Origin of the sequence: Streptomyces sp. NPDC007945 (genome assembly GCF_042958885.1) — a bacterium.
Taxonomy (GTDB): domain Bacteria; phylum Actinomycetota; class Actinomycetes; order Streptomycetales; family Streptomycetaceae; genus Streptomyces.
Map to the genome: position 1 here is coordinate 171,341 of NZ_JBIBJV010000008.1, position 57,671 is coordinate 229,011.

Here is a 57,671-nt window from a genome sequence, read left to right on the forward strand (position 1 = left end):
CGCCGCGGCCGAGCTCCCCGACGCGCCCGCCCGCGACGTCCTTCCGGCCGGCACGGACGCGGCCGCCGCACCGCGCGCCCACGGCGGAGCGTTCGCCCAGCGGCTCGCGGGCCTCGGCGAGGCCGAGCGCCGTACCACCGTCACCGACCTGGTCTTCGCCCACGTCGCCGCCGTCCTCGAGTACGCGAGCCCCACGGCCGTCGACGCACGGCTGCCGTTCAAGGACCTCGGCTTCGACTCGCTGATGTCGGTCGAGCTGCGGGAGGCCCTCGCCACCGCGACCGGGCTCCGGCTGCCCAGCGGCCTGCTCTTCGACCACCCCACCCCGGCCGCCCTGGTCGAGCACCTGCTCGCCGAGCTCACCGGCGTCCGGGACGCCGACGACGACCTGTTCACCCCCGCCGGAGACGACGAGCCCATCGCGATCGTCGGCATGGCCTGCCGCTACCCGGGCGGCGTCGCCTCGCCCGAGGAACTGTGGCGGATCGTCGCCGACGGCGTCGACGCCATCGGCGGCTTCCCCGAGGACCGCGGCTGGGCCGAGGACCTCTTCGACCCCGACCCGGACCGCAGCGGCCGCAGCGCCGTCGACCGGGGCGGCTTCCTGCACGGCGCGGGCTCCTTCGACGCCGGCTTCTTCGGCATCTCCCCCCGCGAGGCCCTCGCCATGGACCCGCAGCAGCGGCTCCTCCTGGAGACCGCGTGGGAGGCCGTCGAGCGCGCCGGGATCGACCCGGAGACCCTGAAGGGCAGCCGCACCGGCGTCTTCGTCGGCGCCACCACGCTCGACTACGGGCCGCGGATGCACGAGGGCGCCGAGGCCGTCGAGGGCCACCTCCTCACCGGCACCACGCCCAGCGTCATGTCCGGCCGCATCGCCTACCAGCTGGGCCTCGTCGGCCCCGCCGTCACCATCGACACCGCCTGCTCGTCGTCCCTCGTCGCCCTCCACATGGCCGTCCGCTCGGTCCGGCAGGGCGAGTCCCGGATGGCCATCGCCGGCGGCGCCAGCATCATGTCGACGCCCGGCATGTTCGTCGAGTTCTCCCGCCAGCGGGGCCTCGCCGCCGACGGCCGCTCCAAGTCGTTCTCCGCCGCCGCCGACGGCACCTCCTGGGCCGAGGGCGTCGGCCTCCTCGTCGTCGAGCGGCTCTCGGACGCCCGCCGCCACGGCCACCGCGTCCTCGCCGTCATCCGCGGCACCGCGATCAACCAGGACGGCGCGAGCAACGGCCTCACCGCCCCCAACGGCCCCTCCCAGCAGCGCGTCATCCGGCAGGCGCTCGCCGACGCCGGACTCACCGGCGCCGACGTGGACGCCGTCGAGGCGCACGGCACCGGCACCCGGCTCGGCGACCCCATCGAGGCCGAGGCCCTGCTCGCCACCTACGGCCAGGACCGGCCCGAGGACCGCCCCTTCTACCTGGGCTCGCTGAAGTCCAACATCGGCCACGCGCAGGCCGCGGCGGGCGTCGGCGGCGTCATCAAGATGGTCGAGGCGATGCGCCACGGCGTCCTGCCCCGCACCCTCCACGTCGACGAGCCCAGCCCGCACGTCGACTGGGCGTCCGGCGCGGCACGGCTCCTCACCGAGGAGACCCCGTGGCCCGAGGCCGGCCGGCCCCGCCGGGCCGCCGTGTCCTCCTTCGGCATCAGCGGCACCAACGCCCACGTCGTCCTGGAGCAGGGCGACGACGAGGCCCCGGCCCCCGCCGCCACCGACGACGGCGCCGCCCCGGCCGCGCCCGCCCTGTGGGTGCTGTCCGCCCGCGACCAGGACGCGCTGCGCGAGCAGGCCGCCCGCCTCCACGCCCACCTCACCGCGCAGCCCGACACCGCGGACGCCGCGTCCGTCGGCGCGGCCCTCGCCACCCGCACCGCCTTCGAACAGCGGGCGGCGGTCCACGGCTCCACCACCGAGGACCTCCTCACCGGACTCGACGCGCTCGCCCGCGGCACCGACGCCGTCCACGTCGTCACCGGCGACGCCGCCCGCGCCGGCCGCACCGCCTTCGTCTTCACCGGCCAGGGCGCCCAGCGCGCCGGCATGGGCCGCGAACTGTACGCCGCCCACCCGGTGTTCGCGCGCGCCCTCGACGAGGTCGTCGACAGCCTCGACCCGCACCTCGACCGGCCGCTGCGCGAGCTCCTGTTCGCCGAGCCCGGCACCCCCGAGGCCGAGCTGCTCGACCTCACCACCTACACCCAGCCCGCCCTCTTCGCCGTCGAGGTCGCCCTCTTCCGGCTCCTCGAACACCACGGGCTCACCCCCGACCTGCTCGCCGGCCACTCCATCGGCGAACTCGCCGCCGCGCACGCCGCCGGCGTGTTCTCGCTCGCCGACGCGGCCCGCCTGGTCGCCGCCCGCGGCCGGCTGATGCAGGCCGCGCGGGAAGGCGGCGCGATGATCGCCGTCGAGGCCACGGCCGACGAGATCACCGAGAGCCTCACCGGCTACGAGGGCCGCGTCGCACTCGCCGCCGTCAACGGACCCACCGCCGTCGTCATCTCCGGCGACGCCGACGCCGCCGAGGAGATCGCCGGGACGTGGCGCGCCCGCGACCGCAGGACCCGCAGGCTCACCGTCAGCCACGCCTTCCACTCCCCGCACATGGACTCCGTCCTCGACGAGTTCCGCCGCACGGCCGAGGAGCTGGACTACCGCGAGCCGGCCGTCCCCGTCGTCTCCACCGTCACCGGCACGCTCGCCGAACCCGGCCTGCTCACCTCGCCCGCGTACTGGGTCACCCAGATCCGCGAGGCCGTCCGCTTCTTCGACGCCGTCCGCACCCTGGAGGAGCAGGGCGCGACCGTCTTCGTCGAGGTCGGCCCCGACGCCGTCCTCACCGCGATGGCCACCGGCTCCTTCGCCACCGCGACGGCCCGCGCCTTCCCGCTGCTGCGGTCCGGACGGTCCGAGCCCGGCACCCTCCTCGCCGGCATCGCCGGCGCCCACACGGCCGGCGCGCCCCTGGACCGCGCCTCGTTCTTCCCCGGCGCCCGGCCCGCCGCCGACCTGCCCACGTACGCCTTCCAGCGCGCCCACTACTGGCTGGCCCCGCAGGCCTCGGGCGACGCCCGCAGCCTCGGCCTGGACCCGGCGGACCACCCGCTGCTCGCCACCACCGTCCGGCTCGCCGACCGCGAGGACGTCGTCCTCACCAGCCGCCTCTCCCTGAGCGCCCACCCCTGGCTGGCCGACCACACCGTCGGCGGCGCCGTCCTCGTCCCCGCCACCGCCTTCCTGGAGCTCGCCGTCGCGGCGGGCGACCAGACCGGCGCCGGCCGCGTCGAGGAGCTCACCCTGGAGGCGCCGCTCGTCCTGCCCCGCCAGGGCGCGGTGCGCGTGCAGGTGACCGTCGGAGCCCCCGACGCCACGGGCGCCCGCCCGTTCACCGTCCACTCGTCGCCCGAGACGCGCGTGTCGGACGACACGGCGCCCCTCACCGACGGCGAGGCCCTGTGGACCCGCCACGTCACCGGCACCCTCGCCCCGGCGACCGCCGCCGAGGCCCCCGAGGACCTCCGCCAGTGGCCGCCCGCCGGCGCCGTGGCCGAGCCCCTCGACGGCGTCTACGACCGCCTCCGGGAACTCGGATACGGGTACGGGCCCGCCTTCCAGGGCTTCACCGCCCTCTGGCGCGCCGGCCACGACGTGTACGCCGAGATCCGGCTGCCGCAGGACCAGCACGAGCGGGCCGCCCGCTTCGGCGTGCACCCCGCGCTGCTCGACGCCGTCCTGCACCCGCTGGTCCTCGACGCCGCCAAGGACAGCTCGCCGGACGAGATCCGGCTGCCCTTCGCCTGGTCCGACACCGTCCTCCACGCGTCCGGGGCCACCGCCCTGCGCGTCCGGATCTCGCCCGCGGGCCCCGACACGGTCTCCCTGCTGCTCGCGGACACGACCGGCGCCCCGGTGGCGTCCGTCGCGGCCCTCACCCTGCGCCCGGTGCCCAAGGCCCGCCTCTCCCGGGCCGCCGACACCACGCCCGACGGGCTGTACCGCGTGGAGTGGCAGGAGGTCGCCGACCGGTCGGCCGACGCCACGCCCGAGCCCGTCGTCCTCCGCGTCCCGGTCACCGCCGGCGCCGCCGGCGACCGGCCGTCCGCCGCGCACGCCGCGGCCCGCACCGCGCTCGACCTGCTCCAGCGGCACCTGGCCGACGACTCGCACGCCGACGCGCCGCTCCTCGTCGTCACCCACGGCGCCGTGGCGGCGCTGCCCGGCGACGAGGTGGCCGGACTCGCCGCCGCGCCCGTCTGGGGCCTCGTCCGCTCCGCCCAGGCCGAACACCCGGGCCGCATCGTGCTCCTGGACGTGGACACCGAGGAAGCCGGCACCGGCACCGAGGTGTTCGCGCGGGCCCTGGCCGCCGGTGAGCCGCAGCTCGCGCTGCGCGACGGGCGCCTCCACGCGCCCCGCCTCACCCGCGCCACCGCCCCGGCGGACACCGCCGCGCCGGAAGCCGCCCCGTCCGAGGGCGCCGCCCAGCGGCCCGCCTTCGCCCCCGACGGCACCGTCCTGGTGACCGGCGGCACCGGCGGCCTCGGCGCCCTCTTCGCCCGGCACCTCGTCACCGCCCACGGCGTACGCCACCTGCTGCTGAGCAGCCGGCGCGGCCCCGCCACCCCCGGCGCCGACGAACTGACCGCCGAACTCACCGCCCTCGGCGCCCACGTCACCGTGGCCGCCGCCGACGCCGCCGACCGCGACGACGTCGCCGCCCTGCTCGCCGGCGTCCCCGCCGAGCACCCGCTGACGGCCGTCGTCCACACCGCCGGCGTCCTCGACGACGCCACCGTCGCCGCGCTCACCCCCGAGCAGCTCACCACGGTCCTCGCGCCCAAGGTCGACGCCGCCTGGCACCTGCACGACCTCACCCGCGACCTGGGCCTGTCGGCCTTCGTCCTCTTCTCCTCGGTGTCCGGCATCACCGGCACCGCGGGGCAGGCCAACTACGCGGCGGCCAACACCTTCCTGGACGCCCTGGCGGCCCACCGCCACGCCCAGGGCCTGCCCGCCCTGTCCCTGGCCTGGGGCCTGTGGGACGCCCAGCAGGGCATGGGCGCCGGACTCGGCGAGGCCGACCTGGCCCGCTGGACCCGCGCCGGCATCAACCCGCTCGACGCGGCCCGCGGCCTCGCCCTCTTCGACGCCGCCCTCGCCTTGGGCGACGCCCTCGCCGTCCCCGCCGCCTTCGACCTGCCGCGGCTCCGCGCCGCCGGCGAGCCGTCCGCCCTGCTGCGCCGCCTCGTTCCGGCCGCCGCCCGTGCCCGCCGGGCCGCGGCGTCCGGCCCGGGCGCGTCCGGCTCGGACTGGGCCGCGCAGCTCGCCGCGCTCTCCGCGGAGGAGCGGGCCACCGCCGTCCTCGACCTGGTGCGCGGTGTCGTCGCCACCGTCCTCGGCCACGCCGACGCCCGTTCCGTCGACCCCGAACGGGCCTTCAAGGACACCGGGTTCGACTCCCTCGCCGGTGTCGAGCTCCGCAACCGGCTGAACGCCGCCACCGGGCTCCGGCTGCCCGCCACCCTGGTCTTCGACCACCCGAGCCCCGCCGCGGTCGCCACGTTCCTCCTCGGCAAGGCCGAGGGCGCCGCCGGCACCGCCGCGCCCGCCGCCCCCGCGAAGGCACCCGCCACCGCGACCGCGAACGAGCCCATCGCCATCGTCGGCATGGCCTGCCGCTACCCCGGCGGGGTGTCCTCGCCCGAGGACCTGTGGCGGCTCGTCGCCGACGGCGTCGACGCCATCAGCGAGTTCCCCGCCAACCGCGGCTGGAACCTCGACGACCTGTACGACCCGGACCCGGAGCAGACGGGCACCTCGTACGTCCGCCACGGCGGCTTCCTCCACGACGCCGACCTGTTCGACCGGGAGTTCTTCGGCATCTCGCCGCGCGAGGCCACCGCAACCGACCCGCAGCACCGGCTGCTCCTGGAGACCGCCTGGGAGACCTTCGAGAGCGCGGGCATCGACCCGACGACCCTCCGCGGCTCCCACACCGGCGTGTACACCGGCGCGATGTACGACGACTACGCGGCCCGGCTGCCCGCCAGCCCCGAGGAGTTCGAGGGCTTCCTCCTCGCCGGCAACCTCTCCAGCGTCGTCTCCGGCCGGCTCTCCTACACGTACGGCCTCGAAGGCCCGGCCGTGACCGTGGACACCGCCTGCTCCTCGTCCCTGGTCGCCCTCCACCTCGCCGCCAACGCGCTGCGCAGCGGCGAGGTCGACCTCGCCCTCGCCGGCGGCGTCACCGTGATGGCCGGACCCAGCGTCTTCGTGGAGTTCTCGCGCCAGCGCGGCCTCTCGCCCGACGGTCGCAGCAAGTCGTTCTCGGCGGACGCGGACGGCACCGGCTGGGCGGAGGGCGTCGGCCTCCTGCTGGTCGAGCGCCTGTCCGACGCCGTGCGCAACGGCCACCAGGTCCTCGCCGTGCTGAAGGGCTCGGCCGTCAACCAGGACGGCGCCAGCAACGGCCTCACCGCCCCCAACGGCCCCGCCCAGGAACGCGTCATCCGCCAGGCCCTGGCCACCGCCGGCCTGACGGCCGCCGACGTGGACGCGGTCGAGGCGCACGGCACCGGCACCCGCCTCGGTGACCCCATCGAGGCGCAGGCCCTGCTCAACACCTATGGCCAGGACCGGCCCGAGGACCGGCCGCTCTACCTGGGCTCGCTGAAGTCCAACATCGGCCACTCCCAGGCCGCGGCGGGCGTCGGCGGCGTCATCAAGATGATCGAGGCGATGCGCCACGGCGTCCTGCCCCGCACCCTCCACGCCGACGAGCGCAGCCCGCACGTCGACTGGGAGGCCGGTGCCATCGAACTCCTCACCGAGGAGACCCCGTGGCCCGAGGCCGGCCGGCCCCGCCGGGCCGCCGTGTCCTCCTTCGGCATCAGCGGCACCAACGCCCACGTCATCATCGAGCAGCCCCCGGCGAAGACCACCGGCGGCCAGCCGGCGCAGCGGCCGGCCGGCCCGGCCGTCCCCGTCACCCCGTGGCTCCTCTCGGCCCGCGGCGAGGACGCGCTCCGCGCCCAGGCCGCCCGCCTCCACGCGCACGTCACCGAGAACCCCGGCACCGACCCCGCCGACATCGGCTGGTCCCTCGCCACCACCCGGGCCCTCCTCGACGACCGCGCCGTCGTCACCGGCACCGGACGCGACGAGCTCCTCGCCGGACTCGACGCCCTGGCCCGCGGCCAGGCCTCGCAGGACGTCGTCCGGGCCGCCGCCCGGCGCGGGAAGACCGCGTTCCTGCTGACGGGCCAGGGCTCCCAGCGGCTCGGCATGGGCCGGGAGCTGTACGAGACCTCGCCCGTGTACGCCGCCGCGTTCGACGCGGTCTGCGGACGCCTCGACCAGGAACTCCCGCGCCCCCTCAAGGAGGTGCTGTTCGCGCCGGCCGACTCCGCCGACGCCGCCCTCGTCGACCAGACCGCCTTCACCCAGGCCGCCCTGTTCGCCGTCGAGACCGCCCTCTTCCGGCTCCTCGAACACCACGGGATCACCCCCGACTACCTCCTCGGCCACTCGATCGGCGAGGTCACCGCCGCGCACCTGGCCGGCGTCCTCGACCTCGACCACGCCTGCGTCCTCGTCGCCGAACGCGGACGGCTCATGCAGGCCGCCCGCGAGGGCGGCGCCATGGCCGCGCTCCAGGCGACCGAGGACGAGGTCCGCGCCGAACTGGCCGGACTCCCCGCCGGCGCCGCCGTCACCGTCGCCGGGCTCAACGGCCCGTCGTCCACGGTGATCTCCGGCGACGCCGACCACGTGGCGGCCCTCGCCGCCGCGTGGAAGGAGAAGGGCCGCAAGGCCAAGGTGCTGTCCGTCAGCCACGCCTTCCACTCCCCGCACATGGAGGAGGTCCTCGACGAGTTCCGGGAGGTCGCCGGCGGGCTCGTCTACCACGCCCCCCGCATCCCGGTCGTCTCCAACCTCACCGGCGACCTCGCCACCCCCGAGCAGCTCGCCTCGGCCGACTACTGGGCGAGCCACATCCGCGAGGCCGTCCGCTTCCTCGACGGCGTGCGCACCCTGGAGGCCGTCGGCGTCACCGAGTGGATCGAACTCGGCCCCGACGGCGTCCTCACCGCCCTCGTCCAGGACTGCCTCACCGACGACCCCGGAGTCGTCGCCCCCGTCCTGCGCCGGGACCGCCCCGAGGGCCGCTCCTTCGCCGCCGTGCTCGGCCTGCTCGCCGCCTCCGGCGCGCCCGTCGCCTGGGACACGGTCTTCCCGGGCGCCCGCAGGACCGCCCTCCCGTCGTACGCCTTCCAGCACGCCCGGTACTGGCTCGACGGCCCCGCCGGCGGCACCGGCGACGCGAACGGCCTCGGCCTGTCCGGCACGGACCACCCGCTGCTCGGCGCCGCCGTCGCCCTCGCCGACCGGGACGAGTACGTCCTCACCGGCCGCGTCTCCCGCGGCGGCCACCCGTGGCTCGCCGACCACGCCGTCGCCGGAGTGACCCTCCTGCCCGGCACCGGACTCCTCGAACTCGCCGCCCGCGCCGCCGAGGAGACCGGCACGAGCCACGTCGAGGAACTCACGCTCGCCGCCCCGCTCGTCCTGCCCGAGACCGGCGCCCTGCACCTCCAGGTCGCCGTCGGCGCCGCCGACGACACCGGCCGCCGCACCGTCGACATCCACTCCCGGCCCGAGGCGGACGCCGACGGCACCGGCTGGACCCGGCACGCCACCGGCACCCTCGCCGCCGACCGGACCCCCGCTCCCGAGGCGCTCGCGGCCTGGCCGCCCGCCGGGGCCGAGGAGGTCGACCTGACCGGCGCGTACGACCGGCTCCAGGAGCAGGGCTACGGCTACGGTCCGGTGTTCCAGGGTCTGCGGCGGGTGTGGAAGGGCGAGGGCGAGCTCTTCGCCGAGGTGGCCCTGGGGGAGGAGCAGCGTGCCGACGCGGCCCGCTTCGGCCTGCACCCGGCCCTCCTCGACGCCGCCCTGCACACCCTGCTCCCGGGCGTCGCCGACAAGGACGGCCGGTCCTGGCTGCCGTTCGCCTGGAGCGGCGCCGCCCTCCACGCCACCGGCGCCACCGCCCTGCGCGTACGCCTGGCCCTGAACAGCCCCGACCCCGACACCCTGCAGGCCGCCATCACCGTCACCGACGGCGCCGGCGCGCCCGTCGCCACCGTGGAGACCCTGCACCTGCGCCCGCTCTCCGTCGACGCCCTGCGCGCCGCCGGTTCGGGCACGCGGGACGGGCTCCTCCGCGTCGCCTGGACGGCGCTGCCGGCTCCCACCGGCGAGCCCGCCCTGCCCGAGGACCGCTTCGAGCTGCCGTCCGGCGCGACGGACGTGTCGGAGGTGCCGGCGGCGCCCGGCCTGGTCGTCCTGCCCGCGGCGCCCGGCGGTGCCATGACGGGCGAGGCGGCGCGCGCCGCCGTGGCCCAGGTCCTGGACGCGGTCCGTTCCTGGCTGGCCGACGAGCGGTTCGCGGACGGGCGGCTCGTCGTCGTGACGCGTGGTGCGGTGTCCGTCGGTGGTGGGGATGTGTCGGATCTGCTGCACGCGGGTGTGTGGGGTCTGGTGCGTTCGGCGCAGACCGAGAACCCGGGGCGGATCGTCCTGGTCGACCTGGACCCGGCCGAGGCGTCCGAGGCGTCCGACCGTGTTCTCGCTGCCGCTCTGGCGACGGGTGAACCGCAGGTCGCGGTCCGGGCCGAGTCGCTTCTCGTGCCGCGGCTGGCGCGTGCGCAGGCCGATTCCGATGCCGGTTCCGCTGCTCGTTGGGACGCGGGGACGGTGTTGATCACGGGTGCGACGGGTGCGTTGGGTGCCGTCCTTGCCCGGCACGTGGTGGCCGAGCACGGTGCGCGGCATCTGCTGCTGGTCAGCCGGCGGGGTGAGAGTGCGCCGGGTGCGGCGGAGTTGCGTGCGGAGCTGGAGGAGGCCGGTGCGTCGGTGACGGTCGCGGCGTGCGACGTGACGGACCGGGAGGCGCTGGCCGCACTGCTGGCCGCGGTTCCGGCCGAGCAGCCGCTGACCGCCGTCGTCCACACCGCCGGCATCGTCGAGGACGGCGTCTTCTCCGCCCTCGACCGGAAGCAGCTCGACGCCGTCCTCCTGCCCAAGGTGGACGCGGCGTGGAACCTCCACGAGCTCACCCGCGACCTGGACCTCACCGCCTTCGTCCTCTACTCCTCGATCGCGGGCCTCCTCGGCACCGCGGGACAGGCGAACTACGCGTCCGGCAACACCTTCCTCGACGCCCTCGCGGCACACCGCCGGGCCCAGGGCCTGCCGGGCCTGTCGCTGGCCTGGGGCCTGTGGGCGGAGAGCAGCGACCTCTCCGGCAGCCTGACGGACGCCGACATCAAGCGCCTCGCCCGCTCGGGCCTGCTGCCGCTGCGCACGGCCGAGGCGATGGAGCTCTTCGACGCCGCCTCCGCCACCGGCGAGGCCGTCCTCGGCGTCACGCGCCTCGACACCGCGGCGCTGCGCTCCGCGGACACCGAACCGCCCGTTCTGCTGCGCGGCCTGGTCCGCCGGGCACCCAAGCGCGCGGCGGCCGCCGCAACGGCCGACCAGGCCGGCGGCGCCTCCCTCGCCGAACGGCTCGCGGCCCTGTCGCCGGGCCAGCAGGAAGCGGCCCTCGTGGACCTGGTGCGGGCGCAGGTCGCCGGTGTGCTGGGGCACGCCGACCCGTCGGCGATCGACGCCGACCGGGCGTTCCAGGAGCTGGGCTTCGACTCGCTGACCGCCGTCGAGCTCCGCAACCGCCTCAACACCGCCACCGGCCTGCGGCTGCCGACCACGCTGGTCTTCGACCACCCGAACCCCGGCAGCCTGGCCACCCACCTCCGCGACCAGCTCGGCCTCGACGGAACCCCGTCCGCCGAACCCGTCCTCAAGGAACTCTCCCGCCTCACCTCGCTGATCAAGGAGGTGGCGGCCGCCGGCTCCGACGGCCAGGCCCTCCTCACGGCCCGGCTGCGCGAACTGCTCAGCCTGGCCGAGACGGCCGGGGCCGACGCCGCCCCCGGCAGCCGCGAGGACGACGACGCGGACCTGGAGAGCGCCAGCGACGAAGAACTGTTCGCCCTGCTCGACGAGCTGGAGTGAGCACCGCACCGCGCGAACCGGCGCTTCATCCGACACCACACCCAACGCCACAGCCATCGGCGGACCGCCGCCGCCACACGCACACCACATCAGGGGGAAAGGACACCATGTCGGGCGAGGAGAAACTCCGCGACTACCTCAAGCGGGCCATCGCGGATGCCCGCGACGCGCGCAGGCGACTGCGCGAAGTGGAGGACAGGCAGCAGGAACCCATCGCGATCGTCGGCATGGCCTGCCGCTACCCGGGCGGGGTCACCTCGCCCGAGGACCTGTGGCGGCTGGTCGCCGACGGCGTGGACGCGGTCTCCGAGTTCCCGGACAACCGAGGCTGGGACGTCGACGCCCTGTACGACCCCGACCCGGAGAGCGTCGGCAAGACCTACGGGCGCGAGGGCGGCTTCCTCCACGACGCCGACCGGTTCGACCCCGAGTTCTTCGGCATGTCGCCGCGCGAGGCCGTGGCCGTCGACCCGCAGCAGCGCCTGCTGCTCCAGACGGCCTGGGAGGCCTTCGAACGGGCCGGCATCGACCCCGAGGACGTCCGCGGCAGCCGCACCGGCGTGTTCACCGGCGTCATGTACAACGACTACGGCTCCCGCCCCCACCTGCCCCCGGAGGGCGTCGAGGGCTACCTGTTCAGCGGCAGCGCCGGCAGCATCGCCTCCGGCCGCCTCGCCTACACGTACGGCCTCGAAGGCCCGGCCGTCACCGTCGACACCGCCTGCTCGTCGTCGCTGGTCGCCCTGCACCTCGCCGCCAACGCCCTGCGGCGCGGCGAGTGCGACCTCGCGCTCGCCGGCGGCGCCACGGTGATGTCCACCCCCGTCGCCTTCATCGAGTTCTCCCGGCTGCGCGGCCTCGCCGCCGACGGCCGCTGCAAGTCGTTCTCGGCGGACGCGGACGGCACCGGCTGGGCGGAGGGCGTCGGCCTGCTGCTCGTGGAGCGCCTGTCCGACGCCGTGCGGAACGGCCACCAGGTCCTCGCGGTGGTGCGGGGTTCGGCCGTCAACCAGGACGGTGCCAGCAACGGCCTCACCGCCCCCAACGGCCCCGCCCAGGAGCGGGTCATCCGCCAGGCCCTGACCGCCGCCGGCCTGTCCGCCGCCGAGGTCGACGCGGTCGAGGCGCACGGCACCGGCACCCGCCTCGGCGACCCCATCGAGGCGCAGGCCATCCTCAACACCTACGGCAGCGACCGCGAGCGCCCCGTCTACCTCGGATCGCTGAAGTCCAACATCGGCCACGCCCAGGCCGCCTCGGGCGTCGGCGGCGTCATCAAGATGGTGGAGGCGATGCGCCACGGCGTGCTGCCCCGCACCCTCCACATCGACGAGCCGACGCCGCACGTCGACTGGGAGAGCGGCGCCGTCGAGCTCCTCGCCGAGGAGACCCCCTGGCCCGAGGCCGACCGGCCCCGCCGCGCCGGTGTCTCGTCCTTCGGCTTCGGCGGCACCAACGCCCACGTCATCATCGAGCAGCCCTCGGCGCCGGCCGCCGAGGACGAGACCACGGAGCAGACCGAACCGGCCGCCCCGGCCGCCCGCGCCGTCGACCTGCCGGTCGTCCCGTGGCCGCTCTCCGGCAAGACGCCCGAGGCCCTGACCGCCCAGGCCCGCAACCTGCTCACCTCCCTGGAGACGGCCGACCCCGCCCCCCGCCCCCTCGACGTCGGTTTCTCGCTGGCGGCCGGGCGTGCGGTGCTGGACCACCGTGCGGTGGTCGTCGGTGACGACCGCGAGGCCCTGCTGGCGGGTCTGCGGGCGCTCGCCGAGGGCGGCACGGCCGCCTCGGTGGCGGTGGGCGCGGGGCGCTCGGGCAAGACGGCGTTCCTGTTCACGGGCCAGGGCGCCCAGCGCGCCGGGATGGGCCTCGAACTGGCCGAGAAGTTCCCGGTGTTCGCCGAGGCCTTCGACGAGACCCTAGGCATCCTCGACGGTCTGCTGAAGGTGTCGCTGCGCGAGGTCATCGCGTCGGGCGAGAACCTGGACCGGACGGGGATGACGCAGCCGGCGTTGTTCGCGGTCGAGGTGGCGTTGTTCCGTCTGGTGGAGTCGTGGGGTGTGCGCCCGGACTTCGTGGCCGGTCACTCGATCGGCGAGCTGGCCGCCGCCCACGTCGCCGGGGTGCTGTCTCTGGAGGATGCCTGCCGTCTGGTGGTGGCGCGTGCGTCGTTGATGGACGCGCTGCCGTCGGGTGGTGCGATGGTGGCGGTTCAGGCGGCGGAGGACGAGGTTCTTCCGCTGCTTGAGGGCCGGGTGGCGGTCGCGGCTGTCAACGGTCCGACGTCCGTGGTCATCTCGGGTGACGAGGACGCGGTCCTCGCGGTGGCGGAGAAGCTCCGTGAGCAGGGCCGTAAGACGAAGCGGCTCACGGTCTCCCACGCGTTCCACTCCCCGCACATGGACGGGATGCTTCAGGAGTTCCGTGCGGAGGCCGCCAAGCTGACGTTCTCCGAGCCTTCGATTCCCGTCGTGTCCACGCTGACCGGTCGCCTCGCGGAGGGCGACGACCTGCGGACGCCCGCCTACTGGGCGGACCAGGTGCGGGGTGCGGTGCGCTTCGCCGACGCCGTCGGCACCCTGGAGGCGGCCGGGGTCGGCGTCTTCCTGGAGCTGGGTCCCGACGGTGTCCTCACCGCCATGGCGGCCGAGTCCGTCCATGAGGGGACGGTCGTCGCGGGTCTGCGGCGTGAGCGTTCCGAGCCGGAGACCCTGGTGGCCGCCCTGGGGCAGCTGCACGCCGCCGGTGTGACGGTCGACTGGGACGCGTACTTCGCCCCGGCGCAGCCGTCCCGGGTCACGCTGCCGACGTACGCGTTCCAGACACAGCGGTACTGGCTGGAGTCCGGCCCGGCCGCTGCGGCGGACAGCAGCGGTCACCCGTTGCTCGGTGCGGCCGTCACCGTCGCCGGCTCCGACGACACCCTCTTCACCAGCCGTATCAACCGCCACACCCACCCGTGGCTCTTCGATCACCGGGTCCTGGACGCCGAACTCTTCCCGGGCACGGGCTTCGTGGAGCTCGCGACGGCGGCGGGCGAGCGTCTCGGCGCCGGCCGCGTCGAGGACCTGACCCTCGCGGCCCCGCTCCTGCTGCCCGCGTCCGGCGCGGTCCAGATCCAGGTCCTCGTCGGCGGCGCGGACGCCTCCGGCCGCCGGAGCGTCGGCGTCTACTCGCGACCCGACGGCGACGACGCCGCGGCCGTACTCCCGTGGGTGGCGCACGCCACGGGCACCCTGGCCCCGGCCGCGACGGAGACCCCCGAGGGGCTGGCCGCGTGGCCGCCCGTCGGAGCCCGGGAGGCCGAACTCGACGGCGTCTACGCGCGCTTGGCGGAGCTCGGCTACGGCTACGGTCCGGTGTTCCAGGGTCTGCGGCGGGTGTGGAAGGGCGAGGGCGAGCTCTTCGCCGAGGTGGCCCTGGGGGAGGAGCAGCGTGCCGACGCGGCCCGCTTCGGCCTGCACCCGGCCCTCCTCGACGCGGCCCTGCACACCCTGCTCCCGGGCGTCGCCGACGCTCAGGGCCAGGAGGGCTTCCCGTTCTCCTGGTCGGGCGTCCAGGTGCACGCCCTCGGCGCGTCGGCGCTGCGCGTACGGCTCCGGCTCACCGGGCCCGAGACGGTCGCGTTGACCGTCGCCGACGCCTCGGGCGCGCCCGTGGCCACCGTCGACGAGCTGGCGCTGCGCCCCCTCTCCCGGGAGGCCCTGCGCGCCGCGGCGACCCAGGTCCGCGACGGCCTGTACGCCGTCACGTGGACCTCCCTGCCCGCCCCCACAGGCGAACTCGCCCTGCCCGCCGACCGCTTCGAGCTTCCCTCGGACGCCTCGGACCTGTCGGCGCCGGCCGCGCTGCCGACGGTGCCGGGCGTGGTCGTGCTGCCGCTGACGTCCGGTGGCGCGGTGTCCGGCGAGGCGGCGCGCGGCGCCGTGGCCCGGGTGCTCGGCGTGGTCCGTTCCTGGCTGGCCGAGGAGCGGTTCGCGGACGGGCGGCTCGTCGTCGTGACGCGTGGTGCGGTGTCCGTCGGTGGTGGGGATGTGTCGGATCTGCTGCACGCGGGTGTGTGGGGTCTGGTGCGTTCGGCGCAGACCGAGAACCCGGGGCGGATCGTGCTGGTCGACCTGGACCCGGCCGAGGCGGCCGACGCCACTGATCGCGTCCTCGCCGCGGCCCTGGCGACCGGCGAACCGCAGGTCGCGGTCCGGTCCGGGTCGCTTCTCGTGCCCCGGTTGGCGCGTGCCCAGGCGGGCGCCGACTCGGACGCCGGGTCCGCTCCTCGCTGGGACGCGGGGACGGTGTTGATCACGGGTGCGACGGGTGCGCTGGGTGCGGTCCTGGCGCGGCATGTGGTGGCCGAGCACGGTGCGCGGCATCTGCTGCTGGTCAGCCGTCGGGGTGAGAGTGCGCCGGGTGCGGCGGAGTTGCGTGCGGAGTTGGAGGAGGCCGGTGCGTCGGTGACGGTCGCGGCGTGCGACGTGACGGACCGGGAGGCGCTGGCCGCACTGCTGGCCGCGATTCCGGCCGAGCAGCCGCTGACCGCCGTCGTCCACACCGCCGGCGTCCTCGACGACGGGCTCATCGGCTCGCTGACCGCCGAGCGCCTCGACGCCGTGCTGCGGCCGAAGGTGGACGCGGCGTGGAATCTCCACGAGCTCACCCGCGACCTGGACCTCACCGCCTTCGTCCTCTACTCCTCGATCGCGGGCCTCCTCGGCACCGCGGGGCAGGCGAACTACAGCGCGGGCAACACCTTCCTGGACGCCCTGGCGGCGCACCGCCGGGCCCAGGGCCTGCCGGGCCTGTCGCTGGCCTGGGGCCTGTGGGCGGAGAGCAGCGAGCTCTCCGGCGGTCTTTCGGACATCGACCTCCAGCGCATGGCGCGCTCCGGTCTGCTGCCGCTGCGCACGGCCGAGGCGATGGAGCTCTTCGACGCGGCCCCCGCCACCGGCGAGGCCGTCCTCGCCGTCAACCGCATCGACCTCGCCGCGCTGCGCGGCGGGAGCGGCGACCAGCCGCTGCCGATGCTGCGGGCCCTCGTCCCGGCCGCGCCCCGCCGCGCCGGTTCCGCGGGCCACGGCGACGCCGCCCTGGCGGAGCGGCTCGCGCCGCTGACGCCGGCGCAGCGCGACGCGGCCCTGCTCGACCTGGTGCGGGCGCAGGTCGCCGGTGTGCTGGGGCACGCCGACCCGTCGGCGATCGACGCCGACCGGGCGTTCCAGGAGCTGGGCTTCGACTCGCTGACCGCCGTCGAGCTCCGCAACCGCCTCAACACCGCTTCCGGGCTGCGCCTGTCGACCACGCTGGTCTTCGACCACCCGAACCCCGGGGCCCTCGCCGCGCACCTGCGCGACCAGCTCGGCCTCGACGCGGACACCCCGGCCGCCGCGGCCGTGGCGGCGCCCACCGCCGTCACGGCGGACGAACCGATCGCGATCGTCGGCATGGCCTGCCGCTACCCGGGCGGGGTCACTTCGCCCGAGGACCTGTGGCGGCTCGTGGCCGACGGCGTGGACGCGGTCTCTGAGTTCCCGGACAACCGCGGCTGGGACGTCGAATCGCTGTACGACCCCGATCCGGAGAGCGTCGGCAAGACGTACACGCGCCACGGCGGCTTCCTGTACGACGCCGACCGGTTCGACCCGGAGTTCTTCGGCATGTCGCCGCGCGAGGCCCTGGCCACCGACCCGCAGCAGCGCCTGCTGCTCCAGACCGCGTGGGAGGCCTTCGAGAACGCGGGCGTGGACCCCGGCTCCCTGCGCGGCAGCCGCACCGGTGTCTACACCGGCGTCATGTACCACGACTACGGCGCCGGGGCCGCGCACATCCCCGACGACCTGGAGGGGTACCGCGCCGCCGGCATCGCGGGCAGCGTGGCCTCCGGCCGCGTCTCGTACACCCTCGGTCTGGAGGGTCCGGCCGTCACGGTCGACACCGCCTGCTCGTCGTCGCTGGTCGCCCTGCACCTCGCCGCCAACGCGCTGCGCAGCGGCGAGTGCGACCTCGCGCTCGCCGGTGGTGCGACCGTGATGTCCACCCCGCTGACGTACGTGGAGTTCTCGCGTCAGCGCGGGCTCTCGCCCGACGGCCGCTGCCGGTCGTTCTCGGCGGACGCGGACGGCACCGGCTGGGCGGAGGGCGTCGGCCTGCTGCTCGTGGAGCGCCTGTCCGACGCCGTGCGGAACGGCCACCAGGTCCTCGCGGTGGTGCGGGGTTCGGCCGTCAACCAGGACGGTGCGAGCAACGGCCTGACCGCTCCGAACGGTCCCTCGCAGGAGCGGGTCATCCGCCGGGCCCTCGCCGCCGCCGGCCTGTCGACCGCCGACGTGGACGCGGTCGAGGCGCACGGCACCGGCACCCGCCTCGGTGACCCCATCGAGGCGCAGGCCCTGCTCAACACCTATGGCCAGGACCGGCCCGAGGACCGGCCGCTCTACCTGGGCTCGCTGAAGTCGAACATCGGCCACTCCCAGGCCGCCGCCGGCGTCGGCAGCATGATCAAGATGATCGAGGCGATGCGCCACGGCGTGCTGCCCCGCACCCTCCACGTCGGTGAGCCGACGCCGCACGTCGACTGGGAGACGGGCGCCGTGGAACTCCTCTCGGAGGAGATCCCGTGGCCCGAGGCCGGCCGGCCCCGCCGCGCCGCCGTCTCGTCCTTCGGCATCAGCGGCACCAACGCCCACGTCATCATCGAGGAGCCCCCGGCCGCCGCCCAGGAGAGCGCACGGGACGACCGTCCGGCCGCGGACCTGTCCGTGGTGCCGTGGACCGTGTCCGGCCGTACCGCCCAGGCCCTCCAGGACCAGGCGGCACGCCTCGCCGCGTTCGTCGAGGCCGACCCCGACCTGCGTCCGGCCGACGTCGGTTTCTCGTTGGCGGCCGGGCGTGCGGTGCTGGACCACCGTGCGGTGGTCGTCGGTGACGACCGCGAGGCCCTGCTGGCGGGTCTGCGGGCGCTCGCCGAGGGCGGCTCGGCCGCCTCGGTGGCGGTGGGCGCGGGCCGCTCGGGCAAGACGGCGTTCCTGTTCACGGGCCAGGGCGCCCAGCGCGCCGGGATGGGCCTCGAACTGGCTGAGGCGTTCCCGGAGTTCGCGGAGGCCTTCGGCCACGTCATCGGCGTGCTGGACGGTCTGCTGAAGGTGTCGCTGCGTGAGGTCATCGCGTCGGGCGAGAACCTGGACCGGACGGGGATGACGCAGCCGGCGTTGTTCGCGGTCGAGGTCGCCCTCTACCGTCTGGTGGAGTCGTGGGGTGTGCGTCCGGACTTCGTGGCCGGTCACTCGATCGGCGAGCTGGCGGCCGCCCACGTCGCCGGGGTGCTGTCTCTGGAGGATGCCTGCCGTCTGGTGGTGGCGCGTGCGTCGTTGATGGACGCGTTGCCGTCGGGTGGTGCGATGGTGGCGGTTCAGGCGGCGGAGGACGAGGTTCTTCCGCTGCTTGAGGGCCGGGTGGCGGTCGCGGCCGTCAACGGTCCGACGTCGGTCGTGATCTCCGGTGACGAGGACGCGGTCCTGGCGGTGGCGGAGAAGCTCCGTGAGCAGGGCCGTAAGACGAAGCGGCTCACGGTCTCGCACGCGTTCCACTCTCCGCTCATGGACGGCATGCTCGACGACTTCCGTACGGAAGCGGCGAAGCTCGCTTATGCCGAGCCGGTCATCCCGGTCGTCTCCACGCTGACCGGGCGCCTCGCGGAGGGTGACGACCTGCGGACGCCCGCCTACTGGGCCGACCAGGTGCGGGGCGCGGTGCGCTTCGCCGACGCCGTCGGCACCCTGGAGGCCGCCGGGGTCGGCGTCTTCCTGGAGCTGGGTCCCGACGGTGTCCTCACCGCCATGGCGGCCGAGTCCGTCCAGGAGGCGACGGTCGTCGCGGGTCTGCGGCGTGAGCGTTCCGAGCCGGAGACCCTGGTGGCCGCCCTGGGGCAGCTGCACGCCGCCGGTGTGGCGGTCGACTGGGACGCGTACTTCGCCCCGGCGCAGCCGTCCCGGGTCGCGCTGCCGACGTACGCGTTCCAGACGCAGCGGTACTGGCTGGAGTCCGGGCCGGCCACTGCGGCGGACAGCAGTGGTCACCCGTTGCTCGGTGCGGCCGTCACCGTCGCCGGCTCCGACGACACCCTCTTCACCAGCCGCATCAACCGCCACACCCACCCCTGGGTGGAGCGTCACGCGGTCGGGGACGCGGTCGTCCTCTCCGCCGGCTCGTTCGTCGAGCTGCTGATCCGCGCCGGTGACGAGCTGGGCGCGGACACCCTCCACGGGCTCGCCCTGCACGCGCCGCTGGTGCTGCCCGCCGCCGGCGACGTACAGCTCCAGGTCCGCGTGGGCGGGCCGGACGAGGCCGGACTGCGGCCGTTCGCCGTGCACGCCAGGGCCGACCGGCCCGGCGCGGAGTGGACCCTGCACGCCGACGGCACCCTGGGCGACGCCGCACCGGACGCGGAGACCGAGGTACCCGCTGCCGGGGCGTCCGCCCCCGAGGTGGCACTCGCGGACGAACTCGCGGCCGACGCCGCACGGTTCGGCCTGCACCCGGAGCTGATCGACGGGGCGCTGCTCCGGCATCCGTTCCCGCAGCCGGCGGAGGCGGACGGGGTGCTCGTGCCCGTCGCCTGGAGCGGCGTCCGGCTGCACGCCACCGGCGCCACCGCCGTACGCGCCCACCTCACCGCGACCGGTTCCGGGGCCGACGCGCCGACGGCCGCGCTCCTGCTGACCGACGCCGCCGGTCAGCCGGTGCTCACCGCCGGCTCCGTCACCTTCCGGGAGATCCCGTACGAGGCGTTCGCCGCGCCGGTCCGGGACGGCGACGGCGAGGAGACGGCGCCGAGGGAGACCGCCAGGGCCTCCCGGCGTGCCGCCGTGTCCCAGGCCGCGCCCGCCGAGTCGCTCGCCGACCGGCTCGCCGGGCTCGACGACGAGGCGCGCTCCCGCACCGTGCTCGCCCTGGTGCGGAGCAAGGTCGCGGAGGTCCTCGGCCACTCCGACCCGGACGCCGTCGAGCAGACGCGGGCCTTCCAGGAACTGGGCTTCGACTCGCTGACCGCCGTCGACCTGCGGAACCGGCTCAGTGCCGCGGCCGGGATGAAGCTGCCGGCCACGCTGGTCTTCGACCACCCGACGCCCGCCGCGCTCGCGGCGGGACTGCTGGAGCTCGTGACGACGGGCACCTCCGGCAGCGGCGCGGTGCTCGACGAACTCGACCGCGTGGAGGCCGGGTTCGGTGCGATCGCCGACGACGAGGAGGCCCGTGCGGCGGTCTCGGCGCGGCTCATGGAGCTCCTGGAGAGCCTCGGCGCCCCCGTCGCGTTCGCCGCGGCCGCCCCGGAGGCGGCGGCCCCGGACGAGGACGGGACGGACCTGGCCGAGCGGCTCGGATCGGCCTCGGCCGAGGACCTGTTCGCCTTCATCGACAGCGAGCTGGGCGGTGACCCCGTGAACTGACGGTCCCGCGCCACCGACGTCCCCTTCCCTTCGCAGTTCCCCGGGTGCCACGCGGCACCCGGGGCCACCGAGGAGAGATTCACGCATGTCCACCAAGCCCAGCACACCCCCCGCCCCCAAGGCGTCCGGCGGTCCCGCCGCGCCGAACGAAGAGAAGCTCGTCGAGTACCTGAAGCGCGTCACCGTCGAACTCCAGCAGGCCCGCCGCCGGGTCGCGGAGCTGGAGGCGGCCGACGACGACCCGATCGTCATCGTCGGCATGGCCTGCCGCTACCCCGGCGGCATCGCGTCCGCCGACGACCTGTGGCAGCTCGTCGCCGAGGGCCGCGACGCCATCACCCCCTGGCCCGTCGACCGCGGCTGGGACGTCGACGGCCTGTACGACCCGGAGCCCGGCAAGCCCGGGAAGTCGTACACGAAGGAGGGCGGCTTCCTCGACGGGGCCACCCGCTTCGACGCCGGCTTCTTCGGGATCTCCCCGCGCGAGGCGCTCGCCATGGACCCGCAGCACCGGGTGCTCCTGGAGACCGCCTGGGAGACGTTCGAGCACGCGGGCATCGACCCGACCACCCTCAAGGGCAGCCGCACGGGCGTCTTCGTGGGCGTCGTGGAGCAGAGCTACCTGGAACTCGACGGCCCCGAAGAGTTCGAGGGCTATCTGATGACCAGCAAGCTCAGCAGCGTCGCCTCCGGCCGCGTCTCCTACTTCCTCGGCCTGGAGGGGCCCGCCGTCTCCCTCGACACGGCCTGCTCGTCGTCGCTGGTCGCCCTGCACCTCGCGGTCAGCGCGGTCCGCAGCGGCGAGTGCACCCTCGCCCTCGCGGGCGGCACCACCGTCAACGGCCACCCGGGCGGCTTCGTCGACTTCTCCCGGCAGAGCGGCCTCGCCGTCGACGGCCGCTGCAAGTCCTTCGCGGCCTCCGCCGACGGCACCGGCTGGTCCGAGGGCGTCGGCCTCATCCTGGTCGAGCGGCTGTCCGACGCCAGGAAGAACGGCCACCAGGTCCTCGCCGTCGTCCGCAGCACCGCCGTCAACCAGGACGGCGCCAGCAACGGCATCACCGCGCCCAACGGCCCCTCCCAGGAGCGGGTCATCCGCCAGGCCCTGACCGGCGCCGGGCTCGGCAGCGGCGACGTCGACATCGTCGAGGCCCACGGCACCGGCACCCGCCTCGGCGACCCCATCGAGGCGCAGGCCCTCCTCAACACCTACGGCCAGAACCGGCCCAAGAGCCGCCCGCTCTACCTCGGCTCGTTCAAGTCGAACATCGGCCACACCGTGGCCGCGGCCGGCGTCGGCGGCATCATCAAGATGGTGCAGGCGCTGCGCCACGGCGTGATGCCGCAGACCCTGCACGTCGACCGCCCCACCCCGATGGTCGACTGGGAGTCGGGGGCCGTCGAGCTCCTCACCGAGGCCCGCCCCTGGCCGGAGCTGAACCGGCCCCGCCGCGCCGGCGTCTCCTCCTTCGGCGTGAGCGGCACCAACGCCCACGTCATCCTGGAGCAGCCCCCGGCCGAGGCGCCCGCCCCGGCCGCCGAGGCCGACGGCGACACCGGCACCGCCCCCGCCGCGACGGCGCTGCCCGTCGTCCCGTGGGCGCTGTCCGCGCGCACCCGCGACGCCCTGCGCGGCCAGGCCCGCAGGCTCCTCGACCACCTGGAGAAGAACGACGACGTCCGCGCCCTCGACGTCGCCTACACCCTCGCCGTGCACCGCGCGGCGCTCCCCGAGCGGGCCGTGATCGTCGGCGCCGACCGCGACGGCCTCCTGGACCGGCTGCGGGCCCTCGCCGACGACCAGCCCGCCGCCGGCCTGGTCCGCGGCGCCGCCGGGACGGCCGGACGCACCGCGTTCCTGTTCCCCGGGCAGGGCTCCCAGTGGATCGGCATGGCCGTCGAACTCCTCGACACCGCGCCGGTCTTCGCCCGCTCCATCGCCGACTGCGGCGCCGCGCTCGCCGAGTTCTGCGACTGGTCCCTGGAGGACGTGCTGCGGGGCGCGGACGGCGCGCCCGACATCGAGCGCGTCGACGTCATCCAGCCCGTCCTGTGGTCCGTGATGGTCTCCCTGGCCGCGCTCTGGCGCCACCACGGCGTGCGTCCGGACGTCGTCGTCGGCCACTCCCAGGGCGAGATCGCCGCCGCCACCGTGGCGGGCGTCCTCACGCTCCAGGACGGCGCCCGGGTCGTCGCCCTGCGCAGCCAGGCCATCGGCCGGGTCCTCGCGGGCCTCGGCGGCATGGTGTCCGTGGCGCTCGGCGCCGACCGGGTGCGGGAGCTCATCGAGCCGTGGGAGGGCCGCATCCAGCTGGCCGCCGTCAACGGGCCCGCCAGCGTCGTCGTCGCCGGTGAGACCGACGCCCTCGACGCGTTCCTGGAGCAGGCGAAGGCCGCCGGCGAGCGGGTCCGCCGCATCGACGTCGACTACGCCTCCCACTCCGCGTACGTCGAACTCCTCGAAGAGGAACTGGCCGGGCTGCTCGCGCCGGTCAGCCCGCGCCCCGCGGAGATACCGTTCCTGTCCACGGTCACCGGCACCTGGGCCGAGGGCACCGAGATGGACGGCGGCTACTGGTACCGCAACCTGCGCCAGACCGTCCAGCTCGACACCGCCGTCCGCCGCCTCCTCGGCGAGGACTGGACCACCTTCGTGGAGTGCAGCCCCCACCCCGTCCTCGCCGCCGGCATCCAGGGCACCATCGACGACACCGGCCGCGACGCCGTCTTCATCGGCTCCCTGCGCCGCGACGAGGGCGGCCTGGAGCGCTTCTGGACCTCCCTCGGCGAGGCCCAGGTCCGCGGCGCGGGACCCGACTGGGCGAAGGTCTTCGAAGGCACCGGCGCCCGCCGCGTCCAGCTGCCGACGTACGCCTTCCAGCAGGACCGCTACTGGTACGAGGCGGGCAGCGGCACCCTCGACGCGCAGGGCCTCGGACTCGGCGCGACCGGGCACCCGCTGCTCGGCGCCGCCGTCACCGTCGCCGGCTCCGACGAGACCCTGTTCACCAGCCGTCTCTCGCTGCGCACCCACCCCTGGCTCGCCACCCGCACCCTGCACGGCGCGCCCGTCCTCGACGTCGCCGCGCTCGCCGAACTGGCGGCCAGGGCCGGCGACGAGTTCGGCGCCACCACCGTCGACGAGCTCACCCTCGACAACCCGGTCGTCCTGCCGGAGGGCGAAGGCGTCCACGTGCAGGTCGCGGTCGGCGCGCCCGACGCGGACGGACGCCGCTCCGTCACCGTGCACGCCCGCCCCGAGCGCGGCGACCTGCCGTGGACGCCGCTCGGCCGCGGCCTGCTGAGCGTCCGCGCCGCCGGGGCCCCGTTCGACCTGGCGGCCTGGCCGCCGGAGGGCGCCGTGCCGCACGCCGAGCGCGGCCCGGAGAGCGGACCGGAGCCCGCCGCGGACGCGGCGCCCGAGGCCGAGCCCGTGACCGTGTGGCGCACCGGGGACGGCTCGCTCCACGCCGAACTGCGCCTGCCCGAGCGGGAGGTCTCCGGCGCCGCCACGCACCTCCTCCACCCGGTGCTGCTCGCCTCCGCGCTCGGCATCGCCGACCCCACCTGGGGGCAGGACCGGTCCGGGCCCGCGTGGACGGCCGACCGGCTCACCGGCTTCCGGGTGCACGCCACCGGCGCCGCCGCCGTCCGGGCCCGCCTCACCCCGCTGCCCGACGGCGCGTACGGTCTGCGGCTCGCCGACCGCAGCGGGCAGCCCGTCGCCTCCGCCGAGTCCGTGCGGTTCCGCCCCGTCCCCGCCGAGGAGATCGGCCGCGGCCGTGTCCGCGCCGCCGACGCCCTCTTCCGGATCGGCTGGAATCCGCTCGCCCTGCCCACCGGCCAGGCCGACCCGGCCGCCCTGACCTGGGGCGTCCTCGCCGACGGCGCCGGCCGCGACGGACAGGACCCGAAGCCGTACGGGGCCGGGACCGCGGGCCGGCCGTACACCGGCCCGGCCGACGTCGCCGCCGCCCTGGACTCCGGGACCCGCCTCGACGCGGTCCTGCTGCCCTGGACCAGCCCCGAGGCCGCGTCCCCGGCCGAGGCCGCGCACCTCGCCGCGCACCGCGTCCTGGAGCTCGCCCAGCGCTGGCTCGCCGACGAGCGGCTGGCCGGCACCCCGCTGGTCGTCGCCACCCGCGGCGCCCTCGCCACCGCGGCCGTCCCGGCCGCCGCGGGCGACGCCGTGCCCGACCTCGCCGCCGGCGCCGTGTGGGGCCTGCTGCGCTCCGCCCAGTCCGAGGCGCCCGGCCGGATCGTCCTCGTCGACACCGACGAGGACGAGGTGCCCGCGGAGCTCCTCGACGTCCTCGTACGGTCCGGGGAGGCGCAGGCCGCGGTCCGCGCCGGCACGGTGCTGCTGCCGCGCCTGACCCGCGCCGAGGACTCCGGCCCGGCCACCGGGGAGTGGCGTGCCGACGGCACCGTCCTGATCACCGGCGGCACCGGCACCCTCGGCGCGCTCTTCGCCCGCCACCTCGCCCGGGTCCACGGCGTCCGGCACCTGCTGCTCACCAGCCGCCGCGGCGCCGACGCCGCCGGCGCCGAGGAACTCGCCGCCGAACTGCGCGAGTCCGGCACGGAGGTGACGATCGCCGCGTGCGACGCCGCCGACCGGGACGCGCTCGCCGCCGTCCTCGCCGCCGTCCCCGCCGACCGGCCCCTGACCGGGGTGGTGCACCTCGCCGGTGTCCTCGACGACGGACTCCTCGCCGACCAGACGCCCGAGCGGATCGACCGGGTGCTGCGGCCGAAGGCCGACGCCGCCTGGAACCTGCACGACCTGACCCGCGACCTCGACCTGTCGGCGTTCGTGCTGTTCTCCTCGCTCGCCGGCGTCATCGGCGGCGCGGGCCAGTCCAACTACGCCGCCGCCAACGCGTTCCTCGACTCGCTCGCCCAGCACCGGACCGCCCGCGGCCTGCCGGCGACCTCCGTCGCCTGGGGCCTGTGGGCGCAGGCCAGCGGCATGACCGGCGACCTCGACGAGGCCGACCTCCAGCGCATCGCGCGGGCCGGTTTCCGCCCCGTCACCTCCGAGCAGGGCCCGGCGATCCTCGACACGGCGCTGGGCCTCGGCAGCCCCGCCCTGGTCGCCACCCCGCTGGACATCACCGCCCTGCGGGAGAAGGCCGCCCAGGCGCCGCTGCTCCTCACCGCCCTGGCCAAGGCCCCGGGCCGGCCCACGGCCCGCAACAGCGCCGTCGCCGCCGGAGACCCCGCGGAGGTCCTCGCGGGCCTCCCCGAGGAGCGGCGCCTCGGCTACCTCGTCGACCTGCTCCGGGCCGAGATCGGGGCCGTCATCGGGCACGCCGACCCCAGCGCCATCCCGCTGGACCTGCCGTTCCCCGGCCTCGGCTTCGACTCGCTGACGTCCGTGGAACTCCGCAACCGGATCAGCGCCGTCACCGGCCGCCGGCTGCCCGCCTCCCTGGTCTTCGACCACCCGACCCCGGCGGCGCTCGCCGCGCACCTGTGCGCGATGCTCCTCGACGGGGCCGGGACCGCGACCGCGGAGGAGACGGACTTCGCGGCCGACACGGAGCTGCCGGACGACATCGTCCCCGCCGCCGAGGTCGTGCGCTCCGCCGACGACCCGTCGGAGGTGCTGCTCACCGGCGGCACCGGCTTCCTCGGCGCCTTCCTCCTGCGCGACCTGCTGCGCACCACCCGGGCCACCGTGCACGTCCTGGTCCGCGGCGCCGACGAGGAAGACGCCCACGCCCGGCTCCGCGCCAACCTGGAGTGGTACCGGCTCTGGCCGGAGATCGACCGGGAGCGGGTGCGGGTCCACGTCGGCGACCTGGGCCGGCCCCGGCTGGGCCTCGGCGAGGAGGAGTACGAGCACCTCGCCCGTACCGTCGACGCGGTCTACCACCCCGGCGCCTCGGTGAACTGGATCCACCCCTACGCCCGGCTGCGGGAGGCCAACGTCGGCGGCACCGTGGAGCTGATGCGGCTCGCCGCCAAGCACCGCAGCGTGCCCCTGCACTACGTCTCCACCACCGGCGTGTTCTCCGGCGCCACCGGCGACGGCCGGGCCCTGCGGCCCACCGACCCGGTCGGCACGCCCGAGTCGATGCCCACCGGCTACGTGCAGACCAAGTGGGTGTGCGAGCAGCTGGCCAAGCGGGCCGTGGAGCGCGGACTGCCCGTCACCGTCCACCGCGTCGACGTCATCTCCGGCGACCAGGCCCACGGCGCCTGCCAGACCAAGGACTTCGTCTGGCTCAGCCTGAAGGGCCTGCTCCAGGCGGGGGCCGTCCCCAAGGGCCTGGCCGGGCCGCTGCACCTGATGCCGGTGGACTACGTCAGCGCGGCCATCGTCGCCATCTCCACCCGGGAGGAGAACACCGGGCGCACCTTCCACCTGTACAACCCGGCCGAGTTCAGCTTCGCCGAGGCCGCCGAGCTGCTGCGCGCCGCCGGTCACCGCCTCGACGAGTACGACCGGGACACCTGGCTGGAGAAGGTGACGGCCGACCGCGACAACGCCATGGTGCCGCTCCTCGACGCCTTCGAGATGGTGATGACCGACAACGAGGGCTTCTACCCCCCGATGGACGTCACGGACACCGTCGAGGCGCTGGAGGGCACCGGCGTGGAGTGCCCGCCCGTCACCGCCGAACTCTTCGCCCGCTACGTCGAGTTCTTCGTCTCCACCGGCTACTTCCCGCGGCCGGAGAACGACCGCGTCCTGGAAGCGGTCTGACCCGCCCCGCCACCCCTGACGCCGGCCCGGCCGGCGAACACACCCGGCGCGCCCGGTCTCCCGTCCACCGCGGACGGGGGGCCGGGCGCGCGGCTCATCGTGCGGGCATCCGCCGGTCTCTGCACAGGTCACCCCCGCGATTACCGCGCGGTGACTCGCGGCATGAACGGCTTGAAACTGCCCTCCCGTAGCGTTCTGGCATCGGCGCGGTTCCCCTGCGGCGCACTCGCGCAACGCAATCCGACCTCGCAGACCGCCGGCATTCGTGCCGAACTTCCGTCGAATTCCTCAGGAATTCCGGATCCCGTACGCCAGAACGCTGCCTGTGGTCACCGCCGCTGTCCGGCCGGTGAGAAAACAGGCGGCTTGGGGAGGAGAAAAAGAATGACCAGGATCGACAACGCGGGCGACACCGAGGTCGACCGCATTCTCGACGAGGTCGGGAAGGCCGTGCCCCTGCTGCGGGAGAACGGCGCGGAGGCCGAGAAGCGCCGCTGGATCCCGCAGGAGAACATCGACGTCCTGGACAAGGCCGGCGTGTTCCGCATGGGTGTCCCCGCGCGCTTCGGCGGCCTCGACAGCTCCCTGGAGGAGCAGGCCCGGGTCCTGTCCGCGATCGCGAGCGGCTGCCCCTCCACCGGCTGGGTCGCCATGGTCTGGGTGTCCAGCGGCTGGCTCGTCACCCTGTTCCCGGACAGCGTCCAGGAGGAGGTGTTCGCCGGCGGCTCCGTCAAGGTGTCCGGCGGCTTCACCCCGAGCGGCACGCTGAAGCCGACCGAGGGCGGCTACGTCCTCGACGGCGCCTGGCGCTTCAACTCCGGTGTCCGCGGCGCCGACTGGAACATCGCCGCCGCCATCGTGGAGAACGCCGACGGCTCCCACGAGGAGGTCGTCGCGATCGTCCCGCAGTCCGAGTTCACCATCGCCGACGACTGGGACGTCATGTCCGCCGGCGGCACCGGCAGCTGCACCTCCACCGCCACCGGGGTCTTCGTCCCCGAGCACCGGGTGGTCGGCTTCGGCGACGCCATCTTCAACACCACGCCCGGCCGCGACCAGGAGGTCACCCCGGGCCGCAAGTACGGCCTGTTCAGCTACGTGATGGCGGCCGGCGTGTCCGCCTACCTCGGCATCGCCACCGGCGCCCTGGAGCTCTTCAAGGGCCGCGTCAACGGCCGCCCGATCACGTACACCGACTACGAGGACCAGGCCAAGCACCCGCTGACCCAGATCCAGGTCGCCACCGCCGCCAACAAGATCGCCGCGGCGTACGCCCTGCAGTCCGCCTACATCGGCCGCCTCCAGGCGCGCGCCGACGCCGACGAGCAGCCCACCATCGAGGAGAAGGCCGAGCTGCGCGGCCAGGCCGCCTACGCGATGCAGCTCGCCAAGGAGGCCGTCGAGATCCTCTACAACGCGAGCGGCGCCTCCGTCATCGCCCGCTCCGCGCCGCTCCAGCGGTTCCACCGTGACATCCAGGGCCTGTCCCTGCACGGTCTGCTGCTGCTCAGCACCAACCTCGAGGTCCACGGGCGCGTCCTGCTCGGCCTCGACCCCGAGACCCCCTTCCTCTAAGGGGCAGGGACGCGGCCCGCACCCCCTGGCGGGCCGCGCCCACCGGTTCTCCGACCCCTCCCCGCCCGTAGTCCCCCTTCCGGGCGGGGACGGTGGCCGGCGCGTCGCACCCCCCTGTGCGGCGGCCCGGCCGGACAGCACGACGGAGCGCCCAACAGATGGTCACCCCCACCCCCACGCCCCGCCTTCGTGGAGCTCTCCGCTTTTCCACCGACAAAGACGAGATCAAAGGGATCATTTGATGGACGCTCAGCACAGCGACGCCCAGCCCGTCCTCGGCGAGGACACGGAGGCGACCGCCGGCGGATGGGACCGCCGCGGCTTCCTCAAGCGGGCGGGCGCCGTCGGCGCCATGGCCGCCGCGGGCATGGCGCTGTCCGGCACCGCCACCTCGGCGGCCGCCAAGCCCACCGGCACCCCGGTCGAGCCCGACCCCGACATCCTCGTGATCGGGGCCGGCTTCGCGGGCCTCGCCGCCGCGCGCCACCTGCGCGGCATGGGCTTCCAGAACGTGGAGATCCTGGAGGCCAGAGGCCGCATAGGCGGGCGGACCTGGACCGACACCCTCCAGGGCAAGCAGATCGAGCTGGGCGCCGGCTGGTTCCACCCGAGCCAGTCCCACATCCAGACCGCGCTGCGCAAGTACGGCATCGGCATCGTCTACGACGACCCGATGGACGCCGTCCTCGCCCAGCAGGTCGACGGCACCTACCGGCAGTACGACGTCGGTACGGCCTTCGAGACGATGGGCAACCTGTACACCAAGTTCTTCCAGGGCACCCAGACGTTCCTCCCGAACGCCATGAACCCCCTGCAGGCGAAGGACCTGATCGCCGCCCAGGACGCCTACACCGCCGCCGACCGGTACGCCCAGATCGGGATGACCGCGGAGGAGAAGGCCTGGATCGGCGGCACCCTGGCCGGCTACGCCGGCCTGCCGTCCACCGGCGCCAGCTGGACCTCCCTCGCCCAGTGGTGGGGCCTCGGCGGCTACGACGCCAACGGCTGGTTCAACCTCACCAGCCAGAAGCCGGCGACGGGCATGATCGGCCTCGCCCAGGCCATGCTCAACGAGGCGAACCACGGGATCTCCTACAACCAGAACGTGGTCCGGATCTCCGACCCCGGCACCACCGGCTCCCAGGTGTCCGTCACCACGGCCCAGAACATCGTCTACCGGGCCAAGGCCGTCGTCTGCGCCGTCCCGACCAACGTCTGGAACAACATCACCTTCACCTACGGCATCCCGCAGGCGTTCAAGGACGCCGCCACCGAGGGCCTGGGCGTGCCGCACGCCGTGAAGATCTGGATGTACGTGCGCGGCCCGCAGACCCGCACGCTGGTGCAGAGCAAGGAGGGCTCGAAGTTCGAGTCCATGGTGCCCATGCACAAGCTCCCCGACGGCCAGCTGATGATCGCCTTCGGCGGCGCGGGCCTGACCCTGGACAAGGCCACCCTCAACGCCGAGACGAAGAAGATCCTCGGTTCCGCCTACGAGGTCGTCGACTTCAAGGTCGCCGACTGGGGCCACGACCCGTACGCCCGCGGCGGCTGGTCGCTGCGCCGCCCCAAGCAGCTCCTGCGCCACCTGCCCGCCCTGCAGCAGCCCGTGGGCCGCATCGCCTTCGCCAACGACGGTCTGGCCAGCGGCTGGAACGGCTTCATCGAAGGCGCCATCGAGTCCGGCATCAACGCCGCGATCAAGGCGGCGGAGGCCAGCGGCATGGCGTGACGCCCGTCCGTCAGGCCGGCGGTCCCCGCCGACCCCACCCTCCCGTAGAAACAGGAGTACCTCACCGCCATGACGACCACCCCGGACCTGCAGAACCTGGTCCTCACCGACGACGTCGAGCAGCAGAACCAGGCGTTCATCGACGCCTTCAACTCCGGTGACGGCGCCATCTTCGACGCCCTCTACCGGGATGACGCCATCTCGAACCTGACCGGAAAGCCCCTCACGGGCGCCGAGCGCAAGCAGGGCATCATCGACCTGCTGAAGACCGGCCCGAAGCTCGACTCGCGCGTGACGAACAACTACGTCGCGGGCGACGTCTCGCTCGTGTTCGTCGAGTTCGAGCTGGAGCTCACCGGTGAGGACGGCGAGCGCACCGTCATCAACGGCACCTGCACCGACGTGATGCGGCGCGTCGGCGAGAACCGCTGGATCATGGCGGTCGACCGTCCGCTCGCCGACGAGCTGCCCACCGCCTAAGACGCACCACCGGTTCCGGGTGCCCCCCGCCCGGAACCCGCGAGACCCCTACACGGCCCCCGGAGGAGACGCGCTTCGACCACCCCTACGAAGCGCGTGTCCGCCCGGGGGCCGTCCCCTTCCCCCATCAGAGCGAGACCACAAGGATGAGCGGCATGCAGTGTCCCTTTCTCATAGACCCGACGGGCTCGGACGTCCACGCCGAGGGCCGGCTGCTGAGAGCGAGAGGGCGCGCCACCCGGACCGAGCTGCCGGGCGGCGTGGTCGTCTGGACCGTCACCGACCACCAGTTGGTCAAGGACCTCCTCACGGACCCGCGCGTGTCCCGCGACACGTACCAGCACTGGCCCGCCTGGGGCAACGGCGAGAGCGAGCTGGCGCAGACCTGGCCGCTCGCCATGTGGGTCGCGGACCGCAACATGATCACCGCCTACGGGGACGACCACAAGCGGCTGCGCAAGCTCGTCGCCAAGGCGTTCACCGCCCGCCGCACCGCCGTCCTGCGCCCGCGCATCGAGGAGCTGACGCACACCCTCCTGGACCGGCTGGCCGCGCTGGCCGAGAACGGCACGGTCGACCTGAGGGCGGAGTTCGCCTACCCCCTGCCGACGTACGTCATCTCCGAGCTGCTCGGCATCCCGGACGACCTGCGCGACCGGCTGCTCCACGTCATCCACAACCTCTTCGACACCAACGTCACGGCCGAGGACGCCCAGCGCAACGAGGCCGAGGTGTACGCCCTGCTCGCCGAGATCGTCGAGGTCAAGCGGGCCGCCCCGGCCGACGACCTGATCACCGGACTCATCGGCGCCCGCGACGAGGACACCGGCGGTCAGGGCCTGACCGAGCGGGAACTCGTCGACACCATCCTGCTGATGTTCACCGCGGGCCACGAGACGACCGTCAACCTCCTCGACCACGCCGTGTACGCCCTGCTGACGCACCCCGAGCAGTTCGCGCTCGTGCGCTCCGGCGAGGCGACCTGGGAGGACGTCGTCGAGGAGACCCTCCGCCTGGAGGCCCCGCTGGTCAACCTGCCCATGCGGTACGCCGTCGAGGACATCGACCTCGGCGACGTCGTCATCCCCAAGGGCGACCCGATCCTCATCTCCTTCGGCGCGGCGGGACGCGACCCCCGCACCCACGGCGAGACCGCCGACGAGTTCGACCTCACCCGGCCCACCCGCCGCGACCACGTCGCCTTCGGCCACGGCGTCCACCACTGCGTGGGCGCGCCGCTGGCCCGCCTGGAGGCGTCCATCGCGCTCCCCGCGCTCTTCGAGCGCTTCCCCGACCTGGCGCTGGCCCGGCCGGCCGCGTCCATCCCGCCGCTCGGCTCCTTCATCTCCAACGGGCACGGCGAGCTGCCGGTGCTCCTGAAGGGCGGCGCGGCCTGACCCCGCGGGGCCGACGGAGGACATGAGGAGGGGGTCGCAGCGTCATCGCTGCGACCCCCTCCTTTCCATGGTCTCCAGGGGGAACCGGACGCTCTAGGCCCGGCTCCCTTCGGCGAGTCGGCGGAAGTTGCTGCGGTAGTACACCAGGGGTTCGCCGTCGCCGGTCTGCGCCTCCATGACCTCGCCGATGAGGATCAGGTGGTCGCCGGCCGGTATGCGGCGTTCGGTCCGGCACTCCATCCGCACCAGGGCGTCCGGCAGCAGCGGCAGCCCGGCGGGGGACAGGTCCACCCCGAGCCCGGCGAACTTGTCCGCCCCCTTGCGCGCGAAGTGCCCGGCGAGGTCCTGCTGGCCGTCGGCGAGGACGTGCACCACGAAGCCCGACGACTGGTCGAAGGCCTCGTAGCAGTTCGCCCTGTTGTCCAGGCACACCAGGACGAGCGCGGGATCCAGCGAGACCGACGAGAAGGCGCTCGCGGTGAAGCCGTGGTGCGCGCCCGCCGGATCCGACGTGGTCACGACGGTGACTCCACTGGTCCAGTGGGACAGAGCGGCACGGAAAAGGTCTGGGGAGATCGACTTTGTGAGCACATGTCCATCGTCCGGGAACCGCCTCGAAAGCATGTCCAGTCGATGTCGCGCCCCTTCCTCATGTTAGGTGAAAATCAACACTTGACACTTCCTTGTCGTTTGTTGGATCGGTGACACGCCATCTGCCTAGGGTGAACTCAGCCACGTCGACGATGTGAGGCCGGTGCCAAAAGCGCCGGGAAGGAGTGTTCGGAGTGCGGTTCAACCTCTTAGGCCCTTTCGAGATCATCACGGACGACGGTCGCATCCATCGACCCGGTACGCCGAAGGTCTGTCAGACGCTTGCCCTGCTCCTCACCAGGCCCAACGAGGTCGTGGCGTCCGAAGCTCTCATACGGGAGCTATGGGGTGCCCATCCGCCTCGAAGCGCTCAGACGACACTCCAGACGTACGTGTACCACGCCCGCCGCATGCTGGTGAGCGAGTGTGGAGTACCGGCCAACCGCCAGGTGGTGACGACCCGTTCGCGCGGGTACGTCGCCGAGGTCGACGCCGACGAGATCGACCTCCTGGTCTTCGAGGGCCTGATCAACCAGGCCCAGGAGGACCTCGAACTGGGGGCCGTCCAGGGCGCGTCCGCGCGCCTCCGCGAAGCGCTCGCCCTCTGGCGCGGACCGGTGCTGTCGACCGTGCGGACCGGCGAGGTGCTCGCCGCCTGCATCTCGCACGTCGAGGAACTCCGCATCCGCGCCCTGGAGTTGCGCATCGAGACCGAGCACCGGCTCGGCCGCTACCGGGAGACCATCCCGGAGCTGCGCATGCGCGTCCAGGACTACCCGCTCAACGAGTGGTTCCACGGCCAGCTGATCCGTGCCCTCTCCCAGGCGGGCCGGCGCGCCGAGGCGCTCCAGGCCTACCAGAACCTGCGGCGCCTGCTGAACGAGGAGCTGGGCCTCGAACCCTCTCCCGAGGTCCAGATGCTGCAGCGCGAGGTGCTCGGCTCGGCGTCCGTACGCAAGGAAGTGATCCGCGCGGAGCTCGAGGTCACGCCGCTGCGAAAAGTTTCCCTCGCCGGCTGACCCTCCCGGGAATCAACGGAACCCGTCGAAGGTTCCAACGGTGCGGCTGCCCGGCCGACGTCGCGTGCGACGTCGGCGACACGGCAGCCGCACCACGGCGTTTCCACGGCGCCCCGACGGCGCATCCACCACGTCCTCTTGACGCACCCACGCAGAAAGGAGAGCTCTGCCATGCCCTCGACCGCCCAGATCGGCGTCATCGGCCTCGCGGCGACCGGACGCAACCTCGCCCGGAACCTGGCCCGCCGCGGCTACGCGGTCGCCGTGCACAGCCGGACCGCCGACCGGACCCGGGGGCTCGTCGACGAGTTCGGGCACGAGGGCACCTTCCTCCCCGCCCGGACCGCGCGTGAGCTCCTCTCCTCCCTGGAGCGGCCCAGACGGCTCCTGATCACGGTCCGCCCGGGGGAGGCCACCGACTCCGTGATCGCCGCCTTCGCCCCGCTCCTCGAACCCGGCGACCTCCTCGTCGACGGCGGCGACGCGCACTTCGCCGACACCCGCCGCCGCGAGGCCGAACTGGGCGAGCACGGCATCCACTTCGTCGGGGCGGGCATCGCGGGCGGCGAGGAGAAGACGCTCTACGGCCCCAGCATCTCGGTCGGCGGCTCCCCGGAGGCGTACGAGGTCGTCGGCCCGGTCCTGGAGACGATCGCGACGCGCACCTCCGACGGCCGCCCCGCCGCGACGCGCGTAGGTCCCGACGGCGCGGGCCACTTCGTGAAGATGGTGCACGACGGCATCGCCCACGCCACCGTGGAACTGACCGCGGAGGCGTACGACCTGCTCCACGGGATCGGCGGCTTCTCGCCGGAGCACATCGCGGACATCTTCGGACGGTGGGACGGCGGCCGCCTCGGCGCCCACTTCACGGAGATCACCACCGACCTCCTCGCCGGCACCGCCGCCGGCGCGGACGAGGACGAGGACGGACGGCGGGAGCGGCACGACGGGCGGCAGGGGGGTTCCGGATGCCGCGCCGCCCGGAGCGACCGGGACGCCGACGTCCCCGTCGCGAACATCGCCGCGGCCGTGTTCGACCAGGCCCTGTCCGGTCTCGCGGCCTGGCACCGGGACGCCCGCCGACTCCCCGGCCCCGGACCCTTCGGACGGCACCTCGCCGACCCCGACGCGTTCGTCCGCGAGGTGGAGCAGGCGCTGTACGCCTCCAAGGTCGTGGTGTGGGCCCAGGGCTGGCACCGGATCGTGGAGGCCAACGGCGCCTACGACTGGGACATCGACCTCGGCGTCGTCTCCTCCCTCTGGGGGGACGACTCCCTCGTCCCGGCCCCCTTCCTCGACCGGATCGCCGGCACCCGCGGGACGGGGCACGCCGTGCCCTGCTTCCCGACCGACGCGGCGTTCACCCGCGAGTTCGCCGCGGCCCAGCGCGGCTGGCGCGGCGTCGTCGCCACGGCGGCCCGCGGCGGCGTCCCCGCCCCCGCCCTCTCCACCGCCCTCTCCTACTACGACACGCTGCGCGCCGAGCGCCTCCCCGCCGGCCCCGCCCGGGGACGGCGGGACCTGGACGGCCCCCGCACGGGCTACCGCACGGCCCAGCACGACGACCTCATCCCGAAAGGCTTACGGATCCCATGAACGCGCCGACCCCTCAGCTGGACTCCCTCTACGACGAGATCCTGCGCCGCAACCCCGGCGAGGCCGAGTTCCACCAGGCCGCCCGCGAGGTCCTCGAATCCCTCGGCCCCGTCCTCGCCGCCCGCCCCGAGTACGCCACGGCCAAGCTGGTCGAGCGACTCGTGGAACCCGAGCGCCAGTTGATGTTCCGGGTCCCCTGGGTGGACGACTCCGGAACCGTCCGGGTCAACCGCGGCTTCCGCGTCGAGTTCAACAGCGCCCTCGGCCCCTACAAGGGCGGCCTGCGCTTCCACCCCTCCGTCAACCTCGGCATCATCAAGTTCCTCGGCTTCGAGCAGATCTTCAAGAACGCCCTGACCGGCCTCGGCATCGGCGGCGGCAAGGGCGGCAGCGACTTCGACCCCCGCGGCCGCTCCGACGCCGAGGTCATGCGCTTCTGCCAGTCCTTCATGACCGAGCTCCACCGCCACCTCGGCGAGCACACCGACGTCCCCGCCGGCGACATCGGCGTCGGCGGCCGCGAGATCGGCTACCTCTTCGGCCAGTACCGCCGCATCACCAACCGCTGGGAGGCCGGCGTCCTCACCGGCAAGGGCACCGGCTGGGGCGGCTCGCAGGCCCGCGCCGAGGCCACCGGCTACGGCAACGTCCTCTTCACCGCCGAGATGCTGCGCCACCGCGGCCAGGACCTTGAAGGCCTCCAGGTCGGCGTCTCCGGCTCCGGCAACGTGGCCCTCTACTCCATCGAGAAGGCCCAGGCGCTGGGCGCCCACGTCCTCACCGCCTCCGACTCCAGCGGCTACGTCGTCGACGAGAAGGGCATCGACGTGGCCCTGCTCAAGCAGATCAAGGAGGTCGAGCGGGGCCGGATCTCCGCGTACGCCGAACGACGCGGCGGCGCCGCCCGGTTCGTCGCCGGCGGCAGCGTCTGGGACGTCCCCGTCGACATCGCCCTCCCCTCCGCCACACAGAACGAGCTCGACGAGAACGCCGCGCTCACCCTCGTGCGCAACGGCGTCAAGGCCGTCTCCGAAGGCGCCAACATGCCCGTCACCCCGAAGGCCGTCCGCCTCCTCCAGGAGGCCGGCGTCGCCTTCGGCCCGGGCAAGGCCGCCAACGCGGGCGGCGTCGCCACCTCCGCCCTGGAGATGCGCCAGAACGCCGGACGCGTCTCCTGGGACTTCGCGCAGGTCGAGCAGGAACTCGCCACCATCATGCGCGACATCCACCGCACCTGCGTCGAGACCGCCGAACGCTACGGCGCCCCCGGCGACAACGTCGCGGGCGCCAACATCGCCGGCTTCGAGCGCGTCGCGGCGGCCATGCTCGACCAGGGCGTGATCTGACCACCCCTCCCCGAACCGGCTCCCGGTCCGCTCCCATGTGCGGGGGAGCGGACCGGGAGCCGCCTACGCCGAGCCGCCGAAGGCCGCGCCGAGACGGACGAGGAGCGGCGCCACGGACGGGTGCGCGTCCCGGCGCGGAGCGATCGCGTAGACCCCGCGCGTCGGGGCGCCGACGAGCCGCGCCGTGACGACGTCCGGGCGCAGCGCCCTGGCCAGCACCCCGGGGATCAGGGCGAGGGCGTGCCCCGTCGCCACCAGCGCGAGCTTCCCCGGGAGATCCGCGGCGGCGAGGTCGACGCGGAGGGCGACCCCGGCGCGGGCCGCGTGCTGCCGCAGCAGCGCCGCCGAACCGTCGTCGTCCTCCGCCCACGTCTCCCCGGCGAGCCCGCCGATGTCCACCGGACCGCCACCCGCCCGGGGATGTCCGGCGGGCAGCGCGACGACCATCTCGTCGAGACCCAGGAAGTGCCGCACGAGCCGCGGTGCGTGCGGCAGCCCCGGTGGCGCGTCGGTGACGACGGCGACGTCGAGGTCCCCCGCCAGCACCCGCTCGTGCAGCGCCGCCGTCAGCCCGGGGCGCAGGCTCCAGCGCAGCGGCCCCACCTCGTCCAGGAGCGCCCGCACCGCCTCGGGCACGATCCCCGCGGCGAGCGACGGCGTGGCCCCGACGGCCAGCGGCCGGTCCCGCGCCCCGTCCCCGGCGGCCCGAACGGCGCGCAGGGCCCGGTCGGCCTCGTCGAGCGTGGCCAGCGCGTGCCGCCGGAACACCTCACCGGCCGCCGTCGGGCGCACCCCGCGCGCGTGACGCTCCATCAACTCCACGCCGAGCTGCCGTTCGAGCCCGGCGATCTGCCGGGACACGGCCGACTGCGTGTGGTGCAGCTCGGCCGCCGCAGCCGACAGCGATCCGAGCCGACACACCGTCACGAAGCTCCGCCACACCGTCAGATCCATGCCCGTCAGTATGGAGCAGCCATGCGTCCCGGGCAGACCTGCCCTGCGAGATCTGCGCTTGTCGCAGGCCCGGCGGCAGCGGGATCGTGGGCGGCATGACCGCAGCACACAAGATCACCGTCCTCGGCCTGGGCCGCATGGGCACCGCTATCGCCGCTCGCCTGTCCATCGTGGGAGGGGACGGTGCGACGGGTGGGACCGGCGTAACCGACGTGACCGGCCATACCGGCATGACCGTCACGGGCTGGACGCGCTCGGGCCGCGCGTGGGGAGACGACGCGAGGGACGGCCGCGGGACGGAGGGGCTTCCGGGGGAGGGGCTTCCGACAGGTGGAGTCGTGATGGGCGGAGGCGCGACGGCTGGATTCGTGACGGGTGGAGGTGCGACGGACGGCTTCACGACGGTCGCGGACGCGAAGGAGGCCGTGGCGGAGGCCGACGTCGTGGTCCTCGCGCTCTTCGACGGGGCGGCCTGCCGCGAGGTCCTCGACGCCGTCGAGGGCGCCCTCCGGGAGGACGCGGTCGTCGTCAACACCGCCACCATCGCTCCCGACGAGGCCGCCGCGCTGGCCCGGCGCCTGGGCCCCGCCTACGTCCACGCGCCCGTCCTCGGCTCCGTGCAGGCCGTCGTCGCCGGCGCGCTGACGCTCCTCGCCGCCACCGAGGAACCGGCCACGCTCGACCGGGTACGACCGGTGCTCGACGCGCTGGGCACCGTACGGCCCGTGGAGGGGGCCGCCACCGCCGCCGCGCTCAAGCTGGTCGCCAACCACGGCCTGGCCGGCGCCGTCCTGGCCCTGCGCGACGCGCTGCACCAGGCCGACGCCCTCGCCCTGCCCCGCGACCTGGTCCTGGACGTCCTGGAACGCGGCCAGCTGGGTGGCCTCGTCGCCCGCAAGCGCTCCTATCTCCTCCACGGACCGCCGCCGGCCACGGCCGAGTTCACGATCGGCGCGCTCGCGAAGGACCTGGCCCTCCTGGCCGCGACCTCGGGGCACCCGATGCGGGGCGGCACGTCCCCGTTCGGCACACCGACACCATCGGCGGCACCGGCACCGGCACCGGTACCCGCACCTGCGTCCGCAGCCGCGCCCATGTCCGCATTGGCACCCGCAACCGGACCGGCACCCGCTCCCGCATCAGTACCTGCGTCCGCGACCACGCCCACGTCCGCACCGGCCCCAGTACCTGCGTCCGCGCCCCTACCTGCGACCGCACCGGCACCCGATCCCGTACCCGCGGCTGCGCCCGACGCGGACATCGCCGTCGCCGCGACGGTCCCCGCCGTGCCCGACGAGGTCCTCGCCCCGCTCCACGCGTACGTCCGGGGCCACGCCACCGGCGATCCCCGCCACTTCCGCGAGGCGTTCCTGCCCACCGCCCGCGTCGAGGGGATCCGGGACTCGGTCCTCGTCTCGTGGCCGCTGGACGAGTACTGCGCCCTGTTCCCGGGCCGCCCGACGCCGGACGAGGCGACCAGGTCCCGGCGCGTCGACACCGTGGACGTCCACGGCACCGTGGCGACCGCCACCATGACGCTCCACCACGGCCCGGACACCTTCACGGACGTCTTCCTGCTGGTCCGCGCCGGCGAGACCTGGCGGATCGCCAACAAGGCGTACCACCGTCACCCGGCGACGGAGGGTTCCGCCTCCTCCAGCGCCGGGTAGTCCGAGAGGCCCGGCCGGGCAGGGCCCGTGTCGCCCGGGTCGGGCCATGTGCTCCGTCCGTCCGGCCGCGAGCCGGGCCGAGCCGGGGGTTCGTGTCGTGCCCGCACGCCCCGGCTCCCGCCGGATCCGGCGGGAGGGCACGGATCGGCACTCCCCGGGGCCCTCACCGGCCCGGTCCTACCCTGCCCGACGGGGGCAGGCGGGGGCCCCACCCGGGGCGGGCGGCGACGGCCCTCGGAGCCGTACCTCCGCTTCCGGTAGCACCCCCCCCGCACGGGCACGGGCGGACAGAGGTGACACTCTCCGTCGTGACCACGAGCACCCCCACACCCCCGCCCGCCACGGCCGCCGCCCCCGCCCCCACGCCCGGCACCGGTCACGCCGCCGCGCATCACGGCGAGCTGCTGCAGGGGGTCTTCGCCGACGGCGACGCGCGGCCGCGGGCCGGTCTCGTGACGCTGCCGCTGGACGGACCCGGCACCCGGGCGGAGTTCACGCCGAGCCCCGAGGCGCCGGCCGGCGCGGTCGACGTCGTGCCCGCCGGGCGGACGAAGGCCGCCCGCGCCGCACGGCTCGCCGTCGCCGTCTGCGCGGCCCGCACCGGCCGCCCCGCCCGCGGCGGCACGCTGCGCCTCACCGGCTCCGTGCCGCTCGGGCTCGGCATGGGCAGCTCCACCAGCGACGTCCTGGCCACCGTGCGCGCCGTCGCCGACGCGTACGGACTCCGCCTCGACCCCGACACCACCGCCGGCCTCGCCGTCCGCGCCGAAGGCGCCAGCGACCCCCTCATGTTCGACGAGCGTCCCGTCCTCTTCGCCCAGCGCGAGGGCCGCGTCCTCGAAGTCCTCGGGCCCGCGCTGCCGCCGCTGCTCGTCGTCGGCTGCCTCCTGGGCGGCGGCGCCCCCGTCGACACGCTCGCCCTGCCCGCCCCGGAGGCCACCCGCGCCGAACTCCGTGCCTACGCCTGCCTCCGCGACCGGCTCCGCCGCGCCGTCGCCGACGGCGACGCCGCACTTCTCGGCCGGGTCGCCACCGCCAGCGCCCGCCGCGCCCAACGCGTCCTGCGGCACCCGGACTTCGAGGCGCTCGCGGCCCTGGCCCGCCGCACCGGCGCCGTCGGCGTCCAGGTCTCCCACAGCGGCTCCGTCGCGGGCGTGCTCCACGATCCGGCCGCCCCGGGCGCCGAGGCCCGGGCGGAGGCCACCCGCCGCGCCCTCGCCGCCGCCCGCATCCCGTACACCCGCACCTTCACCGCCGGCGGCCGTCGTCCGGCAGCCGTTCATCCGTGTCGTTGTTGGGCCGAACGGGTGAGGGGCGGGAGGATGGGCCCATGAGTAGGTACGAGAGGTACGACGTCACCGACGAACAGTGGGAGGGCCTGGCCCAGGTCCTGCCGCTGCGCGGCCGCGACGAATGGCCGTCCAGGGTCGACCACCGCACGATCCCCGAACAGTACGAGTCCGTCGAACAGCGCCGCATGGTCGTGCTGCGGGTCCAGGTCTTCGCCGACGCCCGCGAGGTCGCCGAGTACCTCATCGCCCAGATCCCGGTCCTGCTCGACCTCACCAGCGCCGACCCCGAAGTCGCCAAGCGGGTTCTCGACTTCAGCAGCGGCGTCGTCTTCGGCCTCGGCAGCGGCATGCACCGCGTGGACCGCAACGTCTTCCTGCTCGCCCCTCCCGGGACCGAGGTGGAGAGCACCGGCGAGGCCCCGTCCGGCGACGAGGACGACGAGCCCGTCGGCGCGCCGCGCTCCGGCGTCCCCCGATCGTAGGAAGGTCATCTCGACGTAACGGTTCGTCAGCTCGACCTCTGCGTACGGTCCGATCATGGACCTCACCTGCGGCCCCACCCTGGCCCGCACCCCCGCCACCCTCGCCCCGGCCCCGGGAGCACCCCGCCCGGACACCGTCCCCGGCCCCCGCCCGGCCCCGCCCTCCCCTACGGGAACGGGCGGGGACGACGGCAACGGCACCCCCGCCCCACCCTCCGACGCCACCACGCCCCGGGCCCCAGGCCCACACAAGGCGTTCGCCCCCGAAACGGGGACCCCCGGCGCCGACACGCCACCGGACACCGACACCGCGCCCAGCACAACCCCGGCGCCCACCCCCGCCGCCGACAACCCTGCCGCCGCCACCCCCGGCATTCCCCCGGCCCCCGCCGCCCCCACCGCGCCCGGCCCCGTGGCTGACACCCCGGGCCACACGACAGCACCCGACGCTCGCAAGGCGCCCAATACGGCCACCACGCTCGCCACTCGCACGACACCCAGCACGGCCAGGCCGCCCGCCACCCGCACGGCGCCCGGCCCCGTGACTGACACCTCTGTCGCCGGTACCGTGCCCAGCCCCCGCCCCGGCACCCCTGACGCTCGTACCGCGCCCCGTACGGCCCCGGCTCCCGGCACTCGCACCGCACCCGTTCCCGCCCCTGACGCTGGCACCCCCGGCCCCGCCACAGCACCCGACACTCGTAACGCGCCCGGTACGGGCGCAGTGCCCCGGGCTCGCACGGCGCCCGCCCCAGGTTCTGGCCCCGGTACCCCCGTGCCCGGCACCGCCTCCGCCCCCCGCACCGGCGCCGACACCCCTGGACCCGGCACCGCCCCCGGCGGCCCCGGCCCCCACACTCGTACGGCGCCCGTCCTCGGCACCGCCACCGCCCCCGGCGCCGACCCGCGTCTCCGTACCCGTTCCGGCACCCGCTCCCCGTCCCGACGGCGTCCGCGTCCCGAAGGCGCGGGCGGCGTCGGCGGCGGGTACGGAACCGGCGCGGCCGCCGCCGGAACCGGCACGTCCGTCGGCGGAACCGGCACGGCCGCAGCCGGAACCGCCGCCGTCCCCGACAACGCGTCGCCGACCCTGCCCCGCCCCGCCGTGACCGAACTGCGGCTCTCCGCCTTCGCGGGGCGCCGCCGCGCCGTGTACACCCTCGCGCCCGTCACCCTCTTCGCCGGGCCGAGCGGCAGCGGCAAGTCGACCGTCCTCGCCGCGTACGAGGCACTGGCCAGGCTCGGCGCGGGGGAACCGCTCGGCGAGGTGTTCCCGCACGCCGCCGACCTCGTCCCGGACAGCGCCCGGCCCGACGCCGAGGGCCGCCGCGGCTTCCGTATCGGCTGCACCGTCGACGGCCCCCTCGGCCCGGTCCGGATCGACCTCGCCGTCCAGGCCCACCCCGACCTCCGCATCGTCGGCGAACGCCTCACCCACCACGGCCGCACCCTCTTCACCACCGCCCTCCGGGACCCCGGCCGCGCCACGGTCCAGGCCGCCTGGCTCACCGCCGGCGCCACGCCCGTCACCCGCGCCCCGCTCCCCGACGACCTCCTCGGCACCGCCCTCCTCCCGCTGCGCGTGGCCGGTGCCACCCAGGGGCAGCGCGAGGTGCTCGCCGCCGCCGAGCAGGCCCTGGTCGGGCTCCGTTCCCTGTTCCCCTGCACCCCCGAACCGGAGAGGATGCGCGCGCCCGTCCTCCCCGCCGAGGGCCGGCTGCTCCGCGACTGCGCCAACCTCGCCGAGGTCCTGCACCGCACCCACACCGACTGCCCGCGCCGCCACCAGCGTCTCGCCGTCGTCGCCGGCGCGGGCTGCGCGGCCCCCGTCACCGGCGTCGGCACGCGGGAACTCGGTGACGGCACCGTCCGCGCCCTCCTCGCCCGGGGCGACGGTCCGGCCACCCCGCTCGGCCGCCTCGGCGCGGGCGAACTCCGCTACCTCGCCCTCGCCCTGACCCTCCTCACCGGCCCCGGCGTCCTCGCGATGGACCGCATCGCCGAGGTCCCGGACGCCATGCAGTGCCTCACCCTCCTCACCGACGACCTCGACCGGGGACTCGACGACCGCCAGACCGCCGCCCTCCTGGACCTCGCCGCCACCATCGCTGCCGACGGCCACATCCGGCTGGTCGGCGCGGTCGGCGAACGCACCGCGGACCGGGCCCGGCGGACCCCCGGGGTGACGGTGGTAGACCTGACCCCGTGACGGACACCGAACACGACGTGGCGGCGCTCCAGCGCCGCCTCGCCGCCTTCGCGGCGGCGCGCGACTGGCAGCCCTACCACACGCCCAAGAACCTCGCGGCGGCGCTCAGCGTCGAGGCGGCCGAACTCCTGGAGATCTTCCAGTGGTTGACGCCCGAGCAGGCCGAGAAGGTGATGGACGACCCGGACACGGCCCACCGGGTCGCCGACGAGGTGGCCGACGTCCTCGCCTACACCCTCCAGTTCTGCACGGTCCTGGGGATCGACCCCCTCGCCTCCCTCGCCGCCAAGATCGACCGGAACGAGCTCCGCTTCCCACCCCGCAGACGGGACGGAACGGACGAGTCGGACACCGAAGGCACCGATCGTCACTCTTCGGAGTGATCGCCTCATGCCCGTCGAGATGCCTGTCCACAGATTTCCGACTTCCTCTGGTGCCGCGGCTCGGGCGGCCTCACTCTGGGTAGTGATTGAGGGAACGGCAAGTGGCACGAACGGGGGCGGAGTTGATGGAAGCGGAGCGACTTATTCAGGCCGGCCTGCACGCGCTGGGCGAGAGCCGGACGGCACACGACATCGTGGCGGAAGCCTGGCAGGCCCGGGCCCTCGCCCAGGCGATAGGAAGTCACCTCGCGCTCTGCGGACCGCTGGAGCTGCGCGGTGACGCGCGAGGGCTCAGCGAGGCGGGGGAGTACCCGACGTGGGGAGCGGCGGGCCCGCGCGCGGCGCGGCTGACGGAGGTCGGGGAGCCGCGTTCGGCGCTCACCGCCCTCGGTGAGCTGCTGGGGGAGGTGGGCATCGCGCTCGTCGGCGTGGCCTCGGTCACCGACGACGAGAACCTGTACTGGCAGTGCATGGAAGCCATCGACGCCGCCGACGAGGCGGGCGACCGGGTCCGGGGCATGCTGCGCCGCCTCGACGTCCGCGAACAGGGCAGGGCCCGCCCTCCCGACCCGCCGAGGCACCGCGTCGGCCCGCCAATCGCCGCCACCCCGCACCCCAGGTCCCCCACCGCCCCCTGCCGCCCGGCCCCCGAGCCCGGCCGGCAGACGGAGCAGACAGCGGACGGGAGCCGAGAGCGGGAAAGGGAGCGGGAGCACGACCGGGCCCGGGACCGCTGAGGTCCCAGGCCCGGCAGTGAGAGAGACGAGGGAAGGGGGAGGGTCGAGGGGAGCGGAGGGGAGGAAAACGAGAAGGAGAAGCAGAAGGAGGAGAAGGAGAAGAAGGAGGAGGGACAGGAGAGCCAAGCGACCGGGCGGGCGGCCAGCTCAGCGCGCCCCGGGACCGCCGTCCGGGCGACGGCCGACGGAACCGCCGGCGCCGGTGGTGCCACCGGCCGTGAGCTCCGCCGCCGTGAGCTCTGGGGTCGTGAGCCCCACAGCGGCGCGCTCAGCAGCGGCGCCCGCCCCAGTGGTGGCCTCCCCAGCGGTGGCCTCCCCAGCGGTCAGTTCCACAGCGGTTGGCTCCACAGCGGTGGGCTCCACCGTCATGCGCTCCCAGCCGTGGGCTCCGCGTCCAGGCGTTCCGCCGACGACTGGAGGTCGGCGTCCAGCTGGGAGAGGTCGGCGGAGAGCGCCGCCATCAGCTCCTCCATCTGCTGGAGCAGCCCCTTCGGGGCTCCCGGAGCCTGCTGCTCGGGCACGGACTGCGGCATCTGCTGCTCGGGCAACGCCTGCTCCGGCGCGGCTTCTTGGGACATCGCGGCCTCCTCGACCCGCACCCCGGCCGGCATGGACGGGACCACGGGAGAAGAACGACGCACCGGCTGGGGCCGCCGGCACGCGGGCCGGGCGGTCCGGCTCCGCCCGAGCAAACGACGGCACCCGGTCACGGTCACTGGCCAGCGGCGACGCGTCCCGCCAGGGGGACGGATATTCACCCGACCGTGCCGGGAGGCCCGCCGCGCTGACGTGCGGCTTGACGCACACCCGGAGGTGCAGGATGGAGGCATGGATCTTCGCGTTTTCACCGAACCGCAGCAGGGCGCCGACTACGACACCCTCCTGAGGGTGGCCCGCGCCACCGAGGAGCTCGGCTTCGACGCCTTCTTCCGCTCCGACCACTACGTCCGCATGGGTTCCGGGGACGGGCTGCCCGGACCGACCGACGCCTGGATCACCCTGGCCGGTCTCGCCCGCGAGACGAAGCGGATCCGGCTCGGCACCCTGATGACCGCCGGCACCTTCCGGCTGCCGGGCGTCCTCGCCATCCAGGTGGCGCAGGTCGACCAGATGTCCGGCGGACGGATCGAGCTGGGCCTGGGCGCGGGCTGGTTCGAGGAGGAGCACACCGCGTACGGCATTCCGTTCCCGAAGGAGAGGTTCGGCCGGCTGGAGGAGCAGCTGGCGATCGTCACCGGCCTGTGGGCGACCGAGGCCGGCAAGACCTTCGACTACGAGGGGAGGTACTACCGTCTCGTCGACTCGCCCGCGCTGCCGAAGCCGGCGCAGCGGCGGATCCCGGTCCTGATCGGCGGCCTCGGCGCGACCCGTACGCCGAGGTTGGCGGCGCGGTACGCCGACGAGTTCAACATCCCGTTCGCCTCGGTCGAGGACACCGAGCGGCAGTTCGGCCGGGTGCGGGCCGCGGCCGAGGAGGCGGGACGGCCGGCCGGGGACCTCGTGTACTCCAACGCGCTGGTGGTCTGCGTCGGCAAGGACGACGCCGAGGTGGCACGCCGCGCCGCCGCGATCGGCAGGGAGGTGGAGGAACTGAAGGCCAACGGTCTCGCGGGTTCACCCGCCGAGGTCGTCGACAAGCTCGGCCGCTACGCGGCGGTCGGCTCCTCCCGGGTCTACCTCCAGGTCCTCGACCTGGACGACCTGGACCACCTGGAGCTGATCTCCGCCCAGGTCGCGCCCCAGCTGGACTGACCCGATGACACGGGACCGGACCCCTGAGGGAACCCCCGCCGGGACCCCTGACCGCATCCCGGGCGGGACCCCTGGCCGGACCCCCGACGGGATCCCTGACCGCATCCCTGGCCACGCCCCAACCGGGGCCCCGGCCCGGACTTCCGCCGGATCCCCTGACGGGACCCCCGCCGGATCTCCCGACCGGAATCCCGCCGGGATCCCGGACGGAACCCCCGACCGGACCCGCGGCCCGGTGCCCGTCGGGACCGGGCCCCGGGCGTTCGGCGAGGCGCTCGCCGGTGGGGTGCTGGTGCTCGACGGGGGGCTCTCCCATCAGTTGGAGGCGCAGGGGTGCGCGTTGTCGGACGCGCTCTGGACGGCGCGGCTGCTCGCCGACGCGCCGGAGCAGATCGCGGCGGCCCACACCGCCTACGTCCGGGCCGGGGCCCAGGTGCTGATCACCGCCAGTTACCAGGCGACCTTCGAGGGCTTCGCGCGTCGGGGGCTCGGGCGGCGGGAGACGGCGGAGCTGCTGCGGCGGAGCGTGGCGCTGGCCCGTGGCGCAGGGGAGGGGAAGGCCTGGGTGGCGGCCTCCGTCGGGCCGTACGGGGCGATGCTCGCCGACGGGAGCGAGTACCGGGGGCGGTACGGGCTGTCGGTCCGGCGGCTCGCGGCCTTCCACCGGCCCCGGGTGGAGGCGCTGGCGGCGGCGGGGCCGGACGTGCTGGCCCTGGAGACGGTGCCGGACGCCGTCGAGGCCGAGGCGCTGCTGCGGGCGGCCGAGGGGTGCGGGGTGCCGGTGTGGCTGTCGTACACGGTGGCCGGCGGGCGGACCCGGGCCGGTCAGGGGTTGGCGGAGGCGTTCGCGGTCGCCGCGGGGAACGACCAGGTGGCGGCCGTCGGAGTGAACTGCTGCGAGCCGGCGGAGGCGGCCGAGGCCGTGGCCACGGCCGTCGCCGTGACCGGCCGCCCCGCCGTCGTCTACCCGAACAGCGGGGAGCGGTGGGACGCGGAGGCCCGGGGCTGGCGCGGGGCCTCAAGGTACGGTCCGGCGGCCGCCCCGGAGCTCGCCGCGGAGTGGGCCGCCGCCGGGGCCCGGCTGATCGGCGGCTGCTGCCGCGTCGGGCCGGAGACCGTCGCCGCCGTCGCCTCGGCCCTCGGCACCGCGGCGGCGACGGCACCCGAGGGAAGCGAGGGCAGAGAGGCAAGCGAGCGAAGGAAGCGAAGTGTCGGAAGGGAGGGAAGGAAAATGCCTGGTGGGGGGTGAGGAGCGGCGCCCATACTCGGACGCGTGTTCCTGACGATCAGTACGACCGGCACCCCGGAGCGACCCGCGACCGATCTCGGATTTCTGCTGCACAAGCATCCCGAGCGGGCGCAGGCGTTCTCGACCTCGCACGGCACCGCGCACGTGCTCTATCCCGAGGCCACCGCGGAGCGGTGCACCGCGGCCCTGCTCCTGGAGGTGGACCCCGTGGCGCTGGTGCGCCGGGGCAAGGGGAAGGGCCGGGGCGGCGCGCCCGACGCGGCGCTCGCGCAGTACGTGAACGACCGGCCGTACGCCGCGTCCTCGCTGCTCGCGGTCGCGCTGGCGCAGGTCTTCAAGACGGCGCTGCACGGCCAGTGCCGGGCCCTGCCGGAGCGGGCGGCGGAGCCGCTGCCGCTGCGGATCGAGGTGCCGGTGCTGCCGGCGCGCGGCGGCGCGGAGCTCGTACGGGAGCTGTTCGGGCCGCTCGGTTGGACGACGGTGGACACCGAACCGGTCGCGCTGGACGCGGAGTTCCCCGAATGGGGGGACTCGCGGTACGTGCGGCTCGTCCTGGAGGGCGAGGGGCTGCGGCTCGCGGACGCGCTGAACCAGCTGTACGTGCTGCTGCCGGTGCTCGACGACGCCAAGCACTACTGGGTGGCGCCCGACGAGGTCGACAAGCTGCTGCGGGCCGGCGAGGGCTGGCTGGCGACGCACCCCCGGCGCGAGCTGATCACCACCCGCTATCTGTCGCGCCGCCGCGGCCTCGCCCGCGAGGCGTCGGAGCGGCTCGAACTGGTCCGGCTCGCCGAGGCCGACGGGCTCGACGTCGAGGACGTCGACAACGCCGTGGACGAGGCCGGCGACACGGAGGAGCGGCCGGTGCCGCTCGCCGAGCACCGGCGGGCGGCGATCCTGGCCGCCCTGCGGGCCGCAGGCGCCACCCGGGTCCTCGATCTGGGCTGCGGCCAGGGCCAGTTGGTGCAGGCGCTGCTCAAGGACGCGCGGTTCACGGAGATCGTCGGCGTGGACGTGTCCATGCGGGCGCTGACCGTCGCCGCGCGCCGGCTCCGCCTGGACCGGATGGGCGAGCGGCAGGCCGCCCGGGTCAAGCTGCTCCAGGGCTCGCTCGCGTACACCGACAAGCGGCTCGGCGGCTATGACGCGGCCGTGCTCAGCGAGGTCGTCGAGCACGTGGACCTGCCCCGGCTCCCGGCCCTGGAGTACGCGGTGTTCGGCGCGGCCCGGCCGCGCACGGTCGTCGTGACGACGCCGAACGTCGAGTACAACGTGCGCTGGGAGACGCTGCCCGCCGGGCACGTCCGGCACGGGGACCACCGGTTCGAGTGGACCCGGGCCGAGTTCGGGGAGTGGGCGGACGCGGTGGCCGGGAGGCACGGCTACACCGTGGAGTTCACGCCCGTCGGCGCGGACGACCCCGAGGTCGGCGCGCCCACGCAGATGGCCGTCTTCACCCGTTCCGGGGGAGAGGACGAACCGAGGACGACGAAGCAGGAGGAGGACCGGGCATGACCGTGACCACCACCGAGGAGCGCCGGGTGCTGCCCGTCACCGACCTCTCGCTCGTCGTGCTCGTCGGCGCCACCGGCTCCGGCAAGTCGTCCTTCGCGCGACGCCACTTCAAGCCCACCGAGGTGATCTCCTCGGACTTCTGCCGGGGGCTCGTCGCGGACGACGAGAACGACCAGTCGGCGTCGAGGGACGCCTTCGACGTCCTCCACTACATCGTCGGCAAGCGGCTCGCGGCCGGCCGGCTGACCGTCGTCGACGCGACCAACGTGCAGCGCGAGGCGCGCCGGCAGCTGGTGAGCCTCGCCCGGGAGCACGACGTGCTGCCGATCGCGATCGTGCTCGACCTGCCGGAGTCCGTCTGCCGGGAGCGCAACGCGCTGCGGGCCGACCGGGCCGGGATGCCCGACCACGTGATCCCCCGCCACCGGCGCGAGCTGCACCGCGGCCTGAAGGGCCTGGAGCGGGAGGGGTTCCGCAAGGTCCACGTGCTCCGTTCGGTCGCCGAGGTGGAGGCCGCAGAGGTCCGGCTGGAGCGCCGGTTCAACGACCTGCGACACCTGACCGGCCCGTTCGACATCATCGGTGACGTCCACGGCTGCCGGAGCGAGCTGGAGACGCTGCTCGCCCGGCTCGGCTACGTCGACGGGGCGCACCCGGAGGGCCGCACGGCCGTCTTCGTCGGCGACCTCGTCGACCGGGGCCCGGACTCGCCGGGCGTGCTGCGCCGGGTGATGGACATGGTGGCGGCCGGGAACGCGCTCTGCGTGCCCGGGAACCACGAGAACAAGCTGGGCCGCTGGCTCAAGGGCAAGAAGGTCCAGCAGACCCACGGCCTCGCGAAGACGGTGGAGCAGCTGGAGCGCGAGCCGGAGGAGTTCCGGCAGCGGGTGCGGGAGTTCATCGACGGACTCGTCTCCCACTACGTCCTCGACGGCGGGAACCTCGTGGTCTGCCACGCCGGTCTGCCGGAGAAGTACCACGGCCGCACCTCGGGCCGGGTCCGCTCGCACGCGCTGTACGGCGACACCACCGGCGAGACCGACGAGTTCGGGCTGCCGGTGCGCTACCCGTGGGCGGAGGACTACCGGGGCCGGGCGACGGTCGTGTACGGCCACACGCCGGTGCCGACGACGTCCTGGGTGAACAACACGATCTGCCTGGACACCGGTGCCGTGTTCGGCGGGCGGATGACCGCGCTGCGCTGGCCGGAGCGCGAGCTCGTCGACGTGCCGGCCGAGCGGGTCTGGTACGAGCCGGCCCGGCCGCTGGCGTCGGAGGCGCCCGGCGGGCACGAGGGCCGGCCGCTCGACCTCGCCGACGTCCACGGGCGGCGGACGGTGGAGACCCGGCACCTGGGGAACGTGGCGGTGCGGGAGGAGAACGCGGCGGCGGCCCTGGAGGTCATGAGCCGCTTCGCGGTCGACCCGCGGCTCCTCGCGTACCTGCCGCCGACGATGGCGCCGACGCCGACCGCGAAGGCGGAGGGCTTCCTGGAGCATCCGGCGGAGGCGTTCACCCAGTACCGGGCGGACGGGGTCGAGCGGGTCGTGTGCGAGGAGAAGCACATGGGTTCGCGGGCGGTGGCACTGGTCTGCCGGGACGCGGAGGCGGCCCGCGAGCGGTTCGGCGTGGACGGTCCGACGGGTGCGCTGCACACCCGTACCGGCCGGCCGTTCTTCGACGACGGGGCCGCGACCGAGGAGGTCCTCGCGCGGCTGCGGACGGCGATCGGCGCGGCCGGGCTCTGGGAGGAGCTCGACACGGACTGGCTGCTGCTCGACGGCGAGCTGATGCCGTGGTCGCTGAAGTCCGGCGGACTGCTGCGGCACCAGTACGCGGCGGTCGGCGCCGCCTCGGGGGCGGTCCTCCCGGAGGCCGTACGGGCGTTGGAGACGGCGGTCGCGCGGGGCGTCGAGGGCCTGGACGGGCTGCTCGCCGCGCAGCGGGACCGGGCGGCGGACGCGGGCGCGTTCACCGAGGCGTACCGGCGGTACTGCTGGCCGACGGAGGGCCTGGACGGGGTGCGGTTCGCGCCCTTCCAGCTGCTCGCGGTCCGCGGGCGGTCGCTCGCGGACGTGCCGCACGACGTCCAGCTCGGATGGCTGGACCGGCTCGTCGAGCACGATCCGACGGGGCTGCTCCAGGTGACGCGGCGGATCGTCGTCGACACCGGCGACGAGGCGTCCGTCCGCGCGGGCACCGACTGGTGGCTGGAGCTGACCGGCGCCGGCGGCGAGGGCATGGTCGTCAAGCCGCTCGCGGCGCTGGTCCGCGACGCCTCGGGCCGCCCGCTGCAGCCGGGCGTGAAGGTACGCGGCCGTGAGTACCTGCGGATCGTGTACGGCCCCGAGTACACCCGCCCGGAGAACCTGGAGCGGCTCCGGCAGCGCCACCTCGGACACAAGCGCTCGCTCGCGCTCCGCGAGTACGCGCTCGGCCTGGAGGCCCTGGACCGCCTCGCGGCCGGGGAGCCGCTGTGGCGCGTCCACGAGGCGGTCTTCGCAGTCCTCGCCCTCGAATCGGAACCTGTCGACCCGAGGCTGTAGCCGACCCCGAACCGAGGCGGCGGGTTCGGCTTCGGCCCCTGCCTCGGTCGCGGTCGCGGGCGCGGGCCTGGGCCCCGGCCACCGGGCTCGGGCCTCGGGCCCGGTCATGGTCGCGGGCCCCGGTTTCGGGCCTTGATTACGGTCCCCGCCACTGTTGCGGCCTGGGCCACGGCCCCGGGCTCGGCCACGGCCCCGGGCTCGGCCCCGGCGTCGGCCCGGGCTCGGGCCCCGGGCCTCGGGCTCGGCCCGGCTCGGCTCGGCCCGTCCCGGCTCGGCTCGGCCCGTCCCGGCCCCGGCTCCGGTTCCGGTTCCGGCCTCGGCCCCGGCCCCGGCTCAGCTCGGCCCAGCCCAGCCCGGCCCCGGCCCCGGCCCCGGCTCCGGTTCCGGCCTCGGGCTCGGCCTCGGGCTCGGCCCCGGCTCGGGCTCCCGCCCCGACCCCGGGCCCCGCCCCGACCCCGGGCCCCGCCCCCGACCCCGGGCCCCGGGCCCCGCCCCGGCCCCGCCCCAGGCATCGGACCCCTGCCTCAGCCCCCTGCCCCCGGCCCGCGCCCCCGGCCCCGTACCGCCCCGGCCCCCGCCCCAAGCCGGCGCCCCGCCCCGGCCCGCGCCCCACCCCACGCGGTACGCCCGGTCGGCCGGGCCTGGCGGGCGCGGGCCGGGCACCAGCCGGGCACGGGACGGGCAGGGCCCGGGGGAAAGGTTTCACCGGCGGGGAATTCGGGGGTGCGCTTCCCACGCGTACGGCCGTCCGCTCCGCCAGGATGGGCGCATGGGATTCCATGTCGACTCAGAGACCGGCCGGCTCCGCCGCGTGATCCTCCACCGCCCCGATCTGGAGCTGAAGCGGCTGACCCCGTCCAACAAGGACGCCCTCCTCTTCGACGACGTGCTGTGGGTGCGGCGGGCCCGGCAGGAGCACGACGGCTTCGCGGACGTGCTGCGCGACCGGGGCGTCGAGGTGCACCTCTTCGGCGACCTGCTGACGGAGGCGCTCGACGTGCCGGCGGCCCGGTCGCTCGTCCTCGACCGGGTCTTCGACGAGAAGGAGTACGGCCCGCTCGCCGCCGACCACCTGCGGGCCGCCTTCGACTCGCTGGAGACCGCCGCGCTGGCGGAGGCGCTGGTGGGCGGGATGACGAAGCGCGAGTTCCTGGCGGCGCACCGGGAGCCGACGTCGATCCGCTTCCACGCCCTCGAACTCGACGACTTCGTGCTCCGCCCGCTGCCGAACCACCTCTTCACCCGGGACACCTCGGCGTGGATCTACGACGGGGTGTCGATCAATGCGATGAAGTGGCCGGCGCGGCAGCGCGAGACGGTGCACTTCGAGGCGATCTACAAGCACCATCCGCTCTTCACCGGCCCGGAGGCCGGACCGTTCCACCACTGGTCCGAGGGGCAGGCCGACTACCCGTCGACCATCGAGGGCGGCGACGTGCTCGTGATCGGCAACGGCGCGGTGCTGATCGGGATGAGCGAGCGGACCACCCCGCAGGCGGTGGAGATGCTGGCCCGGGGGCTGTTCGCGGCGGGTTCGGCGCGGACGATCGTGGCGCTCGACATGCCGAAGCGGCGGGCGTTCATGCACCTGGACACGGTGATGACGATGGTGGACGGGGACACCTTCACCCAGTACGCCGGGCTCGGGATGCTGCGCTCGTACACGATCGAGCCCGGCGACGAGGGCCGGGCGCTGCGCGTGACGGACCATCCACCGGAGCACATGCACAGCGCGATCGCGGCGGCCCTCGGCCTCCAGGACGTGCGGGTGCTGACGGCGACGCAGGACGTGCACGCGGCGGAGCGGGAGCAGTGGGACGACGGCTGCAACGTGCTGGCGGTGGAGCCGGGGGTGGTGGTGGCGTACGAGCGGAACGTGACGACCAACACGCATCTGCGGAAGCAGGGCATCGAGGTCATCGAGATCCCGGGGAGCGAGCTGGGCCGGGGGAGGGGCGGCCCGCGCTGCATGAGCTGCCCCGTGGAGCGGGACGCCGTGTGAGGGGCCGCACGGCACCGGGCGGGACCTTCGTCGGGCGGGACCCCCGTCGGGCCCGCCCACCCCGGGACTGTATAGACATGCCTATCTATGTATAGACTTCCATCGTCCCGCAGGATCCGTCCCGACCGTATCCGCCCCTCCCACCCCAGGAGCGCCCGTCATGGCCCTTGACCTCTCCGGCCGCCACTTCCTCAAGGAGCTGGACTTCACCGCCGAGGAGTTCCGCGGCCTGATCGCCCTCGCCGCCGAGCTGAAGGCGGCCAAGAAGGCGGGCACCGAGGTGCAGCGGCTGCTCGGCCGGAACATCGCCCTGATCTTCGAGAAGACCTCCACCCGCACCCGCTGCGCCTTCGAGGTCGCCGCCGCAGACCAGGGTGCCTCCACCACCTACCTCGACCCCTCCGGCTCCCAGATGGGGCACAAGGAGTCGGTGAAGGACACCGCCCGGGTCCTCGGCCGGATGTTCGACGGCATCGAGTACCGGGGCGACAGCCAGGCCACCGTGGAGGAGCTGGCCGCCTTCGCCGGCGTCCCCGTCCTCAACGGACTCACCGACGACTGGCACCCCACCCAGATGCTCGCCGACGTGCTCACCATGACCGAGCACAGCGACAAGCCCCTCGACGGCATCTCCTTCGCCTACCTCGGCGACGCCCGCTTCAACATGGGCAACTCCTACCTCGTCACCGGCGCCCTGCTCGGCATGGACGTGCGGATCGTCGCCCCCGAGGCGTACTGGCCGGCCGAGGAGGTCGTCACCGCCGCCCGGAAGCTGGCCGAGGAGAGCGGCGCCACCCTCACCCTCACGGACTCCGTCGCCGACGGCGTCCGGGGCGCCGACTTCGTGGTCACCGACGTGTGGGTCTCCATGGGCGAGCCCAAGGAGGTGTGGGACGAGCGGATCACCGCCCTCGCCCCGTACGCCGTCACCATGGACGTGCTGCGCGCCACCGGGAACCCGGACGTCAAGTTCATGCACTGCCTGCCCGCCTACCACGACCTGGGCACGAAGGTCGCCCGCGAGATCCACGACCGGCACGGCCTGACCGAGCTGGAGGTCACCGACGAGGTCTTCGAGTCGGCGCACTCGGTCGTCTTCGACGAGGCCGAGAACCGGCTCCACACGATCAAGGCCGTCCTCGTCGCGACCCTGGCGGGTCCCGCGGGGGCATAGGATCGCACGAGACGTCAGGGGGGTCCGGGCAGCGATGCCGGGACCCCCCTGACGCATGTCCCCCCGTACCGCCACCTCCCCGCGCCCCCCACAAACCCCGCGCGGACCGGCTCGTGCAGGACCAGCTCCTGCGGGACCGGCTCGCGCGGGACCAGCTCGCGCAAGACCGGCTCGTGCAAGACCGGCTCGTGCAAGACGGGCTCGTGCAAGACGGGCTCGTGCAAGACGTGCAAGACCAGAGATGAGAAAGCCCGCATGCCCTCGCGGATCAAATCCCCCCAGCAGCTGATCGCCGAATCCGGCGGAGACCTCGAAGGCCACGGCCTCAAGCGCACCATGGGGCTTTTCCAGCTCGTGTGCTTCGGCGTCGGGGCGATCGTCGGCACCGGCATCTTCGTCGGCCTGGCCGACAGCGTCGCCGAGGCCGGCCCCGCGGTCGTCGTCTCCTTCGTCCTCGCCGCGATCACCTGCGTCTTCACCGCCTTCTCCTTCGCGGAGCTCGGCGGCGCGATCCCGGTCTCCGGCTCCTCCTACTCCTTCGCCTACGCGAGCCTCGGCGAGCGGGCCGCGTTCCTCGTCGGCTGGTGCCTGCTCCTGGAGTACGGCGTGTCCGTCTCCGCGGTGGCCGTCGGCTGGAGCCAGTACCTCGACGAACTCCTCCACAGCGTCACCGGACTGCGCCTCCCCGACGCGCTCGCGGCCGGCCCCGCCGAGGGAGGCGTGGTCAACCTTCCGGCCGTCGTCGTCATCCTGATGGCCGCGACGCTCCTCGTCCGGGGCGTCCGCGAGAGCGCCCGCGCCACCGCCGCCATGTCGATCCTCAAGATCGGCATCCTGGTCGTCTTCTGCGCGATCGGCTTCTCCGCCTTCGAGGCCGGGAACCTCTCGCCCTTCGCCACCGAGGGCATGGCCGGCGTCACCGCCGGCGCCTCGGTCGCCTTCTTCTCGTACATCGGCTTCGACGCCATCACCACCGCCGGCGAGGAGGTGAAGAACCCGCGGCGGAACATCCCGCTCGCGATCCTCGTCTGCATCGGCCTCGTCACCGTGCTCTACTGCGCCGTCGCCCTCGCCGCGATCGGCGCGCTCGGCGCCGACGACGTCGCCGGGAAGCCCGCCGCGCTCTCCCTCGTCGTCGACCGGGTCACCGGCTCCTCCGTCGGCGGCGGCGTCATCGCCTTCGGCGCGGTCGTCGCCATCGCCTCCGTCGTCCTCGCCGTGATGTACGGCCAGACCCGCGTCCTCATGGCGATGGCCCGCGACGGCCTGATGCCCCGGATCCTCGAACGGGTCTCCCCGAAGACCGCCACGCCCGTCGCCAACACCTGGATCGTCGCCGCCGTCTTCGCCGTCCCGGCCGCCTTCGCCCCGCTCGACGTGGTCGTCGACCTCACCACCATCGGCACCCTCGCCGTCATGGCCGTGGTCAACCTCGCCGTGATGGTGCTGCGCCGCCGCGAGCCCGGCCTCGGCCGCTCCTTCAAGGTGCCGCTCTACCCGGTGAGCCCCGTCCTCGGCATCGGCTTCTGCCTCTACCTCATCTGGGGGACCGGCTGGCGGACCTGGCTGGTCTTCGCCTGCTTCCTCGTCGTCGGTGCCGTGCTGTACGCGGTCTACGGGCGCCGCCACTCCCGACTGGCGCTCACGGCCGCGGACGGGGCCGCTGGGCGGGCACCCGGGGGAGCGTGAACCAGACCGCCTTGCCGCGCGGGGTCGGACGGTGGCCGCAGTCGCTGCTGAGCGCCCGGATCAGCAGCAGCCCCCGGCCGTGCTCCTGCCAGGGGTCGACCTCGGCGTCCGGTTCCGGGCACTCCAGCCGACCGGGGGCGGCCGGATCGGGGTCGTGCACCTCGATCTGACAGCCGCCCGGCGCGGCGTGCAGCTCCACGAACAGCTCGATCGGGCCCTCGCCCGAGGTGTGCTCGACGGCGTTGGCGACCAGCTCGGCGGTGAGCAGCTCCGCGGTGTCGCGGTCCGGCCGCCAGGCCGCGCCGGGATCCGTCGCGTCGAGGGCGGTACGGACCAGGGCGCGCGCGACGGGGACCGCGGCGGTGGTGCGCGGCAGCCGGACGCTCCAGGCGGTCCCGGGTGGGCAGGGGGGTGCGGGCATGGGGACGGGCTCCCTTTGCCGGGGATGGCGGGAAGGCGGCGGAGGACGCGCCGGGACGACCGGGACATCCGGGTTTCAACCTTATAAGGGGTCGGTTTCCGGCCACAGAGACCCCCCTCCCGACCCGACGGGACCCAGGACCCACCGGCGCAGGACCTTGCGCGCCGCCGGTACGGGACCTTGGGCGACACGCCCGCACGGGCCTTGGGAGTCGCCCGCACGGGATTCTGGGGCCCCTAGAGGTCCTTCTCCACCGCCCGTACGTACTCCGCGCCGCGCTCCCACAGCAGCGCGTGCAGCGCGGCGAAGACCTCCGCCGACCGGCGCCCCGGCCAGTCGGCGGGCAGCAGCTCGGGCGGCAGAACCGGGTCCGCGTAGGGCAGCCGGCGCCAGGAGTCGAGGGTGAGCAGGTAGTCCCGGTAGGCGTCCTCCTCCGTGCCCGGCCTCTCCCGCCAGGCGGCGAGGACCGGCTCGTGCCCGGCGAGGAACTCCTCGTGCAGCCGCGCGATAGCCGGCAGGTCCCACCAGCGGGCCACCGCCTCCGCCGTCGCCGTGTAGCCGAGGTGGTCGCCGCGGAAGAAGTCCACGTACGAGGAGAGGCCGAGCCGCTCCAGGG

At 74.8% G+C, this 57,671-nt stretch carries 27 protein-coding genes and 1 pseudogene (2 of these 28 running past the window's edge); 23 read left to right on the forward strand and 5 right to left on the reverse strand.

The annotated features are described in order from the left end of the window. The 7 genes and pseudogenes from ACFZCF_RS25015 to ACFZCF_RS25045 form a co-directional block, all read left to right on the forward strand. Positions 1-11,086, forward strand: the 3' portion of a protein-coding gene (locus ACFZCF_RS25015; RefSeq protein WP_391288901.1) for an SDR family NAD(P)-dependent oxidoreductase. The gene continues 2,672 nt to the left of window position 1, outside the view; only the last 11,086 of its 13,758 coding nucleotides appear in the window; the start codon falls outside the window, past its left edge; the stop codon is at positions 11,084-11,086. 146 nt (positions 11,087-11,232) lie between these two features. After that, a pseudogene (locus ACFZCF_RS25020) lies at positions 11,233-20,526 on the forward strand (type I polyketide synthase); the annotation flags it as partial. 169 nt (positions 20,527-20,695) lie between these two features. After that, positions 20,696-27,241 carry a thioester reductase domain-containing protein gene (locus ACFZCF_RS25025; protein WP_391289077.1) on the forward strand — a complete coding sequence of 2,182 codons (6,546 nt, stop codon included), beginning with the start codon at positions 20,696-20,698 and terminating at the stop codon, positions 27,239-27,241. Positions 27,242-27,625: 384 nt separating this feature from the next. Then, positions 27,626-28,816 (forward strand): acyl-CoA dehydrogenase family protein, encoded by a 1,191-nt coding sequence (locus ACFZCF_RS25030; protein WP_388449009.1) that lies wholly within the window; start codon positions 27,626-27,628, stop codon positions 28,814-28,816. Positions 28,817-29,057: 241 nt separating this feature from the next. Continuing rightward, a complete protein-coding gene (locus ACFZCF_RS25035; RefSeq protein ID WP_391288903.1) occupies positions 29,058-30,548 on the forward strand; it encodes an FAD-dependent oxidoreductase in 1,491 nt (496 codons plus the stop codon). Between the two features lie 69 nt (positions 30,549-30,617). Then, positions 30,618-31,028, forward strand: coding sequence for a YybH family protein (locus ACFZCF_RS25040; RefSeq protein ID WP_388449005.1), 411 nt, complete (start codon positions 30,618-30,620; stop codon positions 31,026-31,028). Positions 31,029-31,183: 155 nt separating this feature from the next. Further along, the gene (locus tag ACFZCF_RS25045; RefSeq protein WP_391288906.1) at positions 31,184-32,425 is read left to right on the forward strand and encodes a cytochrome P450; all 1,242 of its coding nucleotides are present in this window, start codon (positions 31,184-31,186) and stop codon (positions 32,423-32,425) included. Between the two features lie 93 nt (positions 32,426-32,518). Here ACFZCF_RS25045 and ACFZCF_RS25050 read toward each other — a convergent pair whose 3' ends face one another. After that, positions 32,519-33,016, reverse strand: coding sequence for a flavin reductase family protein (locus ACFZCF_RS25050; protein WP_388449001.1), 498 nt, complete (start codon positions 33,014-33,016; stop codon positions 32,519-32,521). A gap of 194 nt (positions 33,017-33,210) precedes the next feature. On the opposite strand from ACFZCF_RS25050, the gene ACFZCF_RS25055 reads away from it, so the two are divergent. The 3 genes from ACFZCF_RS25055 (at position 33,211) to gdhA (ending at position 36,980) form a co-directional block, all read left to right on the forward strand. Further along, the gene (locus tag ACFZCF_RS25055) at positions 33,211-34,035 is read left to right on the forward strand and encodes a BTAD domain-containing putative transcriptional regulator (protein ID WP_391288909.1); all 825 of its coding nucleotides are present in this window, start codon (positions 33,211-33,213) and stop codon (positions 34,033-34,035) included. 171 nt (positions 34,036-34,206) lie between these two features. Continuing rightward, entirely contained in the window at positions 34,207-35,634 is a 1,428-nt protein-coding gene (locus ACFZCF_RS25060) for an NAD(P)-binding domain-containing protein (RefSeq protein ID WP_388448997.1), read from the forward strand. Further along, positions 35,631-36,980 (forward strand): NADP-specific glutamate dehydrogenase, encoded by a 1,350-nt coding sequence (gene gdhA, locus ACFZCF_RS25065; protein WP_391288912.1) that lies wholly within the window; start codon positions 35,631-35,633, stop codon positions 36,978-36,980. Before ACFZCF_RS25060 ends, gdhA begins: the two co-directional genes overlap by 4 nt. Before the next feature lie 63 nt (positions 36,981-37,043). On the opposite strand, the gene ACFZCF_RS25070 is transcribed toward gdhA, so the two are convergent. Beyond that, the gene (locus tag ACFZCF_RS25070) at positions 37,044-37,934 is read right to left on the reverse strand and encodes a LysR substrate-binding domain-containing protein (RefSeq protein ID WP_391288914.1); all 891 of its coding nucleotides are present in this window, start codon (positions 37,932-37,934) and stop codon (positions 37,044-37,046) included. A gap of 95 nt (positions 37,935-38,029) precedes the next feature. On the opposite strand from ACFZCF_RS25070, the gene ACFZCF_RS25075 reads away from it, so the two are divergent. The 6 genes from ACFZCF_RS25075 to ACFZCF_RS25100 all read left to right on the forward strand — a co-directional run bounded on the left by ACFZCF_RS25075 (position 38,030) and on the right by ACFZCF_RS25100 (position 44,707). Further along, positions 38,030-39,604 (forward strand): nuclear transport factor 2 family protein, encoded by a 1,575-nt coding sequence (locus tag ACFZCF_RS25075; RefSeq protein ID WP_391288916.1) that lies wholly within the window; start codon positions 38,030-38,032, stop codon positions 39,602-39,604. Positions 39,605-39,912: 308 nt separating this feature from the next. Beyond that, the gene (locus tag ACFZCF_RS25080; RefSeq protein WP_391288918.1) at positions 39,913-40,938 is read left to right on the forward strand and encodes a GHMP kinase; all 1,026 of its coding nucleotides are present in this window, start codon (positions 39,913-39,915) and stop codon (positions 40,936-40,938) included. Continuing rightward, positions 40,935-41,378 (forward strand): cell division protein SepF, encoded by a 444-nt coding sequence (locus tag ACFZCF_RS25085; RefSeq protein WP_388448987.1) that lies wholly within the window; start codon positions 40,935-40,937, stop codon positions 41,376-41,378. Before ACFZCF_RS25080 ends, ACFZCF_RS25085 begins: the two co-directional genes overlap by 4 nt. Positions 41,379-42,468: 1,090 nt before the next feature. Beyond that, a complete protein-coding gene (locus ACFZCF_RS25090) occupies positions 42,469-43,587 on the forward strand; it encodes an ATP-binding protein (RefSeq protein ID WP_391289079.1) in 1,119 nt (372 codons plus the stop codon). Further along, positions 43,584-43,970 carry a MazG-like family protein gene (locus ACFZCF_RS25095; protein ID WP_391288920.1) on the forward strand — a complete coding sequence of 129 codons (387 nt, stop codon included), beginning with the start codon at positions 43,584-43,586 and terminating at the stop codon, positions 43,968-43,970. The genes ACFZCF_RS25090 and ACFZCF_RS25095 overlap by 4 nt, the downstream gene beginning before the upstream one ends. A 125-nt stretch (positions 43,971-44,095) precedes the next feature. Then, positions 44,096-44,707, forward strand: coding sequence for a DUF6099 family protein (locus ACFZCF_RS25100; protein WP_388449020.1), 612 nt, complete (start codon positions 44,096-44,098; stop codon positions 44,705-44,707). Between the two features lie 365 nt (positions 44,708-45,072). Here the strand turns inward: ACFZCF_RS25100 and ACFZCF_RS25105 are convergent, their stop codons facing one another. Beyond that, positions 45,073-45,285, reverse strand: coding sequence for a hypothetical protein (locus ACFZCF_RS25105; RefSeq protein WP_388448983.1), 213 nt, complete (start codon positions 45,283-45,285; stop codon positions 45,073-45,075). A 250-nt stretch (positions 45,286-45,535) separates the two neighbouring features. Here ACFZCF_RS25105 and ACFZCF_RS25110 point away from each other — a divergent pair, with 250 nt between their 5' ends. The 7 genes from ACFZCF_RS25110 to ACFZCF_RS25140 all read left to right on the forward strand — a co-directional run bounded on the left by ACFZCF_RS25110 (position 45,536) and on the right by ACFZCF_RS25140 (position 56,634). Then, positions 45,536-46,459, forward strand: a complete 924-nt coding sequence (locus ACFZCF_RS25110; protein WP_391288922.1) for a TIGR03560 family F420-dependent LLM class oxidoreductase — start codon at positions 45,536-45,538, stop codon at positions 46,457-46,459. Between the two features lie 235 nt (positions 46,460-46,694). Then, complete coding sequence (mmuM, locus tag ACFZCF_RS25115; RefSeq protein ID WP_391288924.1) at positions 46,695-47,708, forward strand: homocysteine S-methyltransferase; 1,014 nt, start codon at positions 46,695-46,697, stop codon at positions 47,706-47,708. A gap of 24 nt (positions 47,709-47,732) precedes the next feature. Then, positions 47,733-49,223 carry a 3' terminal RNA ribose 2'-O-methyltransferase Hen1 gene (locus ACFZCF_RS25120; RefSeq protein WP_391288926.1) on the forward strand — a complete coding sequence of 497 codons (1,491 nt, stop codon included), beginning with the start codon at positions 47,733-47,735 and terminating at the stop codon, positions 49,221-49,223. Further along, entirely contained in the window at positions 49,220-51,769 is a 2,550-nt protein-coding gene (locus ACFZCF_RS25125; protein ID WP_391288927.1) for a polynucleotide kinase-phosphatase, read from the forward strand. Before ACFZCF_RS25120 ends, ACFZCF_RS25125 begins: the two co-directional genes overlap by 4 nt. 769 nt (positions 51,770-52,538) lie before the next feature. Further along, positions 52,539-53,771 carry an arginine deiminase gene (locus tag ACFZCF_RS25130; RefSeq protein ID WP_388448973.1) on the forward strand — a complete coding sequence of 411 codons (1,233 nt, stop codon included), beginning with the start codon at positions 52,539-52,541 and terminating at the stop codon, positions 53,769-53,771. A gap of 160 nt (positions 53,772-53,931) precedes the next feature. Next, entirely contained in the window at positions 53,932-54,945 is a 1,014-nt protein-coding gene (argF, locus tag ACFZCF_RS25135) for an ornithine carbamoyltransferase (RefSeq protein WP_391288928.1), read from the forward strand. Between the two features lie 255 nt (positions 54,946-55,200). Next, a complete protein-coding gene (locus ACFZCF_RS25140; protein WP_391288930.1) occupies positions 55,201-56,634 on the forward strand; it encodes an amino acid permease in 1,434 nt (477 codons plus the stop codon). Here the strand turns inward: ACFZCF_RS25140 and ACFZCF_RS25145 are convergent. Together ACFZCF_RS25145 and ACFZCF_RS25150 are read right to left on the reverse strand one after the other, a co-directional pair. Then, positions 56,588-57,055, reverse strand: a complete 468-nt coding sequence (locus tag ACFZCF_RS25145; protein ID WP_388448969.1) for an ATP-binding protein — start codon at positions 57,053-57,055, stop codon at positions 56,588-56,590. The two genes, ACFZCF_RS25140 and ACFZCF_RS25145, sit on opposite strands and share 47 nt — an antisense overlap. A gap of 236 nt (positions 57,056-57,291) precedes the next feature. Beyond that, positions 57,292-57,671 carry the 3' end of a PaaX family transcriptional regulator C-terminal domain-containing protein gene (locus ACFZCF_RS25150; protein ID WP_391288932.1) on the reverse strand. Its footprint extends 442 nt past the window's final position, so 380 of the gene's 822 nt are visible here — the last part of the coding sequence; its start codon lies off the right edge, out of view; it ends in the stop codon at positions 57,292-57,294.

Bases quoted from the DNA above. Each gene is read 5' to 3' on its own strand.
- ACFZCF_RS25140 (WP_391288930.1), top strand. From the start codon at position 55,201: ATGCCCTCGCGGATCAAATCCCCCCAGCAGCTGATCGCCGAATCCGGC.
- ACFZCF_RS25045 (WP_391288906.1), top strand. From the start codon at position 31,184: ATGCAGTGTCCCTTTCTCATAGACCCGACGGGCTCGGACGTCCACGCC.
- argF (WP_391288928.1), top strand. From the start codon at position 53,932: ATGGCCCTTGACCTCTCCGGCCGCCACTTCCTCAAGGAGCTGGACTTC.
- ACFZCF_RS25035 (WP_391288903.1), top strand. From the start codon at position 29,058: ATGGACGCTCAGCACAGCGACGCCCAGCCCGTCCTCGGCGAGGACACG.
- ACFZCF_RS25125 (WP_391288927.1), top strand. From the start codon at position 49,220: ATGACCGTGACCACCACCGAGGAGCGCCGGGTGCTGCCCGTCACCGAC.
- ACFZCF_RS25100 (WP_388449020.1), top strand. From the start codon at position 44,096: ATGGAAGCGGAGCGACTTATTCAGGCCGGCCTGCACGCGCTGGGCGAG.
- ACFZCF_RS25060 (WP_388448997.1), top strand. From the start codon at position 34,207: ATGCCCTCGACCGCCCAGATCGGCGTCATCGGCCTCGCGGCGACCGGA.
- ACFZCF_RS25110 (WP_391288922.1), top strand. From the start codon at position 45,536: ATGGATCTTCGCGTTTTCACCGAACCGCAGCAGGGCGCCGACTACGAC.
- ACFZCF_RS25040 (WP_388449005.1), top strand. From the start codon at position 30,618: ATGACGACCACCCCGGACCTGCAGAACCTGGTCCTCACCGACGACGTC.
- ACFZCF_RS25105 (WP_388448983.1), bottom strand. From the start codon at position 45,285: ATGTCCCAAGAAGCCGCGCCGGAGCAGGCGTTGCCCGAGCAGCAGATG.
- ACFZCF_RS25145 (WP_388448969.1), bottom strand. From the start codon at position 57,055: ATGCCCGCACCCCCCTGCCCACCCGGGACCGCCTGGAGCGTCCGGCTG.
- ACFZCF_RS25070 (WP_391288914.1), bottom strand. From the start codon at position 37,934: ATGGATCTGACGGTGTGGCGGAGCTTCGTGACGGTGTGTCGGCTCGGA.
- ACFZCF_RS25085 (WP_388448987.1), top strand. From the start codon at position 40,935: ATGAGTAGGTACGAGAGGTACGACGTCACCGACGAACAGTGGGAGGGC.
- ACFZCF_RS25075 (WP_391288916.1), top strand. From the start codon at position 38,030: ATGACCGCAGCACACAAGATCACCGTCCTCGGCCTGGGCCGCATGGGC.
- gdhA (WP_391288912.1), top strand. From the start codon at position 35,631: ATGAACGCGCCGACCCCTCAGCTGGACTCCCTCTACGACGAGATCCTG.
- ACFZCF_RS25130 (WP_388448973.1), top strand. From the start codon at position 52,539: ATGGGATTCCATGTCGACTCAGAGACCGGCCGGCTCCGCCGCGTGATC.
- ACFZCF_RS25030 (WP_388449009.1), top strand. From the start codon at position 27,626: ATGACCAGGATCGACAACGCGGGCGACACCGAGGTCGACCGCATTCTC.